Genomic DNA, 57671 nt, shown 5'->3' on the forward strand with positions numbered 1-57671 from the left:
GGTTGTGGGTGTTGGGGGTGTGGCTGTGCGGGGGGGGGGGGGGGGGGGGGGGGGGGGGGGGGGGGGGGGGGGGGGTGGGGCGCCCCCGCCGGGCCCCCCCCCCCCCCCACCACTGCGCGCAGCGCACTACTTGCGGGAGAAGCGCCCCGGACCGGCCTGATCACGTGGCTTGATGATGATCTGGTCCAGGTTGACGTGCGAGGGACGCGAGGCCACGAAGCCGATGACCTCGGCGATATCGCTCGCCACCAGTGGTGTGATGCCCTGGTAGACCGCGTCGGCCTTGGCTGCGTCGCCGTCGAACCGGACGAGCGAGAACTCGGTTTCCACGGCACCCGGCGCGACCTCGGTCAACCGCACCGGCTTGCCCAACAGTTCGCCGCGCAGCGTCCGATGAAGCACGGCCTGAGCGTGTTTGGCCGAGGTGTAGCCCGAACCGTTGTCGTAGGCCTCGAACGCCGCGACAGATGTGATGGTGACGATCAGGCCGTCACCGGAGTCGATCAGCTTGGGCAGCAACGACTTCGTCACCCGAAATGTACCGAGCACGTTGGTCTCCCACATCCAGCGCCAATCGTCGAGGTCGGCGTCGATCACGGGGGCCAAGCCCTTCGCGCCACCGGCATTGTTGATCAGCACGTCGACGCGGGGAATGACGGCGGTGAAGGCGGCGACCGAATCCTCGTCCGTCACATCGAGTTCCAGGGCAGTACCACCGATCTCCGACGCCAACTCCTCCAGCCGGTCGAGGCGGCGGGCTCCGATCACGACGTGGAATCCGTCGGCGGCGAGTTGGCGGGCGGTGGCCGCGCCGATGCCGGAGCTCGCTCCGGTGACGACGGCGACTCGGGCATCGGGGGAAATGTGTTCGGACGAGGTCATGGCGAAATTCTATGCCCGGCGTACCCCGTGCTTTCCGATGCCCGATTGGACATCGGACGCGAGGGTGCTAATTTTGGACTCATGTCCGCCAGTGAGACCACCGCGATGCGGGTCACCTATGTGACCGCGTCCCTCGGTTCTCGCTTGCCGCTTCCTCGGGAACTGTGTTGTACCGGCCAAGGAATCTGTCTCTAGCCTTTCGAGCTACGGGCAGTCGATTCGCGTGCCGTAGTCCCTTCGTGGCCGCCGCACTCACCCTTGACCTGCATCACTTCGCTCTTCCGTCGTTGTCCATTCACGGCGGAGGTCTGCCACTGAGGACCACAACGGATGTCCGTATCAACGCTGCACCACCACTCCGGCCCCACCTCCCTGCGGTCTCTGCCGAGGCCTCGATCGCGCGTCCAACTCGTCGCACCCGATCTGCGGATCGCCGACAGTCCCGCCGCGTCGGTGCTTCGAGTCGCCTGCGTCGAAGGCCCCATCTCGCGCGAACGTGCCGCTCGCGCAACCGGTTCGAGTATCGCCACGGTCAACCGTCAGGTGTCGGCCCTGCTCGCCGTCGGACTGCTCCGTGAGCGCGCAGACCTGACGGCACCGGGGGCAATCGGACGCCCACGGGTGCCGTTCGAGGTCAACCACGAACCGTTCTCGACCATCGGCATCCACATCGGAGCCGTCGTCACCGGCATCACCGTCAGCGATCTGCGGGGGCGCATCCTCGGTGCCGTCGAAATACCCACGCCCGCCGGCTCTTCCGAGACAGCTCTTGCCTCCGTCACCCGTAGCGCACATGCCTTTGCCGGACGCTGGCATCGCCGCACCCCGCTGTGGGTCGGGGTGGCGATCGGTGGACGCGTCGACACCACGAGCGGCACCGTCGACCACCCGCGGTTGGGATGGGAGAACGGCCGAGTCGCCGGCATCATCGGCGGTGGCCTGGGGCTGCCGATCTCGGTCTCCGGCCACGTCGAGGCCATGGCGGCGTCGGAGCTGCTCCTTGCGCCGCGGCCGTCGGACGGTGATGTGGCGCAGAGCACCAGCGGAACGTCGCTGTACTTCTACGCCCGTGAGACCGCGGGCATGGCGCTGACCATCGACGGCCGCGTGCACACCCCCACGAGCGGACCGGGCTCCATCGCGCATCTACCCACCGGATCATCGGCGCTGTGCGACTGCGGAAATCGCGGTTGCCTCGAGGCATCCGTCAGTGATCGAGCGGTGGTCGCCGCTGCGGTGGACCGTAAAATTGTTGCGCCGCAACCTCGTCCGAGTATCACTGCGGTGTATCGAGCAGCGCAGAGCGGCTCGGAGGCGGCGCGGGAGCTGCTCGTCGAGCGCGCGCAGATTCTGGGTCGGACGGTGGCGCTGCTGCGCGACATGTTCAATCCGGATCGCGTCGTACTCGGAGGCCAGGCGTTCACGGCGTACCCGGCCGGAATACCGCACGTGGGACGGGCATTCGCTGCCCATTCGACGTTGGAGCGCAGGGACATTCGGGTGACCGGCTTCGGTGACAAGGTGCAGGAGTATGCCGCGACCGTGGTCTCCCTCAGCGCCCTGTACTCCGATCCGCTCGCCTCGATGCGCAGGGCCGCCGCGTAGGTTCAGCCACTATGAGCAAGCCCGATACAAGCATCCCTACGGCAGGACCGGTTCGTCAGGCCACCGGCATCGACGGAGTCAACATCGTCTACCGCGTCAGCGGTGACCCTGCGGCGCGGCCACTGATCCTGCTGCACGGGTGGGCGCAGAGCTCGGCCTGCTGGGGCGAGGGACTGCTGGCCGACCTGGCGGAGCGCTATCGCGTTGTCGCGGTGGATCTACGCGGACACGGCTACTCCGACGCCCCGTCGGCCGGTTACGAAAACCCGAAGAACTGGGCGGGAGACGTGGCTGCCGTGCTGGCCGCCGAGAACATCACCGCCGACGCGGTGCTGCTGGGTTGGTCGTACGGCGGACTGGTGATCTGCGACTACCTAGCCGAACACGGCACGGGCGCGGTATCGGGCATCGTGCTCGTCGGCGCGATCACCAGCATCGGTAGGGGAGAGGCAGGCGGCCGCGTCGGGACGGCGATGCGAGCGGCGATCCCCGGGGCGATGGCCGAGGAGCCTCGCGTCGCGATCAAGGCGCTCGGGAGTTTCGGGCACGCGCTGACCGGGCCAACGGAAGGTAAGGGTACGGAAGCGCAGGCGCTGTTCGGGCTGACACTGTCCACGAGGCCACGGGTTCGCGCCGCCCTGTTCGATCGAGCGGTCGGCCACGACGACCTGCTGCGCGGCCTCGACATCCCGGCGTTCGTGCTGCACGGAACCGAGGACACCGTCGTCGACGTCTCTGCCGGACGGCACGCTGCTGAGCTGATTCCCACGGCGGTGGCGTCGTACTGGGAGGGCGTCGACCACGGCCCGTTCGTAGCCGATCCGCAGCGATTCCTCACCGAGGTGAGCGAGTTCGTCGACGGTCTCGGTGTGACGCAGGGCCAGCCGTGAGAAGGGGTAGTTATCGAGACGTAATGTGGAGGCGTGCACACTGAAGAAGTGACTGGACGCCAGCTGAACAGGGTCGCTGTGTTGTCCTTGCATACCTCCCCGCTGGCGCAGCCCGGAACGGGCGATGCGGGCGGCATGAACGTCTACGTGCTGCAGAGCGCTAAAGAGCTGGCCAAACGAGGTGTGGAGGTCGAGATCTTCACCCGCGCGACGGCGTCGACCGATGCTCCCGTCGTCGAGGCAGCTCCCGGTGTGCTGGTGCGCAACATCGTCGCGGGTCCGTTCGAGGGCCTGGACAAGCACGACCTGCCCACGCAGCTGTGCGCCTTCGCAGCCGGGGTGCTGCGCGAGGAAGCGCGCCACGAACCCGGCTACTACGACCTGGTGCATTCGCACTACTGGCTCTCGGGGCAGGTCGGCTGGCTGGCGCGCGATCGCTGGGGAGTGCCCCTGGTCCACACCGCGCACACTCTCGCCGCGGTCAAGAACGCGTCTCTGGCGCAGGGCGACTCGCCCGAGCCCGCCGCGCGTCAGATCGGTGAGCAGCAAGTGGTGGCCGAGGCGGACCGGCTCATCGCCAACACCACCGAGGAAGCGAAGTCCCTCGTCGAGATCTACGGGGCGCAGCAGGGTTCGATCGACGTGGTTGCTCCGGGAGCCGATCTGGCGCGATACAATCCGGGGGACAAGCTGGCGGCGCGCGCCGAACTCGGGTTGAATCCCGACGAGTCGATCGTCGCATTCGTCGGACGCATCCAGCCGCTCAAGGCCCCCGATGTACTGATCGCCGCGGCTGCCGAAGTGCTGCAGCGCAATCCGAGAACACCACTGCGGGTCCTCATCGTCGGCGGCCCGTCCGGCAGTGGACTGGATCGACCCGACAGCCTCATCGATCTGGCCGAGAACCTGGGGATAGCTGCTCGGGTGACGTTCATGCCGCCGCAACCGTCGGCGCGACTGGCCCAGATCTACCGCGCCGCGGACATCGTCGCCGTGCCGAGCTACAACGAATCGTTCGGCCTGGTCGCCATCGAAGCCCAGGCCTGCGGAACTCCTGTCCTGGCCGCCGATGTCGGCGGACTCGGCGTGGCGGTGCGGTCGGGCGAGACCGGACGCCTGGTGCAGGGCCACCGCACCGACGATTGGGCGGATGCGCTGTCGTCGATGCTGTCGGACCCAGTTGCGTTGGCCGACATGGCGACCGCAGCACCGCTGCACGCCCGCAACTTCTCGTGGGAGCACACCGCCGACGGACTCATCGAGAGCTACCGGCAGGCCAAGTTCCACTTCGACCGCGGTGAGGGACCGAGCGAGTTCTCTCCGCGCCGCGTCCGAGGATTGTCGAAACTACGCAGATCAGGAGCTGTGACTGCATGAGCGAGACTGCCGAACTGATCGACCGGGCACTGAAGGACCGCGAGCTGGACTACACCCGGCGCGGTGACGTGTTCACCGTCGAGCTGCCGGGGGAACGCAAACTCAAGACGACGACGATGCTGACCGTCGGGCATCACGGGGTCCGCATCGAGGCGTTCGTCTGCCGCAAACCCGACGAGAACTTCGAGGGCGTGTACAGGTACCTGCTGCGACGCAACCGCCGCCTGTACGGAGTCCATTACACGATCGACAAGGTCGGCGACATCTACCTCGTCGGCCGAATGTCGTTGCACGCCGTCACCGGTGACGAACTCGATCGCATTCTCGGACAGACCCTCGAAGCCGCGGACGGCGACTTCAACGTGCTGCTCGAACTGGGATTCGCCGAGTCCATCAAACGCGAATGGGCATGGCGCGTCTCGCGCGGCGAATCGTTGGCGAACCTGAAGGCATTCGAGCACCTGGTGGACAAGCGGGAAGCGTAACTCGCCGGAAATGGGACGGCGTTGCTGCCGGTAACGTCCGGTTCCTAGCCTAGGGCCATGACCAGGCCAGAGGACGCTCGCCCACCGGTGCTGCAGATGTTCGGCTACGGCCTGCAACACATTCTCTCGATGTTCGGCGGCGTCATCGCCGTTCCGATCATCGTCGGTGGAGCGGCCGGACTGTCGGGGACCGATCAGGCACTGTTGATCTCCTGCGCACTGTTCGTCAGTGGCGTGGCAACTGTGCTGCAAACGATCGGCATCCCGTTCTTCGGCTCGCAACTGCCGCTCGTGCAGGGCATTTCGTTCGCGTCGGTCTCGACGGTTCTGACGATCATCGGCAGCGCGGAGGACGGGCGAACCGGACTGCGAACGGTACTCGGAGCCGTTCTGGTGGCCGCGCTGATCGGATTGGCCATCGCTCCGTTCTTCTCCAAGATCGTTCGCTTCTTTCCGCCGTTGGTGACCGGAAGCATCATCACCGTCATCGGACTGTCCCTGATGCCGGTGGCCGCGCGCTGGATCACCGGCCAGGAGATGGTGGGCGGAGCACCGAACCCGAACTATCTGGACCCCGGCAACATCGGGCTGGCGATGTTCACCCTCCTCGCCGTGTTGGTGATGACCAAGATCCCCGGACTGTCGCGGCTGTCGATCCTGCTCGGACTCGTCGTCGGCACCATCGCGGCCCTGATCGTCGGCAGGACCGACTTCGACGGCGTCGCCGACGCGTCCGTGGTGGCCGTCCCGACACCCTTCGCTTTCGGCTCACCGATCTTCGCGATCGGCGCGATCGTGTCGATGACCATCGTCATCCTGGTGATCATGGTCGAGACCACCGCCGACATCCTCGCCGTCGGCGAAGTGGTCGGAACCGATGTCGACTCCAAGCGCGTCGGCGACGGCCTGCGCGCCGACATGGTCTCCTCTGCCGTCGCCCCGATCTTCAACACCTTCCCGGCCACGGCCTTCGCACAGAACGTCGGCCTGGTCGCGATGACCGGCATCAAGAGCCGCTTCGTCGTCGCGATGGGCGGTGGCGTGCTTGCGCTGCTGGGCCTTTCGCCGATTCTCGCGGCCGTCGTCGGGGTCGTCCCGCTTCCGGTTCTCGGCGGTGCCGGCATCGCGCTGTTCGGAACCGTCGCGGCCAGCGGTATCCGCACCCTCGGCAAGGTGAACTACGACAACAACTCCAACGTGGTCATCGTGGCGGTGACCTTGGCGTTCGGCCTCATACCTGTTGTCGCGAGCGACTTCTGGGACGAGTTCCCGGACTGGTTCGTCACGATCTTCCACTCCGGAATCAGTGCCGCCAGCATCGTCGCGGTGGTACTCAACGTATTCTTCAACGTGTTCAAGCCCGGTACTCCGCCGAACCCCTCGGTGGTGGCAGCGGGGCCGGCAGTGATGGTGCGTGAGGACGAAGCACGAATACTCCGTGAAGGCGGCAGCTTGCCCGACGATCTCTCTTCCGAGAAGGCCGTGCCCGACAAGACACCTGAGTGAAATCCTGCGCACCCTCGCCCGCGCGAGTAGCGTCCCGACCCAGACGAAGTACACCTAAATTGGAGGACATCTTGTCATTCGTTACCCGCACGAGTACGCGGAAGGCAGCACTCGGCGGCGTCGCGTCGCTCGGTGCCATCGCCCTGATCGCAGGCTGTGGATCTGCCCCCGAAGACGAAGGATCGGGCGGAGGCGGATCGAGTGACTTCCTGCCCTGCATGGTCTCCGACAGTGGCGGATTCGACGACAAGTCGTTCAACCAGCTCGGGTTCGAGGGCCTGACCGAAGCCTCCGAGGAGCTCGGCGTCGAGCCACGCACCGTCGAGTCCGCGTCGCCCACCGACTACGGCCCCAACATCAACAACCTCGTCGATCAGGGCTGCAACCTCATCGTCACCGTCGGATTCGATCTGGCCGACGCCACCAAGGTCGCCGCCGAGGCCAACTCCGACATCGACTTCGCGATCATCGACGACTCCACCATCGATCTGCCGAACGTCAAGCCACTGACCTACGACGCGTCGCAGTCCGCATTCCTCGCCGGCTACGCGGCCGCCAGCTACAGCACAACCGGAGTGGTCGGTACGTTCGGTGGCTCCCAGCTGCCGACCGTCACCATCTTCATGGACGGTTTCGCCGACGGTGTGAACTACTTCAACGAGCAGAAGGGCGAGGCAGTCCGCGTCATCGGCTGGGACGTGCCCTCGCAGAACGGCTCGTTCACCGGCGGATTCACCGCCAACGAGGTCGCCAAGAACACCGCCCAGGGTCTGATCGACCAGAACGCCGACGTCATCTTCCCGGTCGGTGGACCCATCTATCAGAGTGCGGCACAGGCCATTCGGGACTCCTCGCGTCCGGTCGCCCTCATCGGCGCCGACGCCGACGTCTTCGAATCCGACCCGTCGGTCGGCGACCTGTTGCTGACCTCGGTGACCAAGGGGCTCAAGACCAGTGTGAACGAGGTCGTCGCCAACTCCGGTGCCGATGCATTCGACAACACCCCGTACGTGGGCACCCTGGAGAACGACGGCGTCGGTATCGCACCGTTCCACGACTTCGAGTCCGAGGTCGACCCCGCACTGCAGGGCGAGCTGGACACGATCAAGGCCGGCATCATCGACGGATCCATCACCGTCGAGTCTCCCTCGGCACCCAAGTAGTTCATGAAGCTCGAACTTCGCGGTATCACCAAACGATTCGGCTCGTTGGTTGCCAACGACCACATCGATCTGACTGTCGAATCCGGCGAGATCCACTGCCTCCTCGGCGAGAACGGTGCAGGCAAGTCCACGTTGATGAACGTGCTCAGCGGTCTGTATCGCGCCGAGGAGGGCCAGATCCTGCTCGACGACGTCGAGCAGAACTTCGCCGGACCGGGCGAGGCCATGACTGCCGGGATCGGCATGGTGCATCAGCACTTCATGCTGATTCCGGTGTTCACCGTTGCCGAGAACATCGTGCTCGGCAACGAAACCACCTCGCTCGGTGGACGTCTCGACCTCGTGGCAGCGCGGAAGCTGGTGCGGGAGATATCCGCGAGGTTCGGCTTCGACCTCGATCCCGATGCTCTCGTCGACGACCTCCCAGTCGGCGTGCAGCAGCGGGTCGAGATCGTCAAGGCACTCTCTCGTGAGGCCAAGGTGCTCGTGTTCGACGAGCCGACGGCCGTCCTGACTCCGCAGGAAACCGACGATCTGATGCGGATCATGCGGGAACTCGCGGCGTCGGGCACCACGATCGTCTTCATCACCCACAAGTTGCGCGAAGTACGCGAAGTAGCCGACAAGATCACCGTCATCCGGCTCGGCAAGGTCGTCGGAGAAGCGAAGCCGACCGCCAGCAACACCGAGCTCGCTGCACTGATGGTGGGACGCGATGTGCAGCTGACCGTCTCGAAGGATCCGGCCACGCCGGGGGACGCGGCACTGGTCATCGAGAACCTGTCGGTCTTCGACGCCCAGGGCAACAAGACCGTCGACGACGTCAGCCTCGAAGTCGCGGCGGGGGAGATCCTGGCCATCGCCGGTGTGCAGGGCAACGGTCAGACCGAGTTCGTCGAAGCCCTACTCGGGTTGCAGGACAACGTATCCGGACAGATCAGCCTCGACGGCCGATCGCTGGTCGGGTCGACGGTGCAGGACGTGCTCGACGCGGGCGTCGGCTTCGTTCCGGAGGATCGGACCGTCGACGGACTGGTGGGTGAATTCTCCATCGCCGAGAACCTGATGCTCGATCGCTCCAACAGCATGCCGTTCGTGCGGCGCGGTGCGGTGCAGCGCGAGTACCTCGAGACGTTCGCGTCGGAGAAGCTCAGCGAATTCGACGTGCGCGCACCGGGAATCGGCACCGCCGTCGGACGCCTGTCCGGTGGCAATCAGCAGAAGGTTGTGCTCGCGCGAGAACTGAGCCGAGACCTGCGTCTGTTCGTCGCAGCGCAGCCCACTCGCGGAATCGACGTGGGATCCATCGAATTCGTACACAAGCGCATCGTCGCCACCCGGGATTCGGGGATCCCGGTCATCGTGGTGTCGAGCGAACTGGACGAGGTCGCCGCACTGGCCGACCGCATCGCCGTCATGTATCGAGGAGCAATCGTGGGAATCGTCCCCGGGGATACGTCCCGCGAAACACTCGGCTTGATGATGGGCGGTGAACGTGGTGAGTGAGGCCGAACAGCCCCCCAAATCCCAGGAACCGTCGAAAGCGCATGTGGTGCTTCGGCAGATCTTCACCGGCAGTGCGATCATCTCGGTTCTCGCAGTACTCCTCGCGCTGATCGTGGGTGCGGTGCTCATCGCCGCCACCAACTCCGGCGTCCAGGAATCGGCCGGGTACTTCTTCTCCCGTCCCTCGGACATGCTGACGGCGATCTGGGATTCTGTCTCCGGGGCGTACTCGTCGCTGTTCCAGGGTTCGGTCTACAACTTCCGACGACCCGGATTCGAGAACGGCATCCGGCCACTGATGGAGACGCTGACCTTCGCCACCCCGCTGATCGTCGCCGGACTCGGTGTGGCCCTTGCCTTCCGTGTCGGCATGTTCAACATCGGTGGTCGAGGCCAGATGCTCATCGCCGCGGCGTGCGCCGGCTGGGTCGGGTTCGGCGTGAACCTGCCTGCCGGGTTGCACCTGTTGGTCGCCGTTCTCGCCGGTGTTCTCGGCGGCGCGGTGTGGGGCGGCATCGCCGGATTCCTCAAGGCGCGCACCGGCGCACACGAGGTGATCGTCACCATCATGCTCAACTACATCGCGTTCTATCTCGTCGCGTACCTCCTGCGTACTCCCGGCGCTCTGCAGGCCCCGGGATCGAACAACCCCAAGACCGCGCCCATCGCGTCGACGGCGGTGTTCCCGAAGCTCTTCGGCGACCGATACAGCCTGCACCTCGGTTTCGTGCTGGTGATCTTCGTGACGATCGCGGTGTGGTGGCTGCTCGAGCGATCGAGCCTCGGATTCCGTTTTCGCGCCGTCGGCGAGAACCCGCACGCGTCCCGCGTTGCCGGTATGAACGTCAACCGGATCTACCTGTACGCCATGATCATGTCCGGTGCGCTCGTCGGTCTGGCCGGAGTGTCGCAGGTACTGGGCACCGTCACCACCGGCTTCAGCGCCGACATCGACGCAGGCATCGGATTCGACGCCATCACCGTCGCACTGCTCGGCCGATCGAAACCGTGGGGCGTGTTCGTCGCGGGAATCCTGTTCGGCGCGTTCAAGGCCGGCGGATTCGCGATGCAGGCAGGCGAGGGCATCCCCATCGACATCGTGCTCGTCGTGCAGTCCGTGATCGTGCTGTTCATCGCCGCACCGCCGCTCGTGCGAGCGGTGTTCCGATTGCCGAAACCAGGAGAAGAGAAACTCGCGAAAGCCGAGACCGCGAAGGTGGGTGCACTGTGACCACCTCGACCGACACCGCCGCTGAAGCGGTACTCGGCCGGAGCTGGAAGGTCCCGTCGATCCTCGGACTCGTGACGCTGCTGGCCCTGCTGCTGTTCGTGGTCCGAAAGGGCTCGGGAACAAGCACATTCGCACTGGCGTCGGAGGACGACTTCTTCGCACTGCCGGCAGTGGGCGTGCCGTCGTACGGCACCGGTCTCGTCGTGGTCGTGCTGCTCGCTGTCATCACCGCGTACGCGGCGTTCCTCGCCTCGCAGTACCGCTCGACGCCACTGTGGCTGCTGGCAGTGTTCGCGGTGCTGTTCGTCTTCGGTTTCCTCGCCTGGGCAGCGGATGGCGAGACCATCCCGGTTCCCGGATTGCTCATCGGTGCAGTCGCTTTGAGTACGCCCCTGATCTTCGGTGCCATGGGCGGCGTCATCTCCGAGCGAGTCGGCGTCATCAACATCGCCATCGAAGGTCAGCTTCTCGCTGGTGCTTTCGTCAGCGCCGTCGTCGCGTCGATCACCGGTTCGACCTACGTCGCACTGCTCGCCGCTCTGGTAGCCGGAGCGCTGACCGCGTCGTTGCTGGCGGTGTTCTCCATCCGCTACTTCGTCAACCAGGTCATCGTGGGTGTGGTGCTCAACGTGCTGGTCGTCGGGTTGACCAGCTTCCTGTACTCGGTGGTGCTGACCAAGAACGCCGAGACGCTCAACTCGCCACCACGGTTCGGGCGCATCGACATCCCGGTGCTCTCGCAGATTCCGATTCTCGGACCGGTCCTGTTTCGGCAGACACTCATCGTGTACCTGATGTACATCGCCGTCGCGCTCGTGTTCTTCGGCCTGTTCCACACCAAGTGGGGACTGCGACTGCGCGCCGTCGGCGAGCATCCACAAGCCGCCGACACCGTCGGAATCAACGTCGCACGCACCCGGTTCTGGAACGTCTGCCTCGCCGGTGCCATCGCCGGACTCGGTGGTGCGTACTTCACCCTCGGTTCCGTCGGTGCCTTCGGCAAGGAGATGACAGCCGGTGCCGGCTACATCGCTCTCGCCGCAGTGATCTTCGGTCGCTGGGATCCGGTACGCGCGACGCTGGCCGCACTGCTCTTCGGATTCGCGTCGAACCTGCAGAACGTACTGGGCATCATCGGCTCGCCCGTGCCCAGCGAATTCATGTTGATGCTGCCCTACGTGGTGACCATTTTTGCCGTCGCAGGCCTGGTGGGCCACGTTCGTGGGCCGGCCGCGGCAGGCAAACCGTATGCGTCGCGAAGTTAGCGCCCGCACTACCTGACTCGGCGGTAGGGTCGCTGTCCGTTGTGACCGCTTTCACTGTAGGGTTCGGTCATTGTTGCCGCAGTTTTTCGAAGGAGAGCCATGAGCTTCCGCAGTCCCTTTCCCGATGTCGAGATTCCCGACCTCAGCGTCTACGACTTCCTGTTCGGATCGATCGCCGAGTCCGACCTCGACAAGCCTGCACTGATCGACGGAACCTCGGGTGACGTCACCACGTACAAGACGCTGATCGGTCAGATCGACGCCATCGCGGGTGCTCTGGCCGCACGTGGACTCGAAGTCGGCGACGTCGTCGGACTCCACTCGCCGAACGTGCCCGCATTCGCGTCGGTGCTGCACGGCATCCTGCGCGCAGGCGGAACCGCAACGACCATCAACGCGCTGTACACGGCCGAGGACATCGCCAAGCAGCTCACCGGCTCCGGCGCGAAGTTCCTGTTCACCGTGTCCCCGCTGTACCCGCAGGCCAAGGCTGCCGCGGAGAAGGTCGGCCTCGACGCCGATCACGTCATCGTGCTCGACGGCGCAGAGGGCCACCCGAACCTGCGCGACCTGCTCACCCAGGGTGCACCTGCCCCCGAGGTCTCGTTCGATCCGGCGACACACGTCGCGGTGCTGCCGTACTCCTCCGGTACGACGGGTGTGCCGAAGGGCGTCATCCTCACCCACCGCAACCTCGTCGCGAACGTGGCGCAGATGGAACCGCGCGTGGGCATCGACAGCAACGACGCGATCCTGGCGCTGCTGCCGTTCTTCCACATCTACGGCCTGACGGTGCTGCTCAACATCGCCCTCAAGCTGCGCGCGCACCTGGTGACGATGCCGAAGTTCGACCTCGTCGAATTCCTGCGGATCATTCAGGATCAGAAGCTGACGTACCTGTTCATCGCACCGCCGGTGGCCGTCGCGCTCGCCAAGCACCCGATGATCGATCAGTACGACCTCTCCAGCGTGCACACCATCTTCTCCGGTGCGGCACCGCTGGACGAGGAGCTCGGCAAGGCCGTCGCGAAGCGTCTGAACACGCGAGTGCGTCAGGGCTACGGCATGAGCGAGCTCAGCCCCGTCAGCCACGCCATCCCGTTCGATCGCGACGACATGCCGCTCAGCTCGGTGGGTCAGCCGTTGGCGAACACCGAGAACAAGCTCGTCGACCCGGGCACGCTCGAGGAGATCGAGCTGCCCGCAGAGGGATTGAGCAAGCCCGGTGAGCTGTGGGTCAAGGGACCGAACGTGATGGTCGGGTACCTCAACAACCCCACCGCCACCGCAGAAACCCTCGACTCCGACGGTTACCTGCACACCGGCGACATCGCCGTCGTCGATCCCGAGGGCGTCGTCTACATCGTCGACCGCCTCAAGGAACTGATCAAGTACAAGGGCTACCAGGTGCCCCCGGCCGAGCTCGAAGCTCTGCTGCTGACACACGAGGAGATCGCCGACGCCGCCGTCATCGGCGTGCTCGACGACGAGGGCGAAGAAATCCCCAAGGCATTCGTCGTCCGCCAGCAGGGTGCCACCATCGACGAAGAGGGCATCATCGCCTTCGTCGCCGAGCGCGTGTCGCCGCACAAGAAGGTACGACGCGTCGAGTTCATCGACATCGTCCCGAAGTCCGCGGCCGGCAAGATTCTGCGTAAGGACCTGCGCGCCGCGGAGACCGGAAAGTAGCTCCGCAGTTCGACGCTCGCACCCCTCACCATGTTCGACGGTGGGGGGTGCGTTCGTATCAGACGGGCTGGCTCATCGCATGACGTCGGGCGGTGCGGGTGTACTGGTCCAGCGTGATCAACGGTGGGCGGTCGACGAGTGAGAGCGGTGCGATCTTCGTGGAGAGCTGATTTCCGGACGTTTCGAACGTCGTGAAACCGGCTCCCGAATCGGTCAGGCCGAGCCGCGAGAACATCGTGGCGACGATCTGGCGGCTCATGACGGCCAGTTCGGAGGTCGGCCGGTTCCGGTGCCGACGGGTCCCGAGGCCGATCTGTCCGATCGCGCTTGCGCCGAGCCGGTGATAGGTGTCCAACAACAGACCGATTTCGACTCCGTAGCCCGGGGCGAACCGGAGGGACTCCAACAATTGCCTGGTGGCGGCGTATTCGCCGCCCAGCGGCTGGAACACTCCCGCGAGTTCCGGAACCAGTGCGGTCAGCAGGGGCCGCACCGTCAGTTGAGTGACGCGGCCCCCGCCGTCCTCGTCCGTGCTGTCGCCGATCGTCAGCGGCCGGCGGTAGAAGCCTTTCACCAGCTCCAGGCCCTCTGTCATCAACAATGGGCCGACCAGCGAAGGGACGAAGTGCGAGCCCGGCTCGACCAGGTCGGAATCGACGAACACGACGATGTCGCCCGAGGTGGCGGCCACCCCTCGCCACAGCACTTCACCCTTGCCGCGCACAACGGGTGTGCCCGGGAGCGCCTCCTCCCGCGAGACCACTGTGGCCCCTGCACCGCGTGCCCGTTGCGCTGTGCGATCGGTCGACCCCGAATCCAGAACCACCACCTCGTCGATCAAGCCGCCCAGATGCGGAGTGATCGAGGAGACGACGCCGGCGACGGTGTCTTCCTCGTCGAGCGCCGGGAGCACAACGGACACGGTCCGGCCGCGCTTGGCCCGAACGATCTCCGCGAGCGGCCACGGGGGTCGAACCCACGTGGCGGCAAGAGCGGGTGTGCCGACAGCGTCGAATCGTTTCATCGAATTTCCTTCGTTGTCGCGCGAACGTCGTGGATTCAGCGGGTGCCCGTCGGCAGGCCCATGGACGGCGCGATCACCGACCACGCGTCGTGCAGATCTTGTTCCCAGTAGGCCCACGAATGGGTTCCGGTGGGCCGGAAGTTGTACGTGGCGGCGATGTCGAGTTCTTGCAGTCGCTGCTGCATCTGACGGGAGCAGTTGTCCGTGGTCGCTTCGATGACCGCGCCGACGGCCAGCTGCTGCGCGAGCTTGCCGTAGTCGCTTCCGATGCCGGGTCCACCGGGCACATCGAAAGCGCCGGGCGCTCCGGTACCGCTGGAAATGTAGACGGCGGTGCCGCGCAGACCTTCTGCGTGCACGTAGGGGTCGTTCGCCGCCCAGCCGTCGCTACCGGGAGGTCCCCACATGTTGGCGGTCGATCCGCCGCCGCGGGCTTCGACGACGGATCTGACGTACATCGCACCGACCGGGTCGGATGTGCGCGCACATCCGCTGAACGACGCGACCGAGCGATACACCGAAGGATGGGCGATCACCAACTGCAGGACGGATGTTCCTGCCATCGAGATACCGGCGACCGAATTGATGCCGTTGCCACCCAGCAGTTCGTTCATCAGCGGCGGGAGTTCGAGACCGAGGAAGGTGGACCACTTGTTTCGGCCCAGAACCGGGTCGTCGTTCAACCAGTCGGTGTAATAGCTGGCGGCACCTCCCCGAGGCACGACGACGTTGACGTTCTTGTCACCGAAGAATCCGGCGACGTCGGTCTGGTCGAACCAGCTGCTTCCGCCGTCTCCACCGGCTGCGCCGTTGAGCAGGTAGAGAGTGGGCGCACCGCGCACCTCTGCCCGGAATACGTCGATGGTGATATCGCGATCCATCGCCGCGGAGTGAACCTGCACGACGTCCCGGCGCGCACCGGCGCCGTCCACGGCGACGATCGACGACTCCGTTTCTGCTGACGCCACGGCGGCCGAGCTCGACACGAGGACGACGACCGTCACGACGGTCACGACGACGCCGAGAGCCGAGACAGTCGCCTCCCGAAGACGAAATCGACTGAGCATCAACCGTTCCTGACATCGTGGGAGGTGCGCACGACAAGGAGTCCGACGGGCGCGGTGTGTCACCGACGGTAGAGCGAATGGCTGCAATCGACAACAACGTTGACGATTCCTCATTTCTGACACAGGTATCCCGCGAATTCTTGTCGATTTTCCAAAATGCTCGTCGCCGGGGTTTCTTCGATTCGGCCCGAATGATCCACTGACCCCTCCGACGCACTCACCGCGTCGAATCGCTCTGTCTCCTTCGAAAGGTTGTGTCGTGGTCGCATTCGGACTCATCGACGAGTGGAAGCCAGCTCCAGGACCGCTCACCACGTGGTCGCCCACCGTCTCCTCGCGAGCTGCTGCCGCGGCTGCGCCTGCCCACCCGGCACCCCCTTCCCATATCCAGAAGGCGTATCTCGAGGCCGCGTTCCGTAACCGAGGCTCGTCGTTCCGCTTCTCCCGGCTGTGTCTCGTGACGTTCCGAATCGAGGGCACGTTGGACCGCGCGGCGATGGGCCGGGCGTTCAACACGTTCGTCACCCGACACGATTCCTTCTGCAGCTGGTTCTCCACGACGGCCGAGGGGGCGACGCGCCACCTGGTCGACGTCGCCGACATCGTGCTCGAACCGACCGATTTCGGCACTCCCTCGGACTCCGAGGCCATTAGGCGTCACGTTCAGGACAGCACTCCCGGTCCCGACAGTTGGGATTGCTTCTCGTTCGGCACGATCGAACACGACGACCACTTCGTGGTGTACGCGGCGGTCGATCACCTCGACACCGACGGCATCTCGCAGGCTCTGACCTACTACGAACTGCGCCAGCTCTACCGCAACGCGGTGACGGGGGAGTCCGACGGACTGTTCACCCCGGGCAGCTACCTCGAGTACTGCCAGCGCGAACGCCTCGAGAGCGACGCGACGACTCTCGACAGTCCTGCGGTTCGGACCTGGATCGACTTGGTCACCGACAACGGGGGCGATCTGCCGACGTTCCCACTTCCGTTGGGACGCAACAGCGCCGACTACACGCGGACCTCGCACAGTTCGTTCCCCTTGTTCGACGGTGCCACCGCGCGGGCAGTGGACGAGGCGTGTGCAGCCGTGGGAGTCAAGTTCATCGGCGGAATCTTCGCCGCCGCCGCTCTGGCGGAGTACGAGCTCGCCGGCCGGGGCAGCTACCTCGGTCTGACGCCCAAGAGCACTCGGGCGACCCCGGGCGAATTCGCGTCGATCGGGTGGTATTCGAGCTTGATTCCCGTGCGCTTCGATCTCGGTGCGAAGCCGACGTTCCTGACCCTCGCGGTCCTCGCGCAGCAGGCATTCGACTCCGGCAAGCTGCTGGCGAACACCTCCTACCACCGGGTACTCGAACTGGCGCTGCCGGAGCACGGAATCACGACGCAGCCGGGCTGGACCGCGCCGATGATCTCCTACGTCGACGTTCGGAAGCTGCCGGGCGAAGCCGAACTGGATGCCGCGGGGGCCGGCCTGTACGGAAACCGCGGCAGCTCCGAGGAAGTCTTCATGTGGATCAACCGCTTCGAGGACCACACGGGTGTCGAGTTTCTCTATCCCGGCACCGACGAGGCCGATCGATCGATCGACCTGTACTTCTCCAAGATATTCGAGATCTTCACGGCCGTCGTCGAATCGGGTGACTACACGCCGGAGATCGCGAGCGTGTTTGCGCACGAGCTCACGGACGTCAGCAGGGTATGACACACCGCCGCCGCGGGTCGTGGCTGACGCTGTGCGCCTGCCTACTGGCGGTCACGATGCAGATGATCGACGTCACGGCCGTCACCGTTGCGCTGCCCACGATCGCCCGAGACCTCGACGCGACTGGTGCACAGCAGGTCTGGGTACCAGCGGCGTACCTTCTGGCGTTTGCGTGCGCGCTCCTCACGATGGCGAGAGCAGGTGAGGTGTTCGGGCGCAGAAACACGTTCGTCGTCGGCACGGCACTGTTCGCGTCGACGTCGGTGTTGTGCGCGTACGCGCCCAGCATCGAGCTGCTGATCTTCGGTCGTGTCCTGCAAGGGATTGCGGGCGCGGCCATGTCGGCCCAGACCGTGGCCATCGTGACCGCAACATACTCCGGTTCACGGCGTACCACTGCATTCGCCTTGTACGGCGGCACGGCAGGGCTCGCAGGTCTGGCCGGACCGGCAATCGGCGCGGTCCTGATTCACCTCGACATCCTCGGAACAGGATGGCGCGCACTATTTTTGGTCAACGTTCCGATTTCGGTTGCCGCAATCGTCCTCGCTCGGCGATATGTCTCCGCTGGTTCCGGGCACGCGCTGTCGGCCGGCCTCTTCGATCCGATCGGGGTTGCCCTGTGGTCGATCGGTGCCGTGTCGATCGTGTACCCCATCATGACGAGCTCGCGCCCGATGGACGCGGTACCCGCTCTCGGCATCGGCCTGGTTCTGTTGGCCCTGTTCGCGATGTGGGAACGGCACAGGACCGCGGCGGGTGCACACGTCATGGTCGATACCCGAGTCTTCGCCGAGCGGGGGTTCGCGTACGGATGCGTCGTCTCGGCGCTGGTGTACGGCACCTTCACCGGATTCGTGCTGACGATGTCGGTGACGTTGCAGACCGGACTGGGAGACAGTGCGACGACGGTGGGAGCCATCACGATTCCTTTTGCTCTCGGAGCCATCGTGGCGTCCTTGGCCGCGCCGATAGCGTTCCGCCGCTGGGACTCTCGCGTGGTGGCAGTAGGTGCAGCGACGATGGGCGCATCTCTGTTCGTCCTCGGTAGCGCCGTCGACTACCTCGATCGCCCCGGCTTTCCGTGGTCGATGACCGTCCCGCTGATTCTGGTCGGCGCCGGCCTCGGATCGGTGATCGCTCCGCTGCAGAGCACCATCGTCGCCCGGGTGACACCGGACGCCATCGGTTCCGCGTCGGGGATCATGCCGACGGTCCAGCAGGTCGGGTCGGCCGTGGGTACTGCGGTCACCGGTGCCGTGTATTTCGCGTTGCTTCCCGTGCAGGCCGCGGCACCGGATCATCTGGCCGCGCAGCAAACGGTGCTGTTCGGGCTCGCAGTGACGATGGCCGTGGCCACCGCTGTCGCTATGGCACTGCCGCCCGGCATCCGAGTCACCGCCGAGAGCGTCGACAAGCCGTTGACAGCAACCCGGAGGTCACCGTGACTGCCAGGCCCCCGAACGACAAGTGCCGATCCGAACATCGACGTGAGACTTCCCCGGTCCGAAGACTGGCCCGGGCCCAATGGAAATCGAGAAGAGCTTTCATCATGCGCCGCACCCTCTTGACCCTGACGACCGTCGTCGGGCTGATGTCGATGCTGTTCGTCGCCGCGCCACACGCATCTGCCGCGCCGACCGACCCGGCACCGGTCCCCGGGACGCTCTACGCGTCGGTACCGGATCTGTCCGGTTTCGCGAACGGTGATGTCGTTGCGAACAGGCGGTTTTGGAGTCCCCTTTACCCCGGGGCCGACATCTGGCAGCTCCAGTACCGATCCTCCGACTCCAGGGGCGACGCGATCGCCGCTGTGACCACCGTTCTCGCGCCGGCGAACCGCACACCCGGTGGGCCTCTGCTGTCCTATCAGCCGTTCGTCAACGCGCTCGGGTTGCAGTGCGCGCCGTCGGAATCGTTGTTCGGGGCCGATCCGACGACCGGTGTTCAGGAGCGTGAATTCCTCAACCTGGCCCTGATGCGTGGCTGGTCGGTCGCAATTCCGGACCACCTCGGTCCCAAAAGTGCTTATGGCGCAGCCAAGCTCGGTGGTCAGATCACCCTCGACGGCATTCGTGCCGCGCAGCGTGTCCCCGAGCTCGGGCTGTCTGCCGGCCCGGTCGGAATGGCCGGATATTCGGGCGGCGGAATGGCGACGGCGTGGGCCGCAGCACTCGCTCCGAGCTACGCACCCGAGCTGAATATCGTCGGTGCCGCTGCCGGAGGAGTGCCGGCCGATCTGGACAACATCGCCCGCGCGCTGGGCTTCCAACCGCACCAGGCATTCGGGCTCGCGTTTGCCGCGGCTCTCGGACTCGAACGCGAGTACCCCGACCGTCTACCGATCACTGCTCAGCTCAATCCCACCGGTCTGGCGTTGAAGGATCAGGTCTCGAATGCGTGCACACCGGTGATCCTCGCTACCGGAGCCTTCAAGAGTGCACTGGCGGTCTCGACCACCACGTCGTTGGTGGACAGTCCGGAGGCGCAGCAGATCATCGACGAGAACAGCCTGGTCAAGTACTCCGGTGTGCCGACTGCACCCACGTTTCTGTGGGGAAGCGACAACGATCCCTTGATTCCGATCGGGGCCCTGCGTGACACCGCCGCGCGATACTGCGCGAGTGGCGCGACGCTGCAGTTCGACGTCGTACATGCCCCGCAGCACATTCAGGCGGCGTTCGAGGGTCTTCCTGCCGCGCTTACATTCCTGGACAACAGGTTTCGGGGTGTCGCACCGCCGACGAACTGCGTCCGATGAAGTTGTTCTCGACGGTTGTCGGTGTCACCGCGACCGCTCTGGTCGTGGCCGCCGCGCCTGCTCATGCCGCGGACCTTCCGGTGTTGGCTCCGCAATCGTTCGGCGACTTCTCGGTGCAGACTCGATATTTCGACGTCGCGGTGGGTCCGGATCGGGATCAACACTGCACCGTGGTGGGCGACATCTACGTCCCGACCGCTCTGGGACCGAACAACCGGGCCCCGGCCATCCTGACCAGCAACGGGTTCGGCGGATCCAAGGACGACCAAGCGGGTGCCGCGGCGAGATTCGCGACCCACGGTTACGTAGTTCTGTCTTACTCCGCCTTGGGTTTCGGTGGCTCGACGTGCAAGATATTTTTCGCCGATCCCGATTACGACGGCATGGCGGCGTCGGACCTCATCGGGTACCTTGCCGGTGACAGCGAAGGCGTGTTCACCGACGCCGCGCTCTCCGTCGAAGCCCCTGTTCTGGATGTGGTTCGCCTCGATGCTCCGCAGGACCCCCGCGTCGGCTATCTCGGTGGTTCCTACGCCGGCGCAACGGGATTGGCGGCAGCGTCGGTGGATTCTCGACTCGATACCGTCGCATCGATGATCACGTGGAACGACCTGGCTCGTTCGCTCGCCCCGGACGGAGCCGGGCGTAGGTCGGTCGGCCCGGTCAAGAGCGTGTTCGGTTCGGCTTTCCTGGCGGCCGGTGCCATCCTCACCGGCCCGGGCGGGTACGCAGCCGATCCGGCGCGGGCACAGGGGTGCCCGAACTACGCCCAGTGGGTGTGCGACGCCGCATCCGCCTTCGCTGCCAATCGCGAACCGGACCCGGGAACGCTGGCGGCGATGCGTCACGTCTCACCCGTGGACTATCTCGATCGAGTGGACGTTCCGGTTCTGCTCACGCAGGGCCAGAAGGATTCACTGTTCAGCCTCGACGAAGCAGCCGCAACGTTCGAGACTCTGCGGGCGCGCGGAGTGGAGACGTCGATGGTCTGGCATTCGTGGGGGCACAACGATCGGAAAGGTTATCCGGGAGAATTCGACATCAAGGCCCCCGACCCGTTCAATCAGCACGAAGCGGCACTGGTGGGCAATTGGCTCGACCGACACCTCAAGGATCGTGACGTCGACCCGGGGCCGGCATTCACCTACTTCCGGGACTGGGTGCCCTACAGCGGTGTCGCGTCGCCGGCCTACGAGGAATCGGACACATTTCCTGTTGGTGCCAGACGCACATTCGCAGTGGCAGACGGCACGTTGTCCGAGGGTGTTGCCTCGAACGATGCTTGGATACAGACGATTCGGGATGCGGGTTCGCCGGTGCACACCACAGTGGGGCTACCGAACATCGCCGCAGAGGTTCCCGTTCCTCGGGTCTCGCTACCAGGTTCCGCAGCAACCTGGACAACCGCGCCACTGGCCGAACCGGTCGACGTCGTCGGCGCTCCCGAGCTGTCCATCAGCCCCACGACGTCCGGGCCTGCGACGGTCTTCGTCACCGTGCTGGACGTCGCACCCAACGGTGCACGGAGTCCCATTCACGGGCTCGTTGCACCCGCCGTCCTCACCGGATCCGCAGAACCGGTGACGATCTCGCTCCCCAGCATCGTCCATCGATTCGACCGCGGCCATCGCATCGGCGTCGACATCACCGCGTCCGATCCGTCCTTCGCCGGTGGACCCGGCCCGGCGGACGTCACCTTCTCCTCGACGGATCCGATCAACCAGTTCTCCTTGCCCACAGTGCCCATGAACTCAGTGCCGTGACACTTCGATTTGCTTACTCCGAAAGGCTCGCCGTGATCCGAAAACTTTTTGCCCTGGCTTCTATTCTGGTGGCGCTCTGCGCGTCCCTGTTCGCAACGGGTGCAACAGCTTCGGCTGCTCCTGCGCCGACTGCCCCCGATCCGGACGTCTTCTATGCGGCACCGGCCGACATTGCCGATCACGCACCGGGTGACATCCTCGCCAGCCGTCGCGCCGACGCCTGGATGTACCCCAACACCGACATCTGGCAGCTCAAGTACCGGTCGACCAACTCCGCCGGTGCTCCCGTTGCTGCGGTGACCACCGTGCTGATGCCGCGAGGTAGAGGTGCGGGAACGCCGCTCGTGTCGTATCAGGCTGTCATCAATGCTCTGGGCGTCAAATGCGCACCGTCGCACGGTCTTTTCACGTACGAGATCGGTGAGTCTCCGAGCCTGTACGTCGGCATGGTCGCGCGCGGATGGGCGGTTGCGGTGCCCGATTACCTCGGACCGACCGGAGCCTACGGCGCTGCCGAGTACGAAGGTCGGTTGACTCTCGACGGTGTACGCGCTGTGCAGAACTTCGAGCAGCTGCCGCTGAAGGACAGCCCGGTCGCACTGCTGGGCTACTCCGGCGGTGCGCTGGCAACATCATGGGCCGGTGCCATGGCACCCACTTACGCCCCCGAGCTGAACATCGTGGCCAGCGTGCACGGTGGAACGCCCGCCGACCTGGGATTGATCGCAAAGAACCTGGGCTACAGCGCGATTCCGCACCCCGCTTTCGGTATGGCACTCGCGGCATCGCTGGGACTCGAGCGCGAATACCCGACCGAGTTCCCCGTCTCGGAGAACTTGAATGCGGCGGGCCTGGCACTACGAGATCGCGTCAGCAACGAATGCCGGCGCCCCATCATCATCGGCGGAGCGTTCAAGAGCGCAAGAGATCTGTCCAAAGTCGACATCGCCTCGCTGCCCTCTGCGCAGGCGGTGTTGAAGAAGAACAGTCTCGTCGACTACGAAGGCGTCCCCACGGCGCCGGTGTACATCTGGCATGGCATCAACGACTTCATCACCCCGTTCGCACCGGTGAAGGAGACGGTCGATCGCTACTGCGCAGCCGGTGCCACCGTTCAGTTCCGGGCTTACCCGTTGGCGGAGCACTTCAGTGGATCGCTGGTCGGATTGCCCGAGGCCTACGCCTACGTGGACGCACGATTCCGAGGTGAGCCGGCACCGTCGAATTGCGGTTGATCACCTGTCGGTGGTGACCTCACGCCCTTCTTGTCGACTGCGCGCCCTTGCTCCGAAGTGAGCGGGGGCGCGCAGTCGGTAGTAGGGGTGTGAGATCGCCGTGGAACCGAGCCGATGTACGCCGCGTCCAACCAGGTGTGAGTGCAACGCGGTGCTGGGTGACGGGTGTGGCCGGCGTGATGGTGCTGGTCGCCGGATGTGGTGAATCGACGACGGATGCGCGGGCGGCTGAGCCGCCGACGTCGGCGATTGCTGCGCCGATCGCGGCTGAGCCCTGGGATCCGTGCACCATCCCGGACAGTGTCGTCGAGGCGGCGGGATTGGATGTGGGGAGCAAGACGTCGACGTTGGTCGGAGACAGGCCGATCTCCACCGATTGGATGATCTGCTCCTGGAGGAACCCCGATCCAGGTTCCTGGTACTTCCTCGGAGTGTTCTCCTCGGACCACGATCTCGCGTACCTGAAAGGGAACGATCAGTTCGGCGAGTTTGCCGAAGTCGACAACGCTGGTGCCGTGCAGTTTCGGCGAACCGCCAATTACGACGAGGTCAGCTGTGGTGTCGCGTACGAAGTGGTCGGGGGGATCGTCTACTTCATTCTCGACGGGCGTGCTTCACGCGAGCCGCAGGGCGATCCATGTGTTGAGGTCGAGCGGGTTGGAAGAGCGCTCCGCCCGTTGTTACCACCATCGAGCCGATAGTGAGGAGCTGCTGTGGAATCAGGGCCGAATGAACTTGGGGCTGCGATGCTGACCTGGCGGGGATTGGCTGCGCAGGCTGATTCGGGACAGCTGCAAATCCCGGAGGGCGTCGCGTCTCAGTGCGAAAAAGTGTGCGCAGATTACGTCTTGCACCTCGAGTTGATGCTGGAGAAGACGAAGTGGTTGGTCGACACGGACGCATATGGCACTCTTCCGTCAGCATAGATGTTGGGTGCGAAGTTCAAGCGACTGGCCGATGGCGAACAAGGCTCGGCCGCTGTTGTCATCCGTCAGCACATCGAGGTCATCGAATTGATGCGCTCTGTTTTTCGCCGTTATTTCGTCGAAACCGACGCTGTCGACCAGAGTGTCGGAGCTCGGATCGGCGGTATCGGATCAGCTCTGGGGGAGTAGATCCGCAACCTCACACCCTTTTTCTCGACCTCCCACCCCTGTTATGCCCTGAACCCCGGCGCGCGGTCGGCAAAAAGGGTGTGAGGTCCCGCAACTAATCGCCCTGCATGACTTAGTCTGCGTTCGTGAATCTCTCCACAGGGCGTCTGGTGCCGATGCGGCCGCGTGATCCGAACGAACCACATCGTGCTGCTAGTCCGCTCGAATTGTTCTTCGACCTCGTGTTCGTCGTGGCCGTGAGTATCGCTGCGGTGGAGCTCCATCACGCGCTCACCGAGAACCACGTTGCCGACGGTCTGCTCAGCTACGCGCTCGTGTTCTTCGCCATCTGGTGGGCGTGGATGAACTTCACGTGGTTCGCCACGTCCTTCGATACCGACGACTGGCTGTATCGGACGTTGACCGTCGTACAGATGGCTGGTGTCCTGGTGCTCGCCGCCGGAGTCGAATCGGCGTTCGTGGACAAGAACTTTGCGATCGTGGTGCTCGGCTACGTCGTGATGCGCGTGGCCATGGTGACGCAGTGGGTTCGAGCGTCTCGGTCGAGTGAGTACAGGAAGACTGCACTGTCGTACGCGATAGGCATTGCGGGAGTGCAGGTTCTGTGGATTCTCTGGCTGCTGCTGTTCGACGGCACGGTGGCCGTCGTGTTGTTCTTCGTCTTGGCAGCCGCGGAGATGTCGGTACCGCTGATCGCCGAGCGCAAGGGCGCAACACCCTGGCATCCGCACCACATCACCGAGCGCTACGGCCTGTTCACGCTGATCCTGCTCGGCGAATCTCTGCTCGCATCGGCCAACGCCATCATCGAAGCGCTGCACGACGAGACGGCTCTGGCACCGCTGATCTCGATCTCGATTCTCACCGTCGTCGTCACCGCGAGCCTGTGGTGGATCTACTTCTGGCCGCCGCATCACCGCGTGATCAGCGAGTTCGGCAATTCGTTGGTGTACGGCTACGCCCACTACTTCATCTTCGCGGCCGCAGGCGCGTTCTCGGCCGGCATCGAGGTCGAGATCGATGTGCTGACCGAACACAGCACGCTCGGCGACGTCGCCGCATCGTTCACCGTGACGGTTCCGATCGCGGTGTTCGTCCTCGGCGTGTGGCTGATCGCGATTCGTTCCAGCGCGGATCGCGTCGTGAACGTCGTGGTTCCGGTCGGGGCGGTTCTGGTGCTGTTCGATCCCATCATCCCCATCCCGATCACCCTCACCGCCGTCGTGATGATCGTCGTCGTCGGGGTCCTGGTCGCACGCGGGCCAACACGAGTGGAACATGAGAAACTGACCGCATGAGTATCGGAACCTTGATTCTGCTTCGTCACGGCGAGAGCGAATGGAATGCGTCCAACCAGTTCACCGGTTGGGTGGACGTGCGACTGACCGAGAAGGGCGAGGCCGAGGGCAAGCGCGCCGGTCAACTCCTCGCCGAGGCAGGCATCCTGCCCGACCTGCTGTACACCTCGCTGCTGCGCCGCGCGATCAGCACCGCCAACCTCGCACTCGACGCCGCCGATCGGCACTGGATTCCCGTCGTCCGCGACTGGCGTCTCAACGAACGGCACTACGGCGCGCTGCAGGGGCTGAACAAGGCCGAAACCAAGGACAAGTACGGCAACGAGCAGTTCATGCTGTGGCGTCGTAGCTACGACACCCCGCCGCCGCCCATCGAGATCGGCAGCGAGCACAGCCAGGACGCCGATCCGCGCTACGCGGACCTGGACAGCGTTCCGCTGACCGAATGCCTCGCAGACGTCGTCGAGCGCCTGATCCCGTACTTCGAGGAGACGATCGTCGCCGATCTGAAGGCCGGCAAGAACGTGCTCGTCGCCGCGCACGGCAACTCGCTGCGTGCTCTCGTGAAGTACCTCGACGAGATCTCCGACGCGGATATCGCCGAACTCAACATCCCCACCGGTATTCCGCTGAAGTACGACCTCACCGAGGCCGACGGCAAGCTCAAGCCCACCAACCCGGGCGGCACCTACCTGGACCCCGAAGCAGCGGCTGCAGGTGCAGCTGCCGTGGCAAACCAGGGCGGTAAGTAGCTCCACCACGCCCAAACCGACGTTTTGTCGTAACTGCAGGTGAACGATCGAAGAACACTGCCGACGGGGACTATGACGACCAGGGAAATGCCTGCACCCTGCGTATGTGAGCTGTCCATCGAACGTACGATTCCGGTGTGAGTGTTGCATCGGCCGTACTACTGGCTATCGCCACGGCCTTCGTGGGATACCTCGTCGGCGGTGTTCTGATCCCGTACCTCAACACTCGACACTCGGAGCGTCGCCGAGCCACGTCTGGGCTCACGATGTCGCAGGTACTGGACCTGATCGTCCTCGCATCCGAGAGCGGCATCGCCGTCGTCGACCAATTTCACGACGTCGTGCTGTTCAACCCGCGCGCCGAGGAGTTGGGGCTGGTGCGTAACCGGCTGATCGACGATCGGGCGTGGGACGCCGTCCTCAAGGTCCTCGCCGACGGCAACCCCGTCGAAGTGGACCTCAGCTCGAAGAACCCCAGAACCGGCCGAGACAAGATCGCCGTCCGCTGCGTAGCGCGCCTGCTGAGCAAGGAAGACAAGCGGTTCGTGGTGCTGTTCGCCGACGACGATTCCGAGCAGGTCCGGATGGAGGCCACGCGTCGGGACTTCGTGGCCAACGTCAGCCACGAACTCAAGACACCCGTCGGCGCGATGAGCCTGCTGGCCGAGGCGCTGCTCGAATCCGCAGACGACCCGGACTCGGTGAGGCACTTCGGCGGCAAGGTCGTCGCCGAATCCAAACGGCTCGGCAACATGGTGACCGAACTGATCGCACTGTCGCGACTGCAGGGTGCCGAGAAGTTACCCGACCTCGAGGTCGTCGATGTCGACACCGTCGTCAACGAGGCGATGGATCGATCCAAGCTCGCCGCCGAGAACGCCGGAATCTCCGTCACCACCGACCACCCGAGCGGTCTGGAAGTTCTCGGCGATCAAGCGCTTCTGGTGACGGCCCTGGCCAACCTCATCCAGAACGCCATCGCCTACTCCTCCGACGGCGCGCCGGTGTCGGTGAGCCGAGCCCTACGCGGAGACAACGTGGCGTTCGCCGTCACCGACCGCGGCATCGGCATCGCCAAGGAAGACCAGGAACGCGTCTTCGAGAGATTCTTCCGCGTCGACAAAGCTCGGTCGCGGGCAACCGGTGGCACAGGCCTGGGCCTGGCCATCGCCAAACACGTCGCAGCCAACCACAACGGCAGCATTTCGCTGTGGAGCAAGCTGGGCACCGGATCCACCTTCACCCTCCAGATCCCTGCGTACTTCGAAGAAGAAGACGACGCTTCGGTTACAGAAAGAGAGAATCAGTGACCAACGTTCTGATCGTGGAAGACGAAGAGTCGTTGGCCGATCCATTGGCCTTCCTGCTCCGCAAGGAAGGTTTCGAGGCCACGGTCGTCGGAGACGGACCGTCGGCACTCGCGGAATTCGATCGCGCAGGAGCAGACATCGTGTTGCTCGACCTCATGCTCCCCGGCATGAGCGGAACCGATGTGTGCAAGCAACTGCGTTCGCGCTCAGGCGTTCCCGTGATCATGGTGACCGCACGTGACAGTGAGATCGACAAGGTCGTCGGACTCGAACTCGGTGCCGACGACTACGTCACCAAGCCGTACTCGGCACGCGAACTCATCGCTCGCATCCGCGCAGTTCTGCGGCGCGGCTCCGACGCCGAGGTCGACGGTGGAGTCGATACCGGAGTGCTCGAAGCCGGACCGGTGCGCATGGACGTCGAACGTCACGTGGTGATGGTCGGATCCGAGCAGATCACGTTGCCGCTCAAGGAATTCGATCTGCTCGAGTACTTGCTGCGCAACTCCGGTCGAGTGCTGACCCGCGGACAGTTGATCGACCGCGTGTGGGGAGCCGACTACGTGGGCGACACCAAGACCCTCGACGTGCACGTCAAGCGACTGCGCTCGAAGATCGAAGCGGACCCGGCCAAGCCGGAACACCTCGTCACCGTGCGCGGATTGGGCTACAAACTCGAAGGGTAGAGCCTGCGGCATGTGCGCGGAACTTCGTAGTGGACTACGAGGTTTCGCTCACGTGCGGCGCAGCCGCTCTATCGACGCTGCGCCTCCCGAGTGGCGGGATGCACCGCGATCAGACCCAGACCGCGGCGACGCTTGCACAGCGATGCCAGTTCGTCGTACGCCGCCTTGCCGAGTAGCTCGGTCAATTCCGGCTTGTACGACTCGAACACCTGCTTCGAGCCGACGTGCGCATCGGGCGAGCCCGAGCAATACCAGTGCAGATCGAGACCGCCTTCGCCCCAGCCGCGTCGGTCGTACTCGCCGATCGTGGTCTTGAGGATTTCGGAGCCGTCCGGCCGCGTCACCCAGTCCTGGGTACGTCGGATCGGCAGCTGCCAGCACACGTCGGGCTTGACCTCGAGCGGCTCGATGCCCTTGCGGAGCGCCATCGAGTGCAGGGCGCACCCGATTCCGCCCTCGAACCCGGGACGGTTCTGGAAGATGCAGGCACCCTTGTAGCGCCGCGTCCGCAGCGACTGCTCGTCGTCGAGATCGTCGTATTCGACGTATCCCTTCTTGCCCAGACCCTTGTCCATGAGCTGCCAGTCCTGCGGAGTGAGCAACTTCACGGACTCGTCGAGCTTGCGTTTGTCGTCCTCGTCGGACAGGAACGCGCCGTGGGAGCAACAACCGTCGTCGGGGCGGCCCTCGACGGTTCCCTGACAGGCCGGAGTTCCGAACACGCAGGTCCAGTTGGACAACAACCACGTCAGATCCGCAGCGATGAGGTGTTCCGAATTGTCGGGGTCGGGAAACTCGACCCATTCTCGCGGGAAATCCATCTCGACCTCTGCAGCGAACGACTGCTGCTCACGACCTGCTGTCACAAACGTCGACGGTAGACCCAGTACCGTGGGCATGTGCGAATAGGGGTGCTCGACGCCGGTACGGACGCGGCTCGAGGCGACTCGTAGCGTTCGTAACGCGGATCGTCGTGGCCGACCGTGCAGAATTGGAAGGTGTCAGCGCCGACAGGTCGCCACCACTGGTGGCCGGGGCTCTGGTAGCGGAGGCGAGCATGCGGGCATCGACAGTGGAGTCACCCGAGATATGCCCGTGGGCGCTGAAGGAAGGTTTGATGTTGAGGAAGCTGGACCCCGAAACCGACGGCGATCCGGTGGTGAGCTCGAGATGAGCGACACCAACCCGGAGGACACCGGACAGATCTCGGTTGCCGAGCTGCTGGCTCGAAACGGTCAGAAGACGAACCTGAGCGCAGGCGGTCGCCGTCGCCGCGGCGTCAAGGGCGGCATCTCCGTCGCCGAGCTGACCGGTGAGATCCCCGTCGTACGCGACGAGCCCGGTAACCGCAGCGCCCCGGTGGTCGAGTCCCCGGCACCCGACGCGTCCGAGCCCGAGACGCCCGACGTCGCCCCGGCAGCTCCGCAGAGCAGCGATGCGGCCGAGGACGATGCACCCGCCGCCGTCTCTTCCCGGCCGCAACCGGCCAAGCCGCAGACCACTCGCCCCACCCCGTTCCAACCGGCAGGCAAGCGCGAGAAGCAGCAGCCCGAGCCGGAACTGCTGTCCGGCTCCACCACGGTTGCCGGTGACCTGCTCAACCGCTCGCACGACGACACCGAACGGTCCAAGCGCCCGGCTGTGTCCACGGCGCCGGCGCCCGATCGGCTTCCGTACGGATCCACCGCGGCCGAGCAGGGCCGGACCCGCAAGCCTGTGGGATTCCGAGCCTCGCGGCAGGTCGAGGTGGTCGAGCCGAACACCGACGTCGCTCCGCGTGCCGCGGTCATCGACGTCGACGACCTGGCCAAGACTGCGGTGTCTCCGCGCATTGCGCGCGCCGACGACACGACGGCCGAGTCGGCCGACGAGTCGGCGAAGGTCGATACGTCCGCCGCCACCGAGGTCGTCGATCTCGTGAAGCCGGAGATCGACGACGAACCGAAGACCGCGACCGACGTCGAGGCCGACACCGACACCGAAGACGCACCGGACGCGGAGGCCGACAGCGCCACTGCGGCCTCGCGGACCGACCGCCGGGCAGCGGCCGTCAAGGGCAAGGGCGGTGCCGTCCGGCAATGGCTGGTGCTGATCGGTCAGGCCGTGGTGTCGATCGCCGTCGGCGCGCTGCTGTTCAAGGGCTTCGAGCAACTGTGGGACGTGTTGCCGTGGGTCGCTCTGGTGCTGTCGGTGCTGGTCATCGTCGGGCTCGTCGCGGTGGTGCGGATTCTGCGACGCACCGACGATCTGATCTCGATCGTCATCGCGATCGCGGTCGGTGTCTTCGTCACGCTCGGTCCGCTCGCCTTCCAACTCAGTACCGGCTGAGTCGGCACACCGATGGGCGCGAAGCGAATTCAGGTAGGACTGTCCACGGCCTCGGTCTATCCGCAGAACACCGAGGCGGCGTTCCGATACGCGGCAGAGCTCGGGTACGACGGCATCGAATTGATGGTGTGGGCCGAGTCCGTCAGCCAGGACGTCGACGCGGTGGCCGCGCTCTCGCGGGAGTACTCGATGCCGGTGCAGGCCATCCACGCGCCGTGTCTGCTGATCTCGCAGCGAGTGTGGGGATCCGATCCGGTCACCAAACTCGCACGCTCGGTCGAGGCGGCCGAGAAGCTGGACTCGGCGACGGTCGTGGTGCACCCACCGTTCCGGTGGCAACGCAAGTACAGCGACGGCTTCGCCGATCAGGTCGCCGAACTCGAATCGAACTCGCACGTGGTGGTCGCCGTGGAGAACATGTTCCCCATGCGCGCCGACCGCTTCTTCGGGCGCAAGGAGAAATCCGCACAGCGACTCGAACGACGCGGTGGTCCGGGCGCGGCACTGTCGGCGTTCTCGCCGTCCTACGACCCGACCGACGTCGGCCACGGGCACTACACCCTCGACCTCTCGCACACGGCCACCGCAGGCTCCGACGCGCTCGAGATGCTCGACCGGATGGGCGAGGGCATCGCGCACCTGCATCTGGCCGACGGCCGGGGCGCATCGGTGGACGAGCACCTGATCCCCGGCCACGGCAGCCAACCGTGCGTGGAGGTGTGCACCGAACTGGTGCGCCGCGGCTTCGAAGGGCAGGCGGTCATCGAGATCAACACACAGAACGCGCGGACGGTCCCCGAGCGTTCCTCGATGCTCGGGCAAGCACTGCAGTTCGCCCGCGCACACCTGTCCTGAGGCCGCCGGTAAGTTGTCGGAAATGAGTTCCGCCAGCCCCTTCACCGCCGCCACCACCCTGACCGCGCTCGAGGTCGCCGCCGACACCGCGTCGTTCGCGGGCGCGATCGATTCCACCTGGACCATCGGTCCGAAGGTGCACGGCGGCGTGATGCTCGCCGTCTGCGCGGCAGCAGCGCGCAAGCACATCGTCACGACCGACCCGGAGCAGGCCGAGATCCAGCCGCTCGCGGTGAGCGTCAGCTACCTGGCCGCTCCCGATCCCGGCGAGGTCGCGCTGACGACGGTGGTACGCAAGCGCGGCCGTCAGGTCTCGCACGTCGACGTCGAACTCACCCAGGCCGGACGCGTTGCCGTGCGGGCGGTGGTGACCCTCGGTCGTCCCGATTCCGAGGAACCCCACCACGAGACGCCCACGTCTCTGGCGTCGATGGCAGCCGAGCCGCCGGCAGAGACCCTCGCGGTGGCGGGCGATCATCCGATGGCGTCGATCGTGCACGTCGCCAAGGGCTGCGAGATGCGGATCGACGCGTCGTCGGCGTCGTTCCTGACCGGCCAGCAGGGCGAGGCGGAGATTCGACTGTGGGTGCGTCCCTTCGCGGGCGACGAGGCCGACCTCGACACCGCAGTGCTGTTCGCACTGATGACCGGAGACATCTCGGCTCCGGTGACCATGAACCGCGGAATGTTCGGTTGGGCTCCGACCGTGCAGTTGACGACCTACCTGCGACGCCGTCCGGCACCGGGGTGGCTGCGGGTGGCGGCGACCAGCACCGTCATCGGCAGCACCTGGTTCGAGGAGGACCACGTGGTGCTGGATTCGACCGGTGCCGTCGTGGTGCAGAGCAGACAGTTGGCGATGGTGCCGCGCTCGAACTGACATGGCAGGCTTGGTCGTATGACGAGAATTGCAGTGATCGGCGGCGGACGGATCGGTGAGGCGTTGATTGCGGGACTCCTCGAGTCCGGCCACGCAGTGCGCGATCTGGTGGTCGCCGAGAAGTCCGAGGCCCGCGCCAAGGAGATCGCCAAGGAATTCGGAGTACTGACCACCACCGTCGGCGACGCATCCGAGGGAGCCGATGTGATCGTGCTGGCGGTCAAGCCGGCCGACGTCGAAGCGGCACTGACCGAGATCACGAAGATCGAACTCGACGGCGATCGCGAACAACTCATCGTCTCGCTGGCCGCAGGCGTTCCCACCGCCAAGTTCGAGCCCAAGCTCCCCGCCGGCTTCCCGGTCGTTCGAGTCATGCCCAACACCCCGATGCTGGTGGGGGAGGGCGTCAGCGTGTTGGCACCGGGCAAGTACGCCCGCGCCGAGCACCTCGAACTCGTGCGGTCGATCCTCTCGGCCGTCGGCAAGGTGGTCGTGGTCAAGGAGAACCAACTCGACGCCGTGACCGCCGTGTCCGGCTCCGGGCCGGCCTACTTCTTCCTCGTGGCCGAGGCCATGATCGACGCCGGAGTGGGCCTGGGATTGAGCCGCGACGTGGCGTCGGCGCTCGTGGTTCAGACGATGGTGGGGTCCGGAGCGATGCTCGATCGCTCCGACGAGAGCGCGAGCGAGCTCCGGTACGCCGTCACTTCTCCCGGCGGAACGACAGCCGCAGCAGTGCGTGAATTGGAGAGAAAGGGCGTCCGAGCAGCGTTCTTCGATGCCCTCGGTGCCGCAAATGCCCGATCCATTGAGATGGGCATCACAGCAGAATAAAAAATCTTTTCCCCACACCCGTCGCAGTAACCCCATCTGTCCCTATAGGCTCGGGGGCAGCACGTGCGTGTCTGTTCGGCAGGAGGGGAAGCCTGCCGCATGAGACGTGCCGGAGGTATGTGGATTGATGGCGTCTATAAACAAGCCGTCCAAGGGTTCGTCCCCGGACGGTCAACCGGCCCTGGCCGGAACGCAGTTCCTCACGGTCGCCGAAGTGGCGACGCTGATGAGGGTTTCGAAAATGACCGTGTACCGGCTGGTGCACGGCGGAGAATTGCCCGCTGTACGAGTGGGTCGATCTTTTCGTGTGCACGCCAAGGCGGTCCACGACTATCTCGAGACCTCGTACTTCGACGCAGGCTAGTAGTGCACGTGGGGCCGGTTTCGTAAGTCCTGGTTCACACCGGTAGGATTGGCGCTCGTCGTGCCAGCCAGCCGGTGTGCAGCCGTGGGCGAGTACGTGGCCCCAGCGCCAGCTCGGTGACCAAGGCTTTTGGCTCGAAGCCCTCAGGGCTTGGTTGTCAGGTAGGCGTACGCAAACGGCGTGCGCGAAAACGCTAGAGAAGAACGTGAGGACACCCGCATGGGTTCAGTGATCAAGAAGCGTCGCAAGCGCATGTCGAAGAAGAAGCACCGCAAGTTGCTTCGTCGTACCCGCGTGCAGCGCAGGAAACTCGGCAAATAAGCCTGCCGTCATCTGCTTCATGGGGAAGCCCGTCACCATCGGTGGCGGGCTTCTTCCGTTCGAAGAACGGGCTTTGCTTCTCACCCGCGCCGAGCCCGGTCGATCCAGTAGGCTTTGCAGCGGAACCGACGTTGGGGGTGCGCAGTGAGTCCGAGCGATCGTGGATCGTCTGCGCCCCGAGTGGTCCTCGTGACCGGAGCGAGCCGATTCCTCGGCGGCTACCTCGTCACCAGACTGGCCCAGAATCCCAACATCGAGCGCGTCATCGCCGTCGATGCAGTCTCGCCGAGCAAGGATCTGTTGCGCCGCATGGGACGCGCGGAATTCGTCCGCGCCGACATTCGTAATCCGCTGATCGGCAAAGTGATTCGCAATGCCGGCGTCGACACCGTCGTGCACGCCGCTACCGTCGCCAAGCCCCCGAAATCCGGCGGCCGCGCGACGATGAAAGACCTCAATGTCATCGGCGCGATGCAGCTGTTCGCGGTCTGCCAGAAGTCACCGACCGTCGAGAGAGTGGTACTGCGTTCGTCGTCCTCGGTGTACGGCTGTAGCGCGAAGGACCCGGTGAAATTCACCGAGGAGATGAGTGCCCGACGCCCCCCGAGCGGTGGGTACGCGCGGGACTCGATCGACATCGAGGGATACGTGCGCGGTCTCGGGCGTCGACGACCGGACATCGCGGTGTCGATCCTGCGCATGGCGCCGCTGATCGGTCCACGACTGAACGGCACCATCTCGCGCTACATGACCTCGCCGCTGATTCCCAGCATCGTCGGTCGCGACGCACGCATGCAGTTGCTGCACGAGGAAGACGCCCTGGCTGCGCTCGAGCGCGCGACTCTCGGTGGGTCGGCCGGCACGTTCAACATCGGAGCCGACGGCACGATCATGCTGTCCCAGGCGATTCGTCGAGCCGGCCGCGTTCAGGTGCCGGTACCGTTTCCGCTGTTCAAGAGCGTCGGCCGCGCACTGATGGGCGGCATGATGCGCGAGTTCACCACCGAGCAACTCGACTACTTCCACTTCGGCTGCGGACTGGACACCACCCGTATGCGGTCCGTCCTTGGCTTCGAGCCGCGGTGGACTACGGTTCAGGCATTCGACGACTTCGTCCGAGGCGCAGCGCTGCGGCCGGTCATCAGAACCGAATGGGTGGACAGCGTCGAAGATCGACTGGTCTCGGCCGTCGAGACAGGCGCGTCCACGGCGCGGGCACTGGCGGCACTGCGTAGTTCGGGAGCGGTGCGTAATTCGGGAGGGGACAGGTGAGCGAAGTGGCCAAAGTGATTCCATTGCACGGCGGCACGTCCGGCCGCTCGGCGCGAGCGGCTGCGGGTTCGCGTGAACGGCACCCCTCCGCCTACGCCGATCCGCGCGAGCCGACGCCGTTGCCGGCCCCGGCTCCTGCCGACGCGTCGGCAGTGACGCCCTCGCTCCCGACTCCGTTGCTGTCGATGATCGACGACACCAAGTCGACGATCGTCGACCAGATCTCCTCGGTCGCCGAGTTCGTTCGCAGGCGGCTGGCCGGTGACTACAGTGTCGACGAGTTCGGCTACGACCCGCACTTCGCCGACGCGGTCTGGCTTCCGTTGCTGCGGCCGTTGTTCGACAAGTGGTTCCGCGTCGAGGTCAAGGGCATCGAGAACATTCCGTCCGACGGCGGCGCGCTCGTCGTCGCCAACCATGCGGGCGTCGTGCCCGTCGATGCGCTGATGGCGTCGGTCGCCGTGCGAGATCACCACCCGGCGCACCGCCCTCTGCGAATGTTGGCCGCCGACATGGCATTCGAGATGCCCGGCGTCGGCACGATCGCGCGCAAGGCCGGGCACACGCTGGCGTGCAACCCCGACGCCGAACGCCTGCTGCGTACCGGCGAGGTCGCCGCCGTGTTCCCCGAGGGGTTCAAGGGCATCGGTAAACCGTTCAGCGAGCGCTACAAGTTGCAGCGATTCGGTCGCGGCGGATTCGTCTCGGCTGCTCTGCGGACGGGTGTGCCGATCATCCCGTGCTCCATCGTCGGCTCGGAAGAGATCTACCCCAAGATCGGCGACATCGCACCACTGGCCCGGTTAATGGGCGTCCCCTACTTTCCGGTCACGCCGTTCTTCCCGCACCTCGGCCCGCTGGGTCTGATCCCGTTGCCGTCCAAGTGGTACATCGAATTCGGCAAGCCGATCCCCACCGACGGGTACGACTCCACCGCATTCGAGGATCCGATGGTGCTGTTCGAGTTGACCGACCACGTGCGCGAAACCATTCAGCACACGCTCTATCGACTGCTTGCCAAGAGGCGCAACGTCTTCCTGGGTTAGACGCTCGGGTTATCGTGTGGCCGTGCATATTCGCGACACTTCCGCTGCCGATCTACCCGAGATTCTCGACATCCACAACGATGCGGTCGCCAACACCACCGCCATCTGGGACGAAGAACAGGTCGACCTCGCCGATCGCACAGCTTGGTTCGAGGGCCGGATCGCCGCGGGATACCCGGTACTCACCGCAGAGGTCGACGGACGGGTGGCCGGATACGCGTCGTACGGGCAGTGGCGGGTCAAGAGCGGCTACCGACACTCGGTGGAACACTCGGTGTACATCCATCGAGACTTCTACCGTCGCGGGCTGGCCAGTGCGCTACTGAGCGAGTTGATCGAGCGAGCGAAAGCGGGCGACATTCACGTGTTGGTGGGGTTCATCGAGTCCGAGAACACCACGTCGATCGCTCTGCACGAGAAGTTCGGGTTCGCCACCGTCGGACAGATGCCGCAGGTGGGCGTCAAGTTCGGTCGGTGGCTGGACCTGACGCTGATGCAGCTCACTCTCTGACCGCCCGCGGTCGGATGAATCAGGCCTTGCGTCGGCCGATCACCGCAGCCAGCCCGCCGCCCACCGCGCCCAACGCCAACGCCGTGGGCACACCGATCTTGGCGGCCTTGCGTCCGGTGCGGTAGTCGCGGATCTCCCAACCCCGGTTCTTGGCCAGCTCACGCAGATCGGTATCGGGGTTGATCGCCACGGCGGTGCCGACCAGCGAGAGCATCGGCACGTCGTTGTGGCTGTCCGAGTACGCGGTGCAGCGCTTGAGATTGAGACCCTCACGCACCGCCAGCGAGCGCACCGCGTGCGCCTTGCCGATACCGTGCAGGATGTCGCCGACGAGACGGCCGGTGAACACCCCGTCCTTGCTTTCGGCGACGGTTCCGAGCGCGCCGGTCAGGCCGAGACGCTTGGCGATGATCTGGGCCAGTTCGAGGGGAGTGGCCGTCACCAGCCAGACCTGCTGACCGGCGTCGAGGTGCATCTGCGCCAGAGCCCGGGTGCCGGCCCAGATCTTGTCAGCGATCATCTCGTCGTAGATCTCCTCGCCGAGCCTGGTCAGCTCCGAGGTGGGACGGCCGGTGATGAACGAGAGCGCCTTCTCGCGTCCGCTGGCGACATCCTCGCTGTTCTCCTTGCCGCTGACCCTGAATTTGACCTGCTGCCAAGCGAATTGGGCCAGATCACCGCTGGTGAAGTACTTGCGGGCGGCCAACCCTCGAGCGAAGTGAATGATCGACGCGCCCTGCACCATCGTGTTGTCCACGTCGAAGAAGGCGGCAGCAGTCAGATCCCGCGGAACGGCACCCTCGGACTCGATCTGCAACGCCAGAGCGGCATCGGCACTGGCCTGGCCTGCAACGTTGGCGCGAACCTCGGCGTCGCTCGGACCGAACGGATTGCGGATTCTGCGGATGCGGCGCTTGAACTGCTTGTCCTCGCGCGGATCGTTCGTATCGACCATGTCGATATCGGGCGTGTTCTCGATCGGCAGGTCTGTTCCCCCATCACTCACTTCTGTCCACCTCCCAGTCGAGTCGCTCGCCGCAAGCCTAGTCGGGGTTGTCCGGACGACAGGCGAAGGGCAGCACTCGACCCCTGTCGTTCGGCCCCACGTGGGACCGGGGACTGTGACCTTCGTCTCCGTTACGGCCGTGTCACAGTGGAGGCATGCAGACGACCCCCACCGGCGTGGCTCTTCTCACCCGTGCAGGCTGCCATTCCTGCACTCACGCGCTCGAGGTCCTGAACGAGGTGTGCCGCGAATTCGACGTGGCAGTGACCGTCGTCGACGTCGACGAGGCGGCAGCGGAATCGCCTGACCTGCGTGCGGAGTACGGGGATCGAGTGCCCGTGGTGCTGCTCGACGGCATCGAACACAGTTACTGGGAGGTAGACGTGCCGCGGTTGCGGGCCGATCTGACCCGGGCAGGGCACCCTAAGAACGTGTGATTGCTCTCGCGTGTGCAGGTGAGGGCCGGTGTGCGCAACTTTGTTCATTCGTTCACAAGCAGTTACCGTGGTGTGAACAGCGTCCGTGAAATAGACACGAACGCAGGATCAGCGTGAAGATCGGCCGTCGTTGCCGTTCGGACGAGGAGCCCCAGACGTGACCGAAGAGCGCCCGTCGCCCAGCGGCGTAGAGCGGGTCATCCCTCAGGCTACGGTCACCCGTCTGGCGACGTACCTGCGGGTCCTCTCGATCCTCGCAGACGAGGGCGTTCTCATCGTCTCCAGTGAAGAACTGGCCACCGCAGCAGGCGTCGGATCGGCGAAACTGCGCAAGGACCTCTCCTTCCTCGGCCCCAACGGCGTCCGCGGAGTCGGCTACGACGTGGCTCGCCTGCGCGCCAAGATCGACAGCGCACTCGGACTCGACCGCGGCCACCGCGTCGTCCTGGCCGGAGTCGGCAACCTCGGGCAGGCGCTGGCCGGCTACGGCGGATTCGCTCGACGCGGCTTCACGATGGTCGGCCTCTTCGACAGCGACCCGGCGCGAGTGGGCACCGACGTCGACGGCCTCACCGTCCGGCACGTCGACGAACTCGTCGTCGCCTGCCGCGAACTCGAAGCGACCATCGGCGTCATCGCCACCCCCGACGAGGCCGTGCACAGCGTCGCCGAAAAGCTCGTCTCCGGTGGCGTCGAATGCATCCTGAGCTTCTCGCCCATGGTTCTCGACGTCCCCGAACACGTCGAGGTGCGGCGCGTCGACCTGGCCGTGGAGATGCAGGTGCTCTCCTTCAACAGCTCCCGCAACGTCTCCGGACCTGCCGATATCGCCGGTCCGGCCATCGTCACCGCGCCCCGACCGCAGCCGGTCTCGCCGCCCCCGCTCACGTCCACGGCACGTCTCGGCCGCAGTCACGGCCCGCGCATCGCCGGCAACCCAAGCCCAGTCAACAGTTCGACAAGAAACGGATCGGTGATTGCACCGTGAGTGTCCTTCTCGTCGGGATTTCGCACCGTAGCGCTCCCGTCGCAGTCCTCGAGCGTGTCGCCATCACGGACACCGATCGCCCGAAACTGACCGACAAGCTGATGGCCAGCGGAAGCATTTCCGAGGTCATGGTGGTATCCACCTGCAATCGCGTCGAGATCTACGCCGTCGTGGACGCGTTCCACGGCGCGCTGACCGCCGTCGGCGAAGTTCTCGGTGAGCACTCCGGGCTCGAGGTCGCGGACCTGACCAAGCACGCCTACGTCCGCTACAGCGAGGCTGCCGTCGAGCACCTCTTCGCCGTGGCCAGTGGCCTCGACTCGATGGTCATCGGCGAGCAGCAGATCCTCGGCCAGATCCGCTCGGCGTACGCCGCCTCGGACGGGCAGCAGGCATCGGGCCGGGTGATGCACGAACTGGCTCAGCAGGCGTTGCGCGTGGGCAAGCGCGTGCACAGCGAAACCGGAATCGACGCCGCCGGAGCCTCGGTGGTCTCGGTCGCCCTCGACCGCGCCGCGGACCTGTTCGGCGGTTCCCTCGCCGGCCGCAAGGCCGTCGTCCTCGGGGCCGGTGCGATGGGCGGACTCGCCGTCGCTCACCTGGGCCGCGCCGGCATCGGCAGCCTGACCGTCGTCAACCGCACTCGCGAGCGAGCCGACCACCTGGCCGAGAACGCCGTCTCCAACGGCATCACGGCAACCTCGGTCGCGCTCGAGAACCTGGCCGACGCAGTCGCCGAGGCCGACATCCTCCTCACCTGTACCGGAGCGGTGGGGGCCGTGGTCTCCATCGCCGACGCCCACCTCGCTCTCGCCCGCCGCGGCTCCGATCGACCGTTGGTGATCTGCGACCTCGGTCTGCCGCGCGACGTCGACGCCGCGGTGTCGGGTCTGCCGGGCATCACCGTCTTCGACATGGAGTCCCTGCAGCGTGATCCTGCTGCCGGTGCCGCGGCGAACGACGCGTCGGCGGCTCGCGAGATCGTTTCCAGCGAACTCTCGGGATACCTTGCCGGACAACGACTTGCGGAGGTCACCCCCACTGTCACGGCACTGCGTCAGCGTGCTGCCGAGGTGGTCGAGGGAGAGCTGCTGCGGCTGGAATCGCGGCTGCCCGGGCTCGACTCGCCGCAGCGCGACGAGGTGGCCCGCACCGTGCGCCGCGTCGTCGACAAGCTGCTGCATTCGCCCACCGTGCGGGTCAAGCAGCTCGCCAGTACGCCGGGCGGGGATTCCTACGCCGCTGCACTGCGTGAGTTGTTCGAGCTGAGCCCCGGCTCGGTCGACGCGGTTGCCATGCCGATGGAGATCGGCTCGCTGGAACTGGTGGACGATTTCACCGCCAGCCGTACCGATCTGCGCTCGGACTCTTACCCCGGCGAGACCACCGGTCAGGAGCGTGCCGAATGACCGACATCGTCAAGATCGGTACTCGCGGAAGCCTTCTCGCGACCACCCAGGCCGACACCGTTCGGGTGGCCCTCGCGGCAGCCGGAGTCGAGGCGGAACTGGTGATCGTCAAGACCGCGGGCGACCTCTCTGCTGCGCCCGTGCAGACCATCGGCGTCGGTGTCTTCACCGCGGCGCTGCGTGAGGCGCTGGCCGACGGCACCGTCGACATCGCCGTGCACTCGTACAAGGATCTGCCGACTGCGGCCGACGACCGGTTCACCATCGCCGCCATTCCCGCTCGCGAGGACCCGCGCGACGCCCTGGTCGCCCGGGACGGACTGGTTCTCGGTGAACTGCCCGCCGACGCGAAGGTCGGCACGTCCGCACCCCGCCGGATCGCTCAATTACGTGCTCTCGGACAGGGATTGAACGTTCTGCCGTTGCGCGGCAACCTCGACACCAGGATCGGCAAGGTCGCGTCGGGTGAGCTCGACGCCGTCATCGTCGCCCGCGCCGGCCTGTCCCGTATCGGTAGGTTGGATGTCGTCACCGAAGCGCTCGACCCGGTGCAGTTGCTTCCGGCACCCGCCCAGGGCGCGCTGGCAGTCGAATGTCGCGTCGAGGACACCGATCTCGTGACTGCGATCGCCACCCTCGACGACGCACACTCGCGCGCCGCGGTGGCGGCCGAACGTGGACTGCTCGCCGAACTCGAAGCCGGCTGCACCGCTCCGGTCGGCGCGATCGCAGAGGTCGTCGAATCCATCGACGAGGACGGCCGCATCTTCGACGAACTGTCGTTGCGGGGCTGCGTCGCCGCCATCGACGGCAGCGACACCATCCGCGCGTCGATCGTCGGATCACCCGACCGAGCCGAGGAGCTGGGCCGCGAACTGGCCCGCGAACTGCTCGATCTCGGTGCGCGCGAACTCGTTTCAGTCACCGAACCAGCACAGGCCGGTTCTCAGGTACAGGGTGGATCTCATGTCTAGGGCCATAACGGCACCCGTCCGCGGACGCGCCAAACGCAAGGCGACTCGTCCGGTGGTGCGAAGAGAGTCGATCGCCACCGCTCGACTGATTCCGAAACGGGGCACCGCAACCCCGATAGAACTGCAGTACCCACACAAGACAGCACTGGAGAACAACCGATGAGCCCAGTCCGCAAGAACACCAACGGACGGATCCTGTTCGTGGGATCCGGGCCGGGTGACCCGGCTCTGCTCACGGTCCGGGCACGGGAAGTGCTCGGAGCGGCCGAGCTCGCGTTCACCGATCCCGACGTCGACAAGGGTGTCACCGCCCTCGTCGGTGCCGACGTTCCGCGTGACCCGGAGACGGGTGAGAACGGTGTCGAGGTTCGTCCGGCACTCGGCGAACCGGCCGAGGTCGCCAAAACCCTTCTCGCCGAGGCCAAGAACGGCCACGACGTGGTTCGCCTGGTCTCCGGTGATCCGCTCACGACCGACTCGGTGATCGCCGAGGTCAGCGCCGTCGCTCGCACGCACGTGCCGTTCGAGGTGCTCCCCGGCCTGCCGTCGGGATCAGCCGTCCCCAGCTACGCAGGCATGGCACTCGGCTCGGGTCACACCGAGGCCGACGTCCGCGGCGAGGTCGACTGGGCAGCACTCGCAGCTGCTCCTGGCCCGCTCGTACTGCACGCCACGTCGGGCCACCTGGCCGAAACCGCCAGTGCCCTGGTCGAACACGGCCTCGCGCCGCAGACGCCCGCGGCCATCACCGTCCGCGGCACCACCCGTCAGCAGCGCACCGTCGAGGCCACCCTCGCCACCCTCAACGACGCCGGATCCGAGCTCGTCGGATCACTCGTCGTCACCGTGGGCAAGGTCGTCTCGGGCCGAAACAAGATGTCCTGGTGGGAATCTCGCGCACTGTACGGCTGGACCGTGCTGGTGCCGCGTACCAAGGATCAGGCCGGGGAGATGAGCGACCGGCTCGTCACCCACGGAGCCATCCCCATCGAGGTCCCGACCATCGCCGTCGAGCCCCCGCGCAGCCCGGCCCAGATGGAACGCTCCGTCAAGGGCCTGGTCGACGGCCGCTACCAGTGGGTCGTCTTCACCTCCACCAATGCCGTGCGCGCCGTGTGGGAGAAGTTCGAGGAGTTCGGTCTGGACGCTCGCGCGTTCTCCGGCGTCAAGATCGCGTGTGTCGGTGAGGCAACCGCGGCGAAGGTGCGTTCGTTCGGCATCAACCCCGAACTGGTGCCCTCGGGTGAGCAGAGCTCGCTCGGACTGCTCGAGGACTTCCCGCCGTACGACGAGGTCTTCGACCCGGTCAACCGAGTTCTGTTGCCCCGCGCCGACATCGCCACCGAAACTCTCGCCGAGGGCCTGCGCGAACGGGGCTGGGAGATCGACGACGTCACCGCCTACCGCACCGTCCGGGCAGCACCGCCCCCCGCCGAGACCCGCGAGATGATCAAGACCGGCGGCTTCGACGCAGTGTGCTTCACGTCGAGTTCCACCGTCCGGAACCTGGTCGGCATCGCCGGAAAGCCACACGCCCGCACGCTCGTTGCGTGCATCGGACCCAAGACCGCCGAGACGGCCGTCGAATTCGGTCTGCGCGTGGACGTGCAGCCCGAGTCGGCTCAGGTCGGACCGTTGGTCGAGGCACTCGCCGAGCACGCGGCTCGCCTGCGCGCCGAGGGTGCGCTGCCCCCGCCGCGAAAGAAGTCACGTCGGCGCTAGGTCCCACCAGAAGAGCCGAATAGCACCCGGTCCGTAAGGAGTTCGCTTGTTCCCCACCGACCGTCCCCGACGCCTGCGCCGTACCCCGGCACTGCGTCGACTCGTGGCCGAGACCTCGCTCGAGCCACGGCATCTGGTGCTGCCGATGTTCGTGGCCGACGGCATCGGTGAGCCTCGGGCGATCAGCTCGATGCCCGGGGTGTATCAGCACACGCTGGACTCGCTGAGCGCTGCAGCCGAAGAGGCCGTCGCGGCCGGCGTCGGCGGCGTCATGCTGTTCGGGGTGCCGAGAACCGAGGACAAGGACGAGATCGGCTCGGGTGCAACCGACCCGGACGGGATTCTCAATCGGGGTCTGGCGCGGCTGAAGACCGACCTCGGGGACTCGACCGTCATCATGGCCGACACCTGCCTGGACGAGTTCACCTCCCACGGGCACTGCGGAGTCCTGGGGGAGAACGGATCCATCGACAACGACGCCACCCTGCTGCGGTACGTCGACATGGCCGTCGCGCAGGCGGAGTCCGGTGCGCACCTGCTCGGACCCAGCGGAATGATGGACGGGCAGGTCGGTGCCATCCGCGCCGGACTGGACGCAGCCGGACACGTCGAGGTCGGTCAGCTGGCCTACTCGGCGAAGTACGCCTCGGCGTTCTACGGTCCGTTCCGCGAAGCCGTCGGCTCGTCGCTGCAGGGCGATCGCCGCACGTACCAGCAGGACGCAGCCAACCGTCGTGAGGCCACCCACGAAGTAGAGCTCGATCTCGCCGAGGGTGCCGACATGGTGATGGTCAAGCCGGCCATGTCGTATCTCGATATTCTTCGCGACGTCGCCGAGATGTCACCGGTTCCGGTTGCGGCGTACCAGATCTCCGGGGAATATGCCATGATCACCGCTGCCGCTCAGAACGGGTGGATCGACCGCGACGCAGCGGTACTGGAATCGCTCGTCGGCGTCCGGCGCGCCGGTGCCGATGTCGTACTGACCTATTGGGCTACCGAAGTGGCGGGCTGGTTGTGAACGAATATCCTCCGAACAACAACCCGGACGGCAACCCCGACAGCAACACCCCGGGTAACCCACCGCCGCAGCCGGATTGGCAGCGCTGGGAGATGGAGCACGGGTTCCCGCAGCCAGGACCGGAGCTGGAGCCGACCCCGCGTCCGGCCCCCGTCGACGTCGAGACCGCTCGCCACCTGTGGTGGGGAGTGGCGCTGAGCGGAGCGCTCTCGGCACTGTTCTCGGTGTGGACGCTGTTCGGGGCGCGCGAGGAATTCGCGCAGTCCCTGCTCGACGACCTCGCAGCGCAGGACGCGGCCGCCGACATGACGGTGGAGTCCACGCAGTCGATGGTGACGGTGATGCTCGTCGTCACGGTGTTCGTCGTACTGGGATTCGGGGCATTGTTCCTGTTCTGGGTGAAGCGAATGCGAGCAGGGAAGATGTGGGCGCGCATGCTGCTCACCGTCATCGGATCGTTCACCGTGTTCACCACGATCCTGGAACTGTTCTCGATCGCGTCGAGCGCGGGCGCGATGAACATCGTGATGAGTGTGCTCGGCATCGGTCAGGGAGTGCTGGCCGCCGGGGCGATCTACCTGATGCACCGTCGGGAATCCAACGAATACTTCGTCGCCGCTTCGGGACAGCGGTAGTTTTCAGAACTCGATAGTTTCGGGCGTGTTCTCGGCGGCGGTACCGACTGTGTGACTAGCATCACTCTCGATATCTTCTCGAGTGATCGGAACCGACATGGCAGACAACATCCCTGCAGCAGCGAGTATGGCGCAGCCGACCGCAGTACCGGCCGTCGACCGCGAGGCCTGTCCCGCCGAGAGCGGTCGCCCCGGCTGGGCACTGCTGGGGTTGCTGCTCGCCGTCTCGGCCGCCATCGCGATCATGGCGCTGGGAATCTCTGCAGGCTGAGCATCGCGTCGGCGGAGAATCTTTGCCGGCCGAACGCACAGCTCACCGACGGTGGCAGGATGTCTGGCGTGAGCGCAGACACCGACGCACCGACCGCCCGGCCCCGAGTGGTATCCGCCGCCTACTGGCTGTGGTTGTCCTCGGCGGTGCTGCTGATCGTCGTGTGCATGATCGCCCTGACACTGCCGGCCGATCAGATCCGCGCATCGTTCACCACCGGCGGTGCGACCGACGAACAGATCGATTCCTTCCTGACGGTGTTCCGCGGACTCGGGGTCATCTTCGGAGTGGTCGGCTTGGCCGTCGGTCTGATGTCGGGCCCCGTCCGCGCCGGAGACCGCAGGTTCCGACGCGCCCTGGTGGCACTGTCCGGAGCCGTGGCGCTGCTGCTGACGTTCGCCGCGCTGGTGTTTCCGTTCGTGCTGCTGGTGATCACAGTTGCGCTGGTGGTCGCAGCCGTTCTGGTCTACCGGCCGTCGGCGCGGGAGTGGTTCGTCCGTGAGCAGTGAGATGAACAGCGAGATGAACAATGACATGAATAGCGAGACTCCCATCGACGATCCCGTGCTCTTCCACGAGCCCGGTGGTCGGTGGCGCATGCTGGCGTGGGGGCCGGTGTTCTGCCTGGTGGTACTCGCAGTCGAACTCGCATCGGGACCGGTGATCCACTGGTTCGCACTCGCGCTGTTCTCGTTGATCCTCGTCGGTCTCACGTACGTCCAGCTGCGCGCCGCGCGGATGCACGTGAGCGTCGAACTCACCACGCGTCGGCTGCGGCAGGGGACCGAGACCGTCGATCTGGACGAGATCGACGACATACTGCCGCCGGCGGAGTACGCCGACGGCGACTACGAGCCGAAGAGGTGGGAGACCGCGCGGGTACTCGGGGAGCTGTCGGGTGTGCCGCGCAAGCGTCACGGCATCGGGCTGCGGCTGGTGGGCGGTGGGCTGGTGCAGGCCTGGGCGAAGGACGACGACGGTCTGCGTGCGGCTCTGGAAACGGCGAAGCGGGAGTACCTGTGAGGAAGTCCCTCGGGTGGGCGGAGCTGGGGCTGGCTCTGCTCGCGGTGATCGGAGCTGTGGCGTGCTGGAATGCGGGCGTGCGCACCACCGAGTTTCCCGCGGTTGCCGACGTGTCCCCGGCATATTCGGGGACGTTCTACTCGGGGTCCTGGATCGCTCTGGCCGCTCTGGTCGTCACGGTGGCCGCACTGTTGATGGTCGACGGCGTCCGTCGGGTCCTCTCGGGACGTGCACCCCATACCGGGTAGGGGTATGGTGGGCGTTATGAGCAGCTACAGCGCCGAGCAGGACGATCTGCTGAAGCGATTGCGCCGAATCGAGGGCCAAGTGGCCGGTATTTCGCGAATGGTCGCAGACGACCGCTATTGCATCGATGTCCTCACTCAGGTGTCTGCGGTGACCAAGGCGCTGCAGTCGGTCTCGTTGAAGCTGCTCGACGCCCACCTCGCAGGATGCGTCGTGGAGGCCGCGAAACACGGCGGACCCGAGGCGGACGCGAAGGTGAAAGAGGCCTCCGAGGCCATCGCGCGCCTGGTTCGTTCCTGACGGAAGAGGGGAAATTCAGATGCAGACGACGTATTCGGTCGAGGGCATGACGTGCGGGCATTGCGCCGCGTCGGTGAGAGAAGAAGTATCGGAGATCGCAGGAGTCACCGGCGTCGACGTCGATGTGGATTCCGGGGCAGTCGTGGTGAGCAGCGATTCGGCGCTCGATGACGCGACGGTGGACGCCGCGGTCGTCGAAGCCGGGTATCGACTGGTGTCCTGACTCGACTGAGATCCGTCGGTGGTTCGGAAGTCGTAAAAACGGTGATACCGGAGAAATGGGACTTACCGAACATCGTCAGGAGAGCTCGTGAAGAAACCGGTCACCGGCGCAGCGGTCATCGCCATGAGTGTGGCCCTGGTAGCGGCCTGCTCGACGGACACCACCGAACAGGGCAGCAGTGCAGAGCCGACCGAGTCGTCTGCGACCTCGTCGTCGCAGGGCTCCGATTCCGACGCTGCTCCCTCTCCGGCCGCGCCTACCGGACCGCTGCCGAACCTGTCGGTCACCACCGTGCTCGACGGCCTCGACAAGCCTTGGGACGTGGTGGTTGCTCCCGATGGCACGGTGCTGACCGGAGAGCGCTCCGGTCGGTTCGTCATCCGCGACTCCGCAGGAGTCCAGCGTGAACTGAACGCGGACCTCGGTGATCTCTACGCCGCCGGTGAGACCGGGCTCATGGGTATCGCACTGGCGGTGGATTTCGAGTCTTCTCGAACCGTGTTCACCTGCCAGGGGCGCGAGGGTAGCGGAGAGAACAGCATTGCCGTCGTGTCGTGGACGGTCGATCCGCAGTGGACGGCCCTGACGAGAACCGGCACTGTCGTCGACGACATTCCGGTCGCCGACGGCGGGCGGCACGGGGGCTGCCGCATCTTGACCCACCCCGACGGCACGCTCTACATCGGCACCGGCGACAACGCGAACCCGACTTTTCCTCAGGATCGAAACTCGCTGGGCGGCAAGGTGTTACACGTCAACGCCGATGGCAGCGCCGCAGCCGACGCGCCGGATCGCATCTTCACTCTCGGTCACCGCAATGTGCAGGGACTGGCGATCCGTCCCGGCACCGATCAGATCTTCGAGGTCGAGCAGGGGACGAGCCGGGACGACGAGCTGAACCTGTTGGTGCCGGGCGGTAACTACGGCTACAGCCCCGATCGACGCCCGTCGGTCTACGACGAATCGGTCCCCATGACCGATCCCGATCGGGTTCCCGGTGCCCTGCCTGCAGTGTGGAGTTCGGGTGATCCGACCATCGCCACCCCCGACGTCACGTTCACCGACGGTGAGCAGTGGGGCTCCTGGAACGGTGCCGCGGTGATCTCGAGTCAGCAGGGGCAGAAGCTCGTCTTCCTGGCCTTGTCGGAGGACGGAACCGAGTACGTCGCCGAGGCGGAGGCACTGGACGGCACCTATGGCAGGTTGCGTTCGCTCACCCCCTTCGGAAGCGACGGCGGCTTCCTCCTCACCACCGACAACGGATCCGACGATCAGGTGCTGCTCGTCACGCCCGAGGTCGGCTGAACCCCGGGCAGCGAATTGCGTCGTGAGTCGGCGAGTATCCCCTCGACTGTGTTTAAAATCATGTGATATCGGTCATATCGGACCGGTCGCGGATCGTCGTCAGGAGTGTGGATGAACAAGCTGGTGTCCAGTTCCGGAGTACTCGCCGCCAGCGTCTTCCTGACGCTCGCGGCTACGACCACCGCGACGGCACAGGCCGATCCGCTACCCGGCCTGACGGTCACCACCGTGCTCGACGGACTCGCGAAACCGTGGGACGCGGTGGTCGCGCCCGACGGAACGGTGCTGACCGGGGAGCGTTCCGGCCGGTTCGTGATCCGCGCCGTCGACGGGACCATCCGCGAGCTCGCCGCCGATCTCGACGACCTCTACGCGTCCGGCGAGACGGGCCTCATGGGCATCGCCCTCGCGACGGATTTTGCAGCATCCAGAACCATCTACACCTGCCAGGGCGTACAGGGCTCCGCAGGCGGAACCGGTAGCGCCGGAACAGGAAGTGCCGGCGGCCGCAGCGACAACCACATCGCCGTGCTCTCGTGGACCGTCGATCCGGAGTGGACCGCATTGACGCGCACCGGCACCCTCGTCGACGACATTCCCGTCGCCGACGGCGGTCGTCACGGCGGCTGCCGAATTCTGGCCCACCCCGACGGCACCCTGTACGTCGGCACCGGAGACACGGCGTCGCCGACGGTTCCGCAGGATCGGAACTCGTTGGGCGGCAAGGTTCTACATATCAATGCCGACGGTTCTCCGGCCGCGGGATCACCGGATCGCATCTTCACTCTGGGGCATCGAAACGTGCAGGGCTTGGCGATTCGTCCCGGCACGGATCAGATCTACGAGGTGGAGCAGGGCACCTCCCGAGACGACGAGCTGAACCTGCTGGTGCCCGGCGGCAACTACGGATACCGCCCCGATCGACTTCCGTTCATCTACGACGAGTCGGTACCGATGACCGATCCCGCCCGCGTGCCCGGAGCACTCGCCGCGGTGTGGAGCTCGGGTAGCCCCGCCATCGCCACGCCCGGTCTGACCTTCGCGGACGGCGCTAGTTGGGGTTCCTGGAACGGGGCCGCGGTGATATCGAGTCAGCAGGAAGAGAAGCTCGTGTTTCTCAAGCTGTCCGAGGACGGCACAGAATTCGTCGACGAGGCCGACGCCCTGGTGGGTACCTACGGACGACTGCGCTCACTCACCAGCTTCGGCGGCGCCGGCGCATTCCTGCTGACCACCGACAACGGATCGGACGACAAAGTTCTGCTCGTCACCCCCGCTGCCGACTGATGTGCGGCCCCGAGGTCGTCGAGACGGTTCACCGCAGAATCGGACGTAGGGCACTGTTCGGGTCGTTTGGGGCCGCCGCGTTGACCGTTGCGACGGCCGGAGCGGTGCGCGCCGAACCCGTTGTGGCGTCGGCGATTCCAGCGGGCCGACTCGTGGACCTGACCCACACCCTGAGCCCGACGTTCCCGGTGTGGCCGGGCAGCGAACCGTTCTCGATGCGGCCGGTCGCCGCCTACGAGCTGGGCGGCTTCCTGGTGAACAAGCTCTCGTACTGGGAGCACACGGGCACGCACATCGACGCCCCGGCACACCGCGTTCGCGGCGGGGCGACGGCCGACATCCTGCCCCTCGAAGATCTGATCGCTCCGCTGGTCGTACTGGACATCTCGGCCAGGTCCGCATCGGATCCAGAAGCTGTGGTGACGACCGAGGACATCGCGCAGTGGGAGCGCGAGCACGGTCGAATACCCGATCGCGCATTGGTGGCGATGCACAGCCGATGGCAGAACAGGCTTGCCGAGCGTGCTGCCCCCGGCTTCGGCGCAGACGCGGCACAGATGCTGGTGCGCGAGCGCAACGTCGTCGGGATCGGCGTCGACACTCTGAGCCTCGACCGCACGAACGACCGCGAATACCCGGCTCACACAGCAGTTCTCGGGGCAGGCCGATACGGAGTCGAGGCACTGGCGAATCTGGACGCGGTGCCCCCGGCAGGGGCGACGGTCGTCGTCGGCGCACCGAAGCACGCGGGCGCGACCGGCGGTCCCTGCCGGGTCTTCGCGATAGTTCCCGGCTGACCCGGGTTCCCGGCTACGCGTCAGTGCGCGTGGCTGGGGTTCGCGGCCGGCTCTTCCTCGGTTCCCGCCCCTGGCTCACCGAGCATCGCGGCACCGACCAACGCGTCGGGTACTCCGAAGCCGTCGACGAGCAGTTCGGCGTGCGGACGCAGCGTGCGGCACCGCTCGTTGATTGCACGGGTGACGGCCTTGGATCGCTCGGTGGACAGGTAGCGGTGCTCGATGAACCAGGCCTTGTCCGCCTCGATCACCGACAGCGCGTACAGGTCGCAGACCTCGTCGAGCAGTTCCTTGGTGGTGGCGTCCTCGCAGGATTCGATGCCGGCGATGAACGCCTCGAAGATGATCCGATCGATGTGCGCACTCGCGGCATGCAGCACGTGATCCTGCACCGCGTTGAACGCCTCGAAAGGAGTGGTCTCCTTGGACTTCGACTGCAACCGGCGCGCGACGGTGGAGAGCAGGTACTCCTCACGATCTTCGAACATCTTGACCTGGGTGCCGCGGTTGAACAGCGAGCCCTCCTCCTCGTTGTCCTGACGGCGGTCGAGGATGGTCTGCATGATCGCCTGAGCCGCAGTGCGTTTGACGACGCGGTCGCCCACCATGTCGGCGGCGAACTTGACCCATTCGACCGGGCTCATGGACTTGACGTCGTCGGCGTACGCGGTGAGCAGTTCCTTGGCCACCAGCTGCGTCAGCACATGGTTGTCGCCCTCGAACGTGGTGAACACATCGGTGTCGGCCTTGAGGGAGATCAACCGGTTCTCGGCGAGATAGCCTGCGCCGCCGCAGGCTTCGCGGGCTTCCTGGATCGCGGCGGTCGCATGCCAGGTGTTCGCGGCCTTGAGACCTGCCGCCCTGGACTCGAGCTCGCGCTGCTCCTCGGCGTCGGGGTTGTCCGCGGTCTGCAGCTCGTGCATCTTCGACACGAGCTCGTTCTGCGCGAACTGCAGGGCGTAGGACTTGGCGATGAGCGGGAACAGTCGACGCTGATGCACCAGGTAGTCCATGATCAGGACCTCCTGATCGGAATCCGGTGCGGCGAACTGCCTGCGCTGCAACGCATATCGCGTCGCGATGTCGAGGGCGACGCGGGCCGCTGCAGCGGCGCTGCCGCCGACCGTGACGCGACCGCGGATCAACGTACCGAGCATCGTGAAGAACCGTCGAGACTTGTTCTCGATGGGGGAGGAGTACGTACCGTCGTCGGACACATCGGCGTACTTGTTGAGCAGGTTGTCTCGCGGGATGCGGACGTGATCGAACATCAGGCGGCCGTTGTCGACGCCGGGGAGACCGCCCTTGTACTGACAGTCCGAGGTGGTGACACCGGGCAGGTCGTCACCGTTCTCGTCGCGGAGCGGAACGAAGAAGCAGTGCACACCGTGGCTCTCGGGCTCCTCGCCCGGGCCTGCAGTGATGAGCTGAGCGAACACCGCTGCGACGGTCGCGGTCTCGGCGGCACCGCCGATGTAGTCCTTGCGCGAGGACGGCGTCGGCGAGTTGATGACGAACTCGTCCGTCTTCGGGTCGTACGTGGCCGTGGTCTCGAGCGACTGCACGTCGCTGCCGTGTCCGGTCTCCGTCATGGCGAAGCAGCCGAGCAGATCGAGACTGATGATCTTGGGGACGTAGGCCTCGTGGTGGCGTTCGGTGCCGAGATTCTCGATGGCACCGCCGAACAGCCCCCACTGGACGCCGGCCTTGACCATCAGCGACAGATCGCTCATCGCGAGCATTTCGATCATCGTCACCGCGGCACCGACGTCTCCGGTGCCGCCGTGCTCCTTCTTGAAGCCGTTGTCGGCTGCACCGGCAGCGGCGAGCAACTTGAGCTGCTCCATTGCCTTGGTGCGGGCGATGATGGTGTTCGGCGTGTAGTGCGGACGGAACTCGTCGCGTGCAAGTTGCTGACGCGCCTGGTTCTTCACATCTCGCCAGCGGCCGTCCAGAGTGTTCCGAAGGTGATCCGTTGTGGTTGCCATACTCGACGGTAACCTTTTGCGGCCGCCTGTGAAGGCCGGAAAGTCAGACCGGCCAGACGAATTCTCGGAACACGGCCCGGCAGCTGCGCCAGAAGCCCTTTTTCGCGTACGGACCGTCGCGGAACAACGACGCGCAGTTGTCCTCCATGGCCCTGTTCACCAGGGGGCTGAAGTCGGTGAACTCACCGACCAGGAACTCCTTGAAGCCCTCCGGCCACGCGTGCTGGGCTGGTTCGTGTTGTGCCTCCACGACCGCGAGTGTAATGCAGCGGTAACACCGATGTTACAAATCCCACTCATTTCAGCAGTGCGAACGCCTGCTGCGCGACGAGGAACGCATAGCTGGACGGAATCAGATCGATCGCGCCGTCGGCCCGGAACTGCTCGGTCACGATCCAGTCCTGGCCGGCCGCGTCCGTGGCGAGGAATGCGCCGGCCAGATCACCGGGAGCACTGCCGCCCTTGAAGCCCGAGTACGGCCACAGCGCCGCGTCGAGCTGCACGCCCGGGGTGATCGCGAGAATGCGGCGGTTCTCCTCCGCTCCCGGGCCGTTGGCCAGGTAACCCATGGCAGCGCAGACGTCCTGCGCATTGGCGAACCATTCGACACCGTCCGCCGACGCCGGATTGTCGAGGAAGTTCTCGAAGTCGATCTCGAGCGGCCTCGCGTCCGCCCGTTCGAGCAGCTCTGCCCGAGTGGCGGGGTCGGCTCCGGACCACTCTTCTCGCATGTCGGGATCGCCGAATCCGATGACGAAGAACTGCCGGGTATCCATCATCGGCGTCATGACGGACGGGTCGTGATGACCCATGACGCCGAGTTGGCGTTCGACCCGGTCGCGGCCGAGGCGTTGCATCAGCAGGTCGGTTGCGGTGTTGTCGGACAACGAGATCATCTTCTCGGCCGCCTCCCGAACCGACACCTTCGTGCCGTCGGGCAGATTCTGCAGTTCACCCGACGGCGCGCTCTTGGTGGCATCACGAACGGTGAGCTGGTCTTCCCAGCGGATGTTGCCTGCGTCGATCTCGTCGGTGAGCGCGCCGAGAACGTACAGCTTGAACACCGATCCGAGGGGAAGCACCGAGTCCGCGTTGACGGAGTAGATCGATTCGCAGTCGCCGCCGTTGAGCCGAGACGCGCTGTAGGAATAGTTCGGGGCGACCTTCGACAGTGCCGCATCGAGATCGTCGAACGACGAGATCGTGGGGGTGTCCGGCCGGGCCAGGAAGCCGTCGAGCTTGCCGTCGGTGCCGATCGACGTCGTGATCGTGGCCGGGATGCCCGCGGTGGTGAAGTGCAGGACGCCGGAGTTCGGACCGGCCTCGAAGCTCGTGGCCACGTTCGGTGCGCCTGCCCGCAACTGTTCGAGTGGGGTGGCGAGCCCACCCAGCGGTGCGACGGCCTCGGCCAGCTCGGGGCCGGTGACTGCCTCGACCTCGGCGGGGTCGGGTGTGTTCTCGGCGTTGATCCACCGCAGGATGCGTTCGTTGACTGCGCCCACGGGAGTGGAGGTATCGACGGCGAAGTCCGGAGCGGTCGTGGTGGGCACGGGCGCAGCGGACGTGCCCCCGCAGGCGGAGAGCGCCAGAGTGGCGGCAACGACCACTCCCACGAGTCTCGTCACGGTGCGCGTCGTCATGCTGCGATGCTAATGGATTCGGACATTTCGCCACCCGTCCAGTCTCGGTACGGCCGGACGGGCGCTGTGGCAATGTGCTCTGGCGTGCTGACTTCCGAAGACGTCCGTCGAATCGACTCCGACCATCTCTGGCACCCCTACAGCCGGTTCCCGGCGGATGCGACGCCGCTGCTGGTCGACAGCGCGTCGGGAGTGCGACTGACGTTGGCCGACGGCAGGCAACTCGTCGACGGCATGAGCTCGTGGTGGGCGGCGGTGCACGGCTACCGGCATCCGGTGCTCGACGCCGCCGCGCACGATCAGCTGGGTCGAATGAGCCACGTCATGTTCGGCGGACTGACACATGCTCCGGCGGCCAGGTTGGCCGAACTGCTGGTCGACATCACCCCCGCAGGGCTCGAGAAGGTGTTCCTCGCCGATTCCGGATCGGTCTCGGTGGAGGTCGCGGTGAAGATGGCGCTGCAGTACTGGCGCGGACGCGGCGAGAACGGTCGCACTCGGCTGTTGACCTGGCGCGGCGGATACCACGGAGACACGTTCGCGCCGATGAGCGTCTGCGACCCGGACGGCGGCATGCACACGCTGTGGACCGATGTGCTCGCGAAGCAGGTGTTCGCTCCTGCTCCGCCCGCGGAGTTCGACGCCGGCTACGTCGCCGAATTCGAGTGGGTACTCGCCGAGCACGCGCACGAACTGGCGGCGATCATCGTCGAGCCGATCGTGCAGGGCGCAGGCGGAATGCGGTTCCACGACGCGCGCTATCTGCTAGAACTGCGCCGATTGGCCGACGAGTACGGGGTATTGCTGATCTTCGACGAGATCGCAACCGGATTCGGTCGGACCGGGGAGCTCTTCGCCGCCGATCACGCAGGTGTCGCGCCCGACATCATGTGCATCGGCAAGGCATTGACCGGCGGATATCTGACCTTGGCGGCGACGCTGTGCACCACCGAGGTGGCCGAAACCGTATCGGGCGGCGAGGCCGGTGGTCTGATGCACGGGCCGACGTTCATGGGTAATCCACTGGCGTGTGCGATCGCGGTGGCGTCGGTGGAACTGCTGCTCTCGCGTAATTGGCGCGCCGAGGTCGCACGTCTGGCGTCGGGGTTGGCCGACGGCCTCGCGCCCGCCAGTTCCCTGCCGGGAGTCGCCGATGTTCGCGTTCTCGGCGGCATCGGCGTCGTCGAGATGCGCAGTCCGGTGGACATGGTTCGAGCCACGGCAGCGGCCGTCGACGCGGGTGTGTGGCTGCGGCCGTTCGGCTGTTTGGTCTACGCGATGCCGCCGTACATCTGCACCGAGGAGGACGTGGCGGCCATTGCAGGCGCGATGCTGGCGGTGGCCCGAAGCCATAATTGAACAGCGTTCAAGTATGGTGCTGCCATGACCGCTCTGGAGTGGCTCGACGCCGCCGCGCACGCCCGACGCGAGGCCGGCCTCGAGCGCATCGTGATCCCCCGCACGGCCGAGGAGGCGATCCTCGACCTGGCTTCGAACGACTACCTCGGCCTGTCCAGGCATCCGGCCGTCATCGACGGAGCCTGCGCTGCCGTGCGCCGGTGGGGCGGCGGATCCACCGGATCGCGGCTGGTCACCGGTACCACGACGGCACACGAGCGACTCGAGGAGAACCTCGCCGACTTCGTCGGAGCAGAGGCGGGACTGGTGTTCTCCTCCGGCTACACCGCCAACCTCGGGATCGTGACGGCACTGGCGGGCCGAGACGCGCTGGTGATCTCCGACGCCGCGTCGCATGCCTCGCTCATCGATGCCTGTCGCCTGTCTCGGGCCCGAGTGGCCGTCTCTCGGCACTGCGATACCGGCCATGTCGACGAGCTGTTGCGGGAGCGTCCCGAACAGCGGGCCCTGGTGGTGACCGACTCGGTGTTCAGCGCCGACGGCGATCTCGCGCCACTGGCCGAGCTGTACGCGGTGTGTCGGAGGCGGAATGCGGTGCTCGTCGTCGACGAAGCGCACGGGTTGGGCGTACGCGGGGACGGTGGCCGGGGAGCCGTTCACGAAGCAGGACTCGCCGGCGCACCCGATCTGGTGATCACCGCAACGCTGTCCAAGGCCCTCGGATCGCAGGGCGGAGTGGTTCTCGGGCCGGCCGCGGTGCGCACTCAGGTGCTGCACGGTGCGCGCACCTTCGTGTTCGACACCGGCCTCGCGCCTGCCTCCGTGGGCGCGGCAGCGGCCGCGTTGACCGTCCTGCGCGGCGGACCCGAACGGGTGCACTCGATCGGTGTGCGAGCAACGCAACTGGCCGCCGCAGCGGGCGTCGAAGCGACCGAATCGGCGGTGGTCCCGGTGGTTCTGGGCGACGCGCAACGTGCGGTGCAGGCGGCCGCGGACTGCCTCGAGCTCGGCGTCCGCGTCGGATGCTTCCGGCCACCGTCGGTTCCGGCCGACGGGTCTCGACTCCGACTGACCGCGCGCGCCGATCTCACCGACGCCGATGTCGACCGTGCCGCGTCGGTCCTCGCGGCTGTGTTGAATGCGGCTGTGTTGAATGCGGCTGTGTCGAATAGGGCGGTGATGTGGTGACGGTTCTGCTCGTGACCGGAACGTCGACCGGCGTCGGCAAGACCGTGGTGACCGCGGGTATCGCGGCGGCCGCGCGCGCAGGCGGATGGACGGTGGCGGTGTGCAAACCGGCGCAGACCGGCGTCGGAGGTGACTACCCGGACGAAGCCGATATCGATGTGGTGCAACGGCTTTCGGGCGTGCGTGGAGTGGAGCTGGCGCGATACCCCGAGCCGCTGGCTCCGGACGTTGCGGCGCGCCGATCGGGTCGGCCGATGCTCGAACTCGCCGCTGTGGTCGACACTGTGCGCACGCTCGATGCGGCCCATGACCTCGTGCTGGTCGAAGGTGCGGGTGGAGTGGCGGTGCGTCTGGGCGCAGGAGGGTTCACCGTGCTCGACATCGCCGGGGCCGTGTCTGCGCCGATCGTCGTCGTGGCCGGTGCAGAGCTGGGAACGCTCAACCACAGCGCGCTGACCACTGCCGCGGCGCGGGCGGTCGGGGTCGAATGCGCAGGGCTGGTGATCGGATCGTGGCCCGCCGAGCCGAGCCTTGCCGCGCGGGTCAACCGCGACGAGCTGCCCCTCGTGACGGAGGTCGGGCTGATCGCGCGCATCCCGGAAGGAGCCGGCCGACTCGCTGCGCGGGCCTTCGAAGCCCTGGCCGTGGGTGCCTTCGGCGAGTTTACCGAGTCGTTACTCGGGTACCCGCCGTAGAGAATCTGCCGTCTCGGCATTCGAAAACAGACGGGAAATAGACACCATGAACACCACCGTATGGATCATCGTTGCAGTAGTAGTCGTTCTGTTGGTCATTGCCATCGCCGTGGTCGTTGCCCGCAAGGGCAAGGAACGTAAGAGAGTGGAAGCGAACGAGATTCGCGAAAAGGCTGCCGATCAATCCTCCGTCGTCGAGGAGCGTGAACTGATGGCGCGCGAAAGCGAAGCCAAGGCACGCCGCGCGCAGGCAGAGGCCGACGTCAAAGCAGCCGAGGCGGAGAAGCTCGCACAGCAGGCGCAGTCTCATCAAGGAGTTGCGGCGTCGTCACGCGACGAGATGGAATCGCAGTTCGAGCGTGCGAATCGAATCGACCCGGACGTGAAGAACGGCAAGAACATGACAGGCGATCGGAACGTCACAGGGG

General features: G+C 65.7%; 59 protein-coding genes and 1 pseudogene (1 of these 60 only partly in view). 52 read left to right on the forward strand and 8 right to left on the reverse strand.

What is annotated here, in order from left to right:
- Positions 1-126: 126 nt before the first annotated feature.
- Positions 127-882: an SDR family oxidoreductase gene (locus R3P95_RS11160; protein ID WP_317548388.1), complete on the reverse strand. Its 756-nt coding sequence runs from the start codon at positions 880-882 to the stop codon at positions 127-129.
- Between the two features lie 330 nt (positions 883-1212).
- On the opposite strand from R3P95_RS11160, the gene R3P95_RS11165 reads away from it, so the two are divergent.
- The 10 genes from R3P95_RS11165 to R3P95_RS11210 all read left to right on the forward strand — a co-directional run bounded on the left by R3P95_RS11165 (position 1213) and on the right by R3P95_RS11210 (position 13599).
- Positions 1213-2487 (forward strand): ROK family protein, encoded by a 1275-nt coding sequence (locus tag R3P95_RS11165; protein WP_317548390.1) that lies wholly within the window; start codon positions 1213-1215, stop codon positions 2485-2487.
- 11 nt (positions 2488-2498) lie between these two features.
- The gene (locus tag R3P95_RS11170) at positions 2499-3377 is read left to right on the forward strand and encodes an alpha/beta fold hydrolase (protein ID WP_317548391.1); all 879 of its coding nucleotides are present in this window, start codon (positions 2499-2501) and stop codon (positions 3375-3377) included.
- Between the two features lie 48 nt (positions 3378-3425).
- Positions 3426-4754, forward strand: coding sequence for a D-inositol-3-phosphate glycosyltransferase (gene mshA, locus R3P95_RS11175; protein WP_317548392.1), 1329 nt, complete (start codon positions 3426-3428; stop codon positions 4752-4754).
- The gene (locus R3P95_RS11180; RefSeq protein ID WP_317548393.1) at positions 4751-5239 is read left to right on the forward strand and encodes a type III secretion system chaperone family protein; all 489 of its coding nucleotides are present in this window, start codon (positions 4751-4753) and stop codon (positions 5237-5239) included. Before mshA ends, R3P95_RS11180 begins: the two co-directional genes overlap by 4 nt.
- A 57-nt stretch (positions 5240-5296) precedes the next feature.
- Complete coding sequence (locus R3P95_RS11185) at positions 5297-6745, forward strand: nucleobase:cation symporter-2 family protein (RefSeq protein ID WP_269595718.1); 1449 nt, start codon at positions 5297-5299, stop codon at positions 6743-6745.
- Positions 6746-6816: 71 nt separating this feature from the next.
- Positions 6817-7908 carry a BMP family lipoprotein gene (locus R3P95_RS11190; RefSeq protein ID WP_300520106.1) on the forward strand — a complete coding sequence of 364 codons (1092 nt, stop codon included), beginning with the start codon at positions 6817-6819 and terminating at the stop codon, positions 7906-7908.
- A gap of 3 nt (positions 7909-7911) precedes the next feature.
- Positions 7912-9414 carry an ABC transporter ATP-binding protein gene (locus tag R3P95_RS11195; protein WP_300520109.1) on the forward strand — a complete coding sequence of 501 codons (1503 nt, stop codon included), beginning with the start codon at positions 7912-7914 and terminating at the stop codon, positions 9412-9414.
- Positions 9407-10645 (forward strand): ABC transporter permease, encoded by a 1239-nt coding sequence (locus R3P95_RS11200; RefSeq protein ID WP_317548394.1) that lies wholly within the window; start codon positions 9407-9409, stop codon positions 10643-10645. The genes R3P95_RS11195 and R3P95_RS11200 overlap by 8 nt, the downstream gene beginning before the upstream one ends.
- Positions 10642-11910, forward strand: coding sequence for an ABC transporter permease (locus R3P95_RS11205; RefSeq protein WP_317548395.1), 1269 nt, complete (start codon positions 10642-10644; stop codon positions 11908-11910). The genes R3P95_RS11200 and R3P95_RS11205 overlap by 4 nt, the downstream gene beginning before the upstream one ends.
- 99 nt (positions 11911-12009) lie before the next feature.
- Positions 12010-13599, forward strand: a complete 1590-nt coding sequence (locus tag R3P95_RS11210) for an AMP-binding protein (RefSeq protein WP_317548396.1) — start codon at positions 12010-12012, stop codon at positions 13597-13599.
- Positions 13600-13657: 58 nt separating this feature from the next.
- Here R3P95_RS11210 and R3P95_RS11215 read toward each other — a convergent pair whose 3' ends face one another.
- Together R3P95_RS11215 and R3P95_RS11220 are read right to left on the reverse strand one after the other, a co-directional pair.
- Positions 13658-14623, reverse strand: a complete 966-nt coding sequence (locus R3P95_RS11215; RefSeq protein WP_317548397.1) for a glucosyl-3-phosphoglycerate synthase — start codon at positions 14621-14623, stop codon at positions 13658-13660.
- Positions 14624-14658: 35 nt separating this feature from the next.
- Entirely contained in the window at positions 14659-15690 is a 1032-nt protein-coding gene (locus tag R3P95_RS11220; protein WP_317548398.1) for an alpha/beta hydrolase, read from the reverse strand.
- A 259-nt stretch (positions 15691-15949) separates the two neighbouring features.
- Here R3P95_RS11220 and R3P95_RS11225 point away from each other — a divergent pair, with 259 nt between their 5' ends.
- From R3P95_RS11225 to R3P95_RS11275, 11 genes are all read left to right on the forward strand, one after another.
- A complete protein-coding gene (locus R3P95_RS11225) occupies positions 15950-17398 on the forward strand; it encodes a condensation domain-containing protein (RefSeq protein ID WP_317548399.1) in 1449 nt (482 codons plus the stop codon).
- The gene (locus R3P95_RS11230) at positions 17395-18846 is read left to right on the forward strand and encodes an MFS transporter (protein WP_317548400.1); all 1452 of its coding nucleotides are present in this window, start codon (positions 17395-17397) and stop codon (positions 18844-18846) included. Before R3P95_RS11225 ends, R3P95_RS11230 begins: the two co-directional genes overlap by 4 nt.
- 104 nt (positions 18847-18950) lie before the next feature.
- Positions 18951-20159, forward strand: coding sequence for a lipase family protein (locus R3P95_RS11235; RefSeq protein WP_317548401.1), 1209 nt, complete (start codon positions 18951-18953; stop codon positions 20157-20159).
- Positions 20156-21922, forward strand: coding sequence for a CocE/NonD family hydrolase (locus R3P95_RS11240; RefSeq protein WP_317548402.1), 1767 nt, complete (start codon positions 20156-20158; stop codon positions 21920-21922). The genes R3P95_RS11235 and R3P95_RS11240 overlap by 4 nt, the downstream gene beginning before the upstream one ends.
- A gap of 35 nt (positions 21923-21957) precedes the next feature.
- Positions 21958-23157, forward strand: coding sequence for a lipase family protein (locus tag R3P95_RS11245; RefSeq protein ID WP_442970895.1), 1200 nt, complete (start codon positions 21958-21960; stop codon positions 23155-23157).
- 179 nt (positions 23158-23336) lie between these two features.
- Complete coding sequence (locus R3P95_RS26140; protein ID WP_394855415.1) at positions 23337-23858, forward strand: DUF3558 domain-containing protein; 522 nt, start codon at positions 23337-23339, stop codon at positions 23856-23858.
- Positions 23859-24083: 225 nt separating this feature from the next.
- Positions 24084-24272: a hypothetical protein gene (locus R3P95_RS11255; protein WP_317548405.1), complete on the forward strand. Its 189-nt coding sequence runs from the start codon at positions 24084-24086 to the stop codon at positions 24270-24272.
- 155 nt (positions 24273-24427) lie between these two features.
- Positions 24428-25570, forward strand: a complete 1143-nt coding sequence (locus R3P95_RS11260) for a low temperature requirement protein A (RefSeq protein ID WP_317548545.1) — start codon at positions 24428-24430, stop codon at positions 25568-25570.
- On the forward strand, positions 25567-26322 hold the full coding sequence (locus tag R3P95_RS11265) for a phosphoglyceromutase (RefSeq protein WP_317548406.1): 756 nt from the start codon (positions 25567-25569) through the stop codon (positions 26320-26322). The genes R3P95_RS11260 and R3P95_RS11265 overlap by 4 nt, the downstream gene beginning before the upstream one ends.
- A 137-nt stretch (positions 26323-26459) precedes the next feature.
- The gene (locus R3P95_RS11270; protein WP_283347895.1) at positions 26460-27632 is read left to right on the forward strand and encodes a sensor histidine kinase; all 1173 of its coding nucleotides are present in this window, start codon (positions 26460-26462) and stop codon (positions 27630-27632) included.
- Entirely contained in the window at positions 27629-28318 is a 690-nt protein-coding gene (locus R3P95_RS11275; RefSeq protein WP_032380369.1) for a response regulator transcription factor, read from the forward strand. Before R3P95_RS11270 ends, R3P95_RS11275 begins: the two co-directional genes overlap by 4 nt.
- 68 nt (positions 28319-28386) lie before the next feature.
- Here R3P95_RS11275 and R3P95_RS11280 read toward each other — a convergent pair whose 3' ends face one another.
- Entirely contained in the window at positions 28387-29139 is a 753-nt protein-coding gene (locus R3P95_RS11280) for a hypothetical protein (protein WP_179276371.1), read from the reverse strand.
- A gap of 128 nt (positions 29140-29267) precedes the next feature.
- Here R3P95_RS11280 and R3P95_RS11285 point away from each other — a divergent pair.
- From R3P95_RS11285 to R3P95_RS11330, 10 genes and pseudogenes are all read left to right on the forward strand, one after another.
- Positions 29268-29492, forward strand: a pseudogene (locus R3P95_RS11285) (Ppx/GppA phosphatase family protein); the annotation flags it as partial.
- Entirely contained in the window at positions 29489-30646 is a 1158-nt protein-coding gene (locus R3P95_RS11290) for a hypothetical protein (RefSeq protein WP_317548407.1), read from the forward strand. The pseudogene R3P95_RS11285 and the gene R3P95_RS11290, both read left to right, overlap by 4 nt.
- Positions 30647-30658: 12 nt before the next feature.
- Positions 30659-31501 (forward strand): sugar phosphate isomerase/epimerase family protein, encoded by an 843-nt coding sequence (locus R3P95_RS11295; RefSeq protein WP_283347893.1) that lies wholly within the window; start codon positions 30659-30661, stop codon positions 31499-31501.
- 22 nt (positions 31502-31523) lie between these two features.
- Positions 31524-32381 carry a thioesterase family protein gene (locus R3P95_RS11300; protein WP_094641064.1) on the forward strand — a complete coding sequence of 286 codons (858 nt, stop codon included), beginning with the start codon at positions 31524-31526 and terminating at the stop codon, positions 32379-32381.
- A gap of 18 nt (positions 32382-32399) precedes the next feature.
- A complete protein-coding gene (gene proC, locus R3P95_RS11305; protein ID WP_068282380.1) occupies positions 32400-33215 on the forward strand; it encodes a pyrroline-5-carboxylate reductase in 816 nt (271 codons plus the stop codon).
- Between the two features lie 127 nt (positions 33216-33342).
- The gene (locus tag R3P95_RS11310; protein ID WP_008713658.1) at positions 33343-33579 is read left to right on the forward strand and encodes a helix-turn-helix domain-containing protein; all 237 of its coding nucleotides are present in this window, start codon (positions 33343-33345) and stop codon (positions 33577-33579) included.
- Positions 33580-33798: 219 nt separating this feature from the next.
- Positions 33799-33900, forward strand: coding sequence for a 30S ribosomal protein bS22 (locus R3P95_RS11315; RefSeq protein ID WP_003402602.1), 102 nt, complete (start codon positions 33799-33801; stop codon positions 33898-33900).
- A gap of 144 nt (positions 33901-34044) precedes the next feature.
- Positions 34045-35172, forward strand: coding sequence for an NAD-dependent epimerase/dehydratase family protein (locus R3P95_RS11320; protein WP_317548408.1), 1128 nt, complete (start codon positions 34045-34047; stop codon positions 35170-35172).
- A complete protein-coding gene (locus tag R3P95_RS11325; RefSeq protein ID WP_317533416.1) occupies positions 35169-36218 on the forward strand; it encodes a lysophospholipid acyltransferase family protein in 1050 nt (349 codons plus the stop codon). Before R3P95_RS11320 ends, R3P95_RS11325 begins: the two co-directional genes overlap by 4 nt.
- Before the next feature lie 22 nt (positions 36219-36240).
- The gene (locus R3P95_RS11330) at positions 36241-36729 is read left to right on the forward strand and encodes a GNAT family N-acetyltransferase (protein WP_317548409.1); all 489 of its coding nucleotides are present in this window, start codon (positions 36241-36243) and stop codon (positions 36727-36729) included.
- A gap of 19 nt (positions 36730-36748) precedes the next feature.
- Here R3P95_RS11330 and R3P95_RS11335 read toward each other — a convergent pair whose 3' ends face one another.
- Complete coding sequence (locus R3P95_RS11335) at positions 36749-37684, reverse strand: HAD family hydrolase (RefSeq protein WP_068046474.1); 936 nt, start codon at positions 37682-37684, stop codon at positions 36749-36751.
- Positions 37685-37890: 206 nt separating this feature from the next.
- Here R3P95_RS11335 and R3P95_RS11340 point away from each other — a divergent pair, with 206 nt between their 5' ends.
- From R3P95_RS11340 to R3P95_RS11420, 17 genes are all read left to right on the forward strand, one after another.
- Positions 37891-38172, forward strand: a complete 282-nt coding sequence (locus R3P95_RS11340; RefSeq protein WP_068046471.1) for a glutaredoxin family protein — start codon at positions 37891-37893, stop codon at positions 38170-38172.
- Between the two features lie 157 nt (positions 38173-38329).
- Complete coding sequence (locus tag R3P95_RS11345) at positions 38330-39160, forward strand: redox-sensing transcriptional repressor Rex (protein WP_317533418.1); 831 nt, start codon at positions 38330-38332, stop codon at positions 39158-39160.
- Positions 39157-40569, forward strand: a complete 1413-nt coding sequence (locus R3P95_RS11350; RefSeq protein ID WP_317533419.1) for a glutamyl-tRNA reductase — start codon at positions 39157-39159, stop codon at positions 40567-40569. Before R3P95_RS11345 ends, R3P95_RS11350 begins: the two co-directional genes overlap by 4 nt.
- Complete coding sequence (gene hemC, locus R3P95_RS11355) at positions 40566-41543, forward strand: hydroxymethylbilane synthase (protein WP_300517569.1); 978 nt, start codon at positions 40566-40568, stop codon at positions 41541-41543. The genes R3P95_RS11350 and hemC overlap by 4 nt, the downstream gene beginning before the upstream one ends.
- Positions 41536-41706, forward strand: coding sequence for a hypothetical protein (locus tag R3P95_RS11360; RefSeq protein ID WP_156516050.1), 171 nt, complete (start codon positions 41536-41538; stop codon positions 41704-41706). The genes hemC and R3P95_RS11360 overlap by 8 nt, the downstream gene beginning before the upstream one ends.
- Positions 41703-43265 (forward strand): bifunctional uroporphyrinogen-III C-methyltransferase/uroporphyrinogen-III synthase, encoded by a 1563-nt coding sequence (locus tag R3P95_RS11365; protein ID WP_068046447.1) that lies wholly within the window; start codon positions 41703-41705, stop codon positions 43263-43265. The genes R3P95_RS11360 and R3P95_RS11365 overlap by 4 nt, the downstream gene beginning before the upstream one ends.
- Before the next feature lie 46 nt (positions 43266-43311).
- Positions 43312-44286, forward strand: a complete 975-nt coding sequence (gene hemB / locus R3P95_RS11370; RefSeq protein ID WP_317548410.1) for a porphobilinogen synthase — start codon at positions 43312-43314, stop codon at positions 44284-44286.
- On the forward strand, positions 44283-44921 hold the full coding sequence (locus R3P95_RS11375) for a hypothetical protein (protein ID WP_317548411.1): 639 nt from the start codon (positions 44283-44285) through the stop codon (positions 44919-44921). The genes hemB and R3P95_RS11375 overlap by 4 nt, the downstream gene beginning before the upstream one ends.
- Before the next feature lie 97 nt (positions 44922-45018).
- Positions 45019-45192, forward strand: a complete 174-nt coding sequence (locus tag R3P95_RS11380; protein WP_317548412.1) for a hypothetical protein — start codon at positions 45019-45021, stop codon at positions 45190-45192.
- Between the two features lie 68 nt (positions 45193-45260).
- A complete protein-coding gene (locus R3P95_RS11385) occupies positions 45261-45701 on the forward strand; it encodes a hypothetical protein (protein WP_269595735.1) in 441 nt (146 codons plus the stop codon).
- A gap of 25 nt (positions 45702-45726) precedes the next feature.
- The gene (locus R3P95_RS11390; protein WP_269595769.1) at positions 45727-46215 is read left to right on the forward strand and encodes a hypothetical protein; all 489 of its coding nucleotides are present in this window, start codon (positions 45727-45729) and stop codon (positions 46213-46215) included.
- Positions 46212-46463 (forward strand): hypothetical protein, encoded by a 252-nt coding sequence (locus R3P95_RS11395; protein WP_068046434.1) that lies wholly within the window; start codon positions 46212-46214, stop codon positions 46461-46463. The genes R3P95_RS11390 and R3P95_RS11395 overlap by 4 nt, the downstream gene beginning before the upstream one ends.
- Positions 46464-46479: 16 nt before the next feature.
- Complete coding sequence (locus R3P95_RS11400; protein WP_032393890.1) at positions 46480-46761, forward strand: metal-sensitive transcriptional regulator; 282 nt, start codon at positions 46480-46482, stop codon at positions 46759-46761.
- A 19-nt stretch (positions 46762-46780) separates the two neighbouring features.
- Complete coding sequence (locus R3P95_RS11405) at positions 46781-46984, forward strand: heavy-metal-associated domain-containing protein (RefSeq protein WP_068046431.1); 204 nt, start codon at positions 46781-46783, stop codon at positions 46982-46984.
- Positions 46985-47071: 87 nt separating this feature from the next.
- Positions 47072-48289, forward strand: coding sequence for a PQQ-dependent sugar dehydrogenase (locus tag R3P95_RS11410; protein ID WP_317548413.1), 1218 nt, complete (start codon positions 47072-47074; stop codon positions 48287-48289).
- A 111-nt stretch (positions 48290-48400) separates the two neighbouring features.
- Entirely contained in the window at positions 48401-49576 is a 1176-nt protein-coding gene (locus R3P95_RS11415) for a PQQ-dependent sugar dehydrogenase (RefSeq protein ID WP_317548414.1), read from the forward strand.
- Complete coding sequence (locus tag R3P95_RS11420; RefSeq protein WP_317548415.1) at positions 49576-50373, forward strand: cyclase family protein; 798 nt, start codon at positions 49576-49578, stop codon at positions 50371-50373. Before R3P95_RS11415 ends, R3P95_RS11420 begins: the two co-directional genes overlap by 1 nt.
- Positions 50374-50393: 20 nt before the next feature.
- Here R3P95_RS11420 and R3P95_RS11425 read toward each other — a convergent pair whose 3' ends face one another.
- From R3P95_RS11425 to R3P95_RS11435, 3 genes are read right to left on the reverse strand one after another with little or no spacing between them, the layout of a single operon-like run.
- Positions 50394-52361, reverse strand: a complete 1968-nt coding sequence (locus R3P95_RS11425) for an acyl-CoA dehydrogenase family protein (protein ID WP_317548416.1) — start codon at positions 52359-52361, stop codon at positions 50394-50396.
- 43 nt (positions 52362-52404) lie between these two features.
- The gene (locus R3P95_RS11430; RefSeq protein WP_317548417.1) at positions 52405-52611 is read right to left on the reverse strand and encodes an inositol 2-dehydrogenase; all 207 of its coding nucleotides are present in this window, start codon (positions 52609-52611) and stop codon (positions 52405-52407) included.
- 46 nt (positions 52612-52657) lie between these two features.
- Positions 52658-54001: a serine hydrolase gene (locus tag R3P95_RS11435; RefSeq protein ID WP_317548418.1), complete on the reverse strand. Its 1344-nt coding sequence runs from the start codon at positions 53999-54001 to the stop codon at positions 52658-52660.
- A gap of 72 nt (positions 54002-54073) precedes the next feature.
- Between R3P95_RS11435 and R3P95_RS11440 the strand changes: the two genes are divergently transcribed.
- The 4 genes in view from R3P95_RS11440 to R3P95_RS11455 are tightly spaced (at most 46 nt apart) and all read left to right on the forward strand, a layout consistent with a single transcriptional unit that may run on beyond the window.
- Positions 54074-55360, forward strand: a complete 1287-nt coding sequence (locus tag R3P95_RS11440; protein ID WP_317533450.1) for an adenosylmethionine--8-amino-7-oxononanoate transaminase — start codon at positions 54074-54076, stop codon at positions 55358-55360.
- 24 nt (positions 55361-55384) lie between these two features.
- Positions 55385-56548 (forward strand): 8-amino-7-oxononanoate synthase, encoded by a 1164-nt coding sequence (locus R3P95_RS11445; protein WP_317548419.1) that lies wholly within the window; start codon positions 55385-55387, stop codon positions 56546-56548.
- The gene (gene bioD / locus R3P95_RS11450) at positions 56545-57243 is read left to right on the forward strand and encodes a dethiobiotin synthase (protein WP_317548420.1); all 699 of its coding nucleotides are present in this window, start codon (positions 56545-56547) and stop codon (positions 57241-57243) included. Before R3P95_RS11445 ends, bioD begins: the two co-directional genes overlap by 4 nt.
- Positions 57244-57289: 46 nt before the next feature.
- Positions 57290-57671, forward strand: the 5' portion of a protein-coding gene (locus R3P95_RS11455) for a hypothetical protein (protein ID WP_317548421.1). The gene runs 242 nt beyond the window's last position; 382 of the gene's 624 nt are visible here — the first part of the coding sequence; its start codon is at positions 57290-57292; its stop codon lies beyond the right edge, outside the window.

Origin of the sequence: Rhodococcus cercidiphylli, assembly GCF_033042225.1 — a bacterium.
Lineage (GTDB): Bacteria > Actinomycetota > Actinomycetes > Mycobacteriales > Mycobacteriaceae > Rhodococcoides.

Excerpts from the sequence above, each read along its gene's own strand:
- R3P95_RS11160 (WP_317548388.1), bottom strand. The coding sequence starts at position 882 with ATGACCTCGTCCGAACACATTTCCCCCGATGCCCGAGTCGCCGTCGTC.
- R3P95_RS11165 (WP_317548390.1), top strand. The coding sequence starts at position 1,213 with ATGTCCGTATCAACGCTGCACCACCACTCCGGCCCCACCTCCCTGCGG.
- R3P95_RS11170 (WP_317548391.1), top strand. The coding sequence starts at position 2,499 with ATGAGCAAGCCCGATACAAGCATCCCTACGGCAGGACCGGTTCGTCAG.
- R3P95_RS11180 (WP_317548393.1), top strand. The coding sequence starts at position 4,751 with ATGAGCGAGACTGCCGAACTGATCGACCGGGCACTGAAGGACCGCGAG.
- R3P95_RS11185 (WP_269595718.1), top strand. The coding sequence starts at position 5,297 with ATGACCAGGCCAGAGGACGCTCGCCCACCGGTGCTGCAGATGTTCGGC.
- R3P95_RS11195 (WP_300520109.1), top strand. The coding sequence starts at position 7,912 with ATGAAGCTCGAACTTCGCGGTATCACCAAACGATTCGGCTCGTTGGTT.
- R3P95_RS11210 (WP_317548396.1), top strand. The coding sequence starts at position 12,010 with ATGAGCTTCCGCAGTCCCTTTCCCGATGTCGAGATTCCCGACCTCAGC.
- R3P95_RS11215 (WP_317548397.1), bottom strand. The coding sequence starts at position 14,623 with ATGAAACGATTCGACGCTGTCGGCACACCCGCTCTTGCCGCCACGTGG.
- R3P95_RS11220 (WP_317548398.1), bottom strand. The coding sequence starts at position 15,690 with ATGCTCAGTCGATTTCGTCTTCGGGAGGCGACTGTCTCGGCTCTCGGC.
- R3P95_RS11230 (WP_317548400.1), top strand. The coding sequence starts at position 17,395 with ATGACACACCGCCGCCGCGGGTCGTGGCTGACGCTGTGCGCCTGCCTA.
- R3P95_RS11235 (WP_317548401.1), top strand. The coding sequence starts at position 18,951 with ATGCGCCGCACCCTCTTGACCCTGACGACCGTCGTCGGGCTGATGTCG.
- R3P95_RS11240 (WP_317548402.1), top strand. The coding sequence starts at position 20,156 with ATGAAGTTGTTCTCGACGGTTGTCGGTGTCACCGCGACCGCTCTGGTC.
- R3P95_RS26140 (WP_394855415.1), top strand. The coding sequence starts at position 23,337 with ATGGTGCTGGTCGCCGGATGTGGTGAATCGACGACGGATGCGCGGGCG.
- R3P95_RS11255 (WP_317548405.1), top strand. The coding sequence starts at position 24,084 with ATGTTGGGTGCGAAGTTCAAGCGACTGGCCGATGGCGAACAAGGCTCG.
- R3P95_RS11260 (WP_317548545.1), top strand. The coding sequence starts at position 24,428 with ATGCGGCCGCGTGATCCGAACGAACCACATCGTGCTGCTAGTCCGCTC.
- R3P95_RS11265 (WP_317548406.1), top strand. The coding sequence starts at position 25,567 with ATGAGTATCGGAACCTTGATTCTGCTTCGTCACGGCGAGAGCGAATGG.
- R3P95_RS11280 (WP_179276371.1), bottom strand. The coding sequence starts at position 29,139 with ATGGATTTCCCGCGAGAATGGGTCGAGTTTCCCGACCCCGACAATTCG.
- R3P95_RS11290 (WP_317548407.1), top strand. The coding sequence starts at position 29,489 with ATGAGCGACACCAACCCGGAGGACACCGGACAGATCTCGGTTGCCGAG.
- R3P95_RS11295 (WP_283347893.1), top strand. The coding sequence starts at position 30,659 with ATGGGCGCGAAGCGAATTCAGGTAGGACTGTCCACGGCCTCGGTCTAT.
- R3P95_RS11300 (WP_094641064.1), top strand. The coding sequence starts at position 31,524 with ATGAGTTCCGCCAGCCCCTTCACCGCCGCCACCACCCTGACCGCGCTC.
- proC (WP_068282380.1), top strand. The coding sequence starts at position 32,400 with ATGACGAGAATTGCAGTGATCGGCGGCGGACGGATCGGTGAGGCGTTG.
- R3P95_RS11310 (WP_008713658.1), top strand. The coding sequence starts at position 33,343 with ATGGCGTCTATAAACAAGCCGTCCAAGGGTTCGTCCCCGGACGGTCAA.
- R3P95_RS11315 (WP_003402602.1), top strand. The coding sequence starts at position 33,799 with ATGGGTTCAGTGATCAAGAAGCGTCGCAAGCGCATGTCGAAGAAGAAG.
- R3P95_RS11335 (WP_068046474.1), bottom strand. The coding sequence starts at position 37,684 with ATGGTCGATACGAACGATCCGCGCGAGGACAAGCAGTTCAAGCGCCGC.
- R3P95_RS11340 (WP_068046471.1), top strand. The coding sequence starts at position 37,891 with ATGCAGACGACCCCCACCGGCGTGGCTCTTCTCACCCGTGCAGGCTGC.
- hemC (WP_300517569.1), top strand. The coding sequence starts at position 40,566 with ATGACCGACATCGTCAAGATCGGTACTCGCGGAAGCCTTCTCGCGACC.
- R3P95_RS11360 (WP_156516050.1), top strand. The coding sequence starts at position 41,536 with ATGTCTAGGGCCATAACGGCACCCGTCCGCGGACGCGCCAAACGCAAG.
- R3P95_RS11365 (WP_068046447.1), top strand. The coding sequence starts at position 41,703 with ATGAGCCCAGTCCGCAAGAACACCAACGGACGGATCCTGTTCGTGGGA.
- R3P95_RS11380 (WP_317548412.1), top strand. The coding sequence starts at position 45,019 with ATGGCAGACAACATCCCTGCAGCAGCGAGTATGGCGCAGCCGACCGCA.
- R3P95_RS11390 (WP_269595769.1), top strand. The coding sequence starts at position 45,727 with ATGAATAGCGAGACTCCCATCGACGATCCCGTGCTCTTCCACGAGCCC.
- R3P95_RS11400 (WP_032393890.1), top strand. The coding sequence starts at position 46,480 with ATGAGCAGCTACAGCGCCGAGCAGGACGATCTGCTGAAGCGATTGCGC.
- R3P95_RS11405 (WP_068046431.1), top strand. The coding sequence starts at position 46,781 with ATGCAGACGACGTATTCGGTCGAGGGCATGACGTGCGGGCATTGCGCC.
- R3P95_RS11415 (WP_317548414.1), top strand. The coding sequence starts at position 48,401 with ATGAACAAGCTGGTGTCCAGTTCCGGAGTACTCGCCGCCAGCGTCTTC.
- R3P95_RS11420 (WP_317548415.1), top strand. The coding sequence starts at position 49,576 with ATGTGCGGCCCCGAGGTCGTCGAGACGGTTCACCGCAGAATCGGACGT.
- R3P95_RS11425 (WP_317548416.1), bottom strand. The coding sequence starts at position 52,361 with ATGGCAACCACAACGGATCACCTTCGGAACACTCTGGACGGCCGCTGG.
- R3P95_RS11435 (WP_317548418.1), bottom strand. The coding sequence starts at position 54,001 with ATGACGACGCGCACCGTGACGAGACTCGTGGGAGTGGTCGTTGCCGCC.
- R3P95_RS11440 (WP_317533450.1), top strand. The coding sequence starts at position 54,074 with ATGTGCTCTGGCGTGCTGACTTCCGAAGACGTCCGTCGAATCGACTCC.
- R3P95_RS11445 (WP_317548419.1), top strand. The coding sequence starts at position 55,385 with ATGACCGCTCTGGAGTGGCTCGACGCCGCCGCGCACGCCCGACGCGAG.